This window comes from Nocardia cyriacigeorgica (assembly GCF_029868385.1).
GTDB classification, from domain to species: domain Bacteria; phylum Actinomycetota; class Actinomycetes; order Mycobacteriales; family Mycobacteriaceae; genus Nocardia; species Nocardia cyriacigeorgica_F.
On sequence record NZ_JARWNX010000023.1, the window covers coordinates 1 to 57,671 of the forward strand.

At 67.3% G+C, this 57,671-nt stretch carries 52 protein-coding genes, 1 rRNA gene and 1 pseudogene (1 of these 54 running past the window's edge); 27 read left to right on the forward strand and 27 right to left on the reverse strand.

The window, feature by feature from the left end; all coding sequences use genetic code 11:
- The first annotated feature begins 15 nt into the window (after nt 1-15).
- Nucleotides 16-132 (forward strand): 5S ribosomal RNA (gene rrf / locus QH168_RS03230).
- Between the two features lie 68 nt (nt 133-200).
- Here rrf and QH168_RS03235 read toward each other — a convergent pair.
- A complete protein-coding gene (locus QH168_RS03235) occupies nt 201-857 on the reverse strand; it encodes a response regulator transcription factor (RefSeq protein WP_280232876.1) in 657 nt (218 codons plus the stop codon).
- Nucleotides 854-1,867 carry a sensor histidine kinase gene (locus QH168_RS03240; protein WP_280232877.1) on the reverse strand — a complete coding sequence of 338 codons (1,014 nt, stop codon included), beginning with the start codon at nt 1,865-1,867 and terminating at the stop codon, nt 854-856. Before QH168_RS03240 ends, QH168_RS03235 begins: the two co-directional genes overlap by 4 nt.
- A gap of 174 nt (nt 1,868-2,041) precedes the next feature.
- Between QH168_RS03240 and QH168_RS03245 the strand changes: the two genes are divergently transcribed.
- The 4 genes from QH168_RS03245 (at nt 2,042) to QH168_RS03260 (ending at nt 4,630) form a co-directional block, all read left to right on the forward strand.
- Nucleotides 2,042-2,317 carry a hypothetical protein gene (locus QH168_RS03245; protein WP_280232878.1) on the forward strand — a complete coding sequence of 92 codons (276 nt, stop codon included), beginning with the start codon at nt 2,042-2,044 and terminating at the stop codon, nt 2,315-2,317.
- A complete protein-coding gene (locus QH168_RS03250; protein WP_280232879.1) occupies nt 2,314-2,811 on the forward strand; it encodes a CBS domain-containing protein in 498 nt (165 codons plus the stop codon). The genes QH168_RS03245 and QH168_RS03250 overlap by 4 nt, the downstream gene beginning before the upstream one ends.
- 28 nt (nt 2,812-2,839) lie before the next feature.
- On the forward strand, nt 2,840-4,123 hold the full coding sequence (locus QH168_RS03255) for an ArsB/NhaD family transporter (RefSeq protein ID WP_280232880.1): 1,284 nt from the start codon (nt 2,840-2,842) through the stop codon (nt 4,121-4,123).
- 75 nt (nt 4,124-4,198) lie between these two features.
- Nucleotides 4,199-4,630: a hypothetical protein gene (locus QH168_RS03260; protein ID WP_280232881.1), complete on the forward strand. Its 432-nt coding sequence runs from the start codon at nt 4,199-4,201 to the stop codon at nt 4,628-4,630.
- A gap of 120 nt (nt 4,631-4,750) precedes the next feature.
- On the opposite strand, the gene QH168_RS03265 is transcribed toward QH168_RS03260, so the two are convergent.
- Nucleotides 4,751-4,957 (reverse strand): DUF397 domain-containing protein, encoded by a 207-nt coding sequence (locus QH168_RS03265; RefSeq protein WP_280232882.1) that lies wholly within the window; start codon nt 4,955-4,957, stop codon nt 4,751-4,753.
- Nucleotides 4,954-5,838 (reverse strand): helix-turn-helix domain-containing protein, encoded by an 885-nt coding sequence (locus QH168_RS03270; RefSeq protein WP_280232883.1) that lies wholly within the window; start codon nt 5,836-5,838, stop codon nt 4,954-4,956. The genes QH168_RS03265 and QH168_RS03270 overlap by 4 nt, the downstream gene beginning before the upstream one ends.
- Nucleotides 5,839-6,160: 322 nt before the next feature.
- Between QH168_RS03270 and QH168_RS03275 the strand changes: the two genes are divergently transcribed.
- The 3 genes from QH168_RS03275 to QH168_RS03285 are packed head-to-tail and all read left to right on the forward strand — an operon-like array spanning nt 6,161 to nt 7,469.
- Nucleotides 6,161-6,598 (forward strand): DNA-directed RNA polymerase subunit beta, encoded by a 438-nt coding sequence (locus QH168_RS03275; protein WP_280232997.1) that lies wholly within the window; start codon nt 6,161-6,163, stop codon nt 6,596-6,598.
- Nucleotides 6,595-7,149, forward strand: coding sequence for a hypothetical protein (locus tag QH168_RS03280; RefSeq protein ID WP_280232884.1), 555 nt, complete (start codon nt 6,595-6,597; stop codon nt 7,147-7,149). Before QH168_RS03275 ends, QH168_RS03280 begins: the two co-directional genes overlap by 4 nt.
- 26 nt (nt 7,150-7,175) lie before the next feature.
- The gene (locus tag QH168_RS03285; RefSeq protein WP_280232885.1) at nt 7,176-7,469 is read left to right on the forward strand and encodes an antibiotic biosynthesis monooxygenase family protein; all 294 of its coding nucleotides are present in this window, start codon (nt 7,176-7,178) and stop codon (nt 7,467-7,469) included.
- 2 nt (nt 7,470-7,471) lie between these two features.
- Here the strand turns inward: QH168_RS03285 and QH168_RS03290 are convergent, their stop codons facing one another.
- Nucleotides 7,472-7,870: a MerR family transcriptional regulator gene (locus tag QH168_RS03290; protein ID WP_280232886.1), complete on the reverse strand. Its 399-nt coding sequence runs from the start codon at nt 7,868-7,870 to the stop codon at nt 7,472-7,474.
- Nucleotides 7,871-7,980: 110 nt separating this feature from the next.
- Between QH168_RS03290 and QH168_RS03295 the strand changes: the two genes are divergently transcribed.
- The 3 genes from QH168_RS03295 to QH168_RS03305 all read left to right on the forward strand — a co-directional run bounded on the left by QH168_RS03295 (nt 7,981) and on the right by QH168_RS03305 (nt 11,430).
- Entirely contained in the window at nt 7,981-8,703 is a 723-nt protein-coding gene (locus QH168_RS03295) for a VTT domain-containing protein (RefSeq protein ID WP_280232887.1), read from the forward strand.
- Nucleotides 8,704-8,978: 275 nt separating this feature from the next.
- Nucleotides 8,979-10,328, forward strand: coding sequence for a hemolysin family protein (locus QH168_RS03300; RefSeq protein WP_280232888.1), 1,350 nt, complete (start codon nt 8,979-8,981; stop codon nt 10,326-10,328).
- Between the two features lie 7 nt (nt 10,329-10,335).
- A complete protein-coding gene (locus QH168_RS03305; RefSeq protein WP_280232889.1) occupies nt 10,336-11,430 on the forward strand; it encodes a hemolysin family protein in 1,095 nt (364 codons plus the stop codon).
- On the opposite strand, the pseudogene QH168_RS03310 reads toward QH168_RS03305, so the two are convergent.
- From QH168_RS03310 to QH168_RS03330, 5 genes and pseudogenes are all read right to left on the reverse strand, one after another.
- A pseudogene (locus QH168_RS03310) lies at nt 11,366-11,908 on the reverse strand (DUF6328 family protein); the annotation flags it as partial. The gene QH168_RS03305 and the pseudogene QH168_RS03310 overlap by 65 nt on opposite strands.
- Nucleotides 11,909-12,024: 116 nt before the next feature.
- Entirely contained in the window at nt 12,025-12,195 is a 171-nt protein-coding gene (locus QH168_RS03315; protein WP_280232998.1) for a CDGSH iron-sulfur domain-containing protein, read from the reverse strand.
- A 10-nt stretch (nt 12,196-12,205) separates the two neighbouring features.
- Nucleotides 12,206-12,862 (reverse strand): HemK2/MTQ2 family protein methyltransferase, encoded by a 657-nt coding sequence (locus QH168_RS03320; protein WP_280232890.1) that lies wholly within the window; start codon nt 12,860-12,862, stop codon nt 12,206-12,208.
- A gap of 28 nt (nt 12,863-12,890) precedes the next feature.
- Entirely contained in the window at nt 12,891-13,913 is a 1,023-nt protein-coding gene (locus QH168_RS03325; RefSeq protein WP_280232891.1) for an iron-containing redox enzyme family protein, read from the reverse strand.
- A gap of 89 nt (nt 13,914-14,002) precedes the next feature.
- A complete protein-coding gene (locus QH168_RS03330; protein WP_280232892.1) occupies nt 14,003-15,130 on the reverse strand; it encodes a zinc-binding dehydrogenase in 1,128 nt (375 codons plus the stop codon).
- 163 nt (nt 15,131-15,293) lie between these two features.
- Between QH168_RS03330 and QH168_RS03335 the strand changes: the two genes are divergently transcribed.
- The 3 genes from QH168_RS03335 to QH168_RS03345 all read left to right on the forward strand — a co-directional run bounded on the left by QH168_RS03335 (nt 15,294) and on the right by QH168_RS03345 (nt 17,845).
- Entirely contained in the window at nt 15,294-15,860 is a 567-nt protein-coding gene (locus tag QH168_RS03335; protein WP_280232893.1) for a TetR family transcriptional regulator, read from the forward strand.
- A gap of 39 nt (nt 15,861-15,899) precedes the next feature.
- Nucleotides 15,900-16,664 (forward strand): glucose 1-dehydrogenase, encoded by a 765-nt coding sequence (locus QH168_RS03340; protein ID WP_280232894.1) that lies wholly within the window; start codon nt 15,900-15,902, stop codon nt 16,662-16,664.
- A 272-nt stretch (nt 16,665-16,936) separates the two neighbouring features.
- Nucleotides 16,937-17,845: an alpha/beta hydrolase gene (locus QH168_RS03345; RefSeq protein ID WP_280232895.1), complete on the forward strand. Its 909-nt coding sequence runs from the start codon at nt 16,937-16,939 to the stop codon at nt 17,843-17,845.
- 1 nt (nt 17,846) lies between these two features.
- Here QH168_RS03345 and QH168_RS03350 read toward each other — a convergent pair whose 3' ends face one another.
- The 5 genes from QH168_RS03350 to QH168_RS03370 all read right to left on the reverse strand — a co-directional run bounded on the left by QH168_RS03350 (nt 17,847) and on the right by QH168_RS03370 (nt 22,973).
- Nucleotides 17,847-18,449 (reverse strand): TetR/AcrR family transcriptional regulator, encoded by a 603-nt coding sequence (locus QH168_RS03350; RefSeq protein ID WP_280232896.1) that lies wholly within the window; start codon nt 18,447-18,449, stop codon nt 17,847-17,849.
- 155 nt (nt 18,450-18,604) lie between these two features.
- Nucleotides 18,605-19,474, reverse strand: coding sequence for a short-chain dehydrogenase/reductase (locus tag QH168_RS03355; protein ID WP_280232897.1), 870 nt, complete (start codon nt 19,472-19,474; stop codon nt 18,605-18,607).
- Complete coding sequence (locus QH168_RS03360) at nt 19,474-20,937, reverse strand: flavin-containing monooxygenase (protein ID WP_280232999.1); 1,464 nt, start codon at nt 20,935-20,937, stop codon at nt 19,474-19,476. The genes QH168_RS03355 and QH168_RS03360 overlap by 1 nt, the downstream gene beginning before the upstream one ends.
- A 75-nt stretch (nt 20,938-21,012) precedes the next feature.
- Nucleotides 21,013-22,056: a PDR/VanB family oxidoreductase gene (locus QH168_RS03365; RefSeq protein ID WP_280232898.1), complete on the reverse strand. Its 1,044-nt coding sequence runs from the start codon at nt 22,054-22,056 to the stop codon at nt 21,013-21,015.
- A complete protein-coding gene (locus tag QH168_RS03370; protein ID WP_280232899.1) occupies nt 22,050-22,973 on the reverse strand; it encodes a metal-dependent hydrolase in 924 nt (307 codons plus the stop codon). The genes QH168_RS03365 and QH168_RS03370 overlap by 7 nt, the downstream gene beginning before the upstream one ends.
- A 98-nt stretch (nt 22,974-23,071) precedes the next feature.
- Between QH168_RS03370 and QH168_RS03375 the strand changes: the two genes are divergently transcribed.
- The 6 genes from QH168_RS03375 to QH168_RS03400 all read left to right on the forward strand — a co-directional run bounded on the left by QH168_RS03375 (nt 23,072) and on the right by QH168_RS03400 (nt 29,818).
- Entirely contained in the window at nt 23,072-23,674 is a 603-nt protein-coding gene (locus QH168_RS03375) for a TetR/AcrR family transcriptional regulator (protein WP_280232900.1), read from the forward strand.
- 300 nt (nt 23,675-23,974) lie between these two features.
- Nucleotides 23,975-25,636 (forward strand): ABC-F family ATP-binding cassette domain-containing protein, encoded by a 1,662-nt coding sequence (locus QH168_RS03380; protein ID WP_280232901.1) that lies wholly within the window; start codon nt 23,975-23,977, stop codon nt 25,634-25,636.
- A gap of 438 nt (nt 25,637-26,074) precedes the next feature.
- Entirely contained in the window at nt 26,075-27,895 is a 1,821-nt protein-coding gene (locus tag QH168_RS03385) for a hypothetical protein (protein ID WP_280233000.1), read from the forward strand.
- Nucleotides 27,892-28,092, forward strand: a complete 201-nt coding sequence (locus QH168_RS03390) for a hypothetical protein (RefSeq protein ID WP_280232902.1) — start codon at nt 27,892-27,894, stop codon at nt 28,090-28,092. The genes QH168_RS03385 and QH168_RS03390 overlap by 4 nt, the downstream gene beginning before the upstream one ends.
- Entirely contained in the window at nt 28,089-28,484 is a 396-nt protein-coding gene (locus tag QH168_RS03395; protein ID WP_280232903.1) for a hypothetical protein, read from the forward strand. The genes QH168_RS03390 and QH168_RS03395 overlap by 4 nt, the downstream gene beginning before the upstream one ends.
- Nucleotides 28,481-29,818 carry a hypothetical protein gene (locus QH168_RS03400; protein ID WP_280232904.1) on the forward strand — a complete coding sequence of 446 codons (1,338 nt, stop codon included), beginning with the start codon at nt 28,481-28,483 and terminating at the stop codon, nt 29,816-29,818. Before QH168_RS03395 ends, QH168_RS03400 begins: the two co-directional genes overlap by 4 nt.
- An 11-nt stretch (nt 29,819-29,829) precedes the next feature.
- Here QH168_RS03400 and QH168_RS03405 read toward each other — a convergent pair whose 3' ends face one another.
- The 10 genes from QH168_RS03405 to QH168_RS03450 form a co-directional block, all read right to left on the reverse strand.
- The gene (locus QH168_RS03405; RefSeq protein ID WP_280232905.1) at nt 29,830-30,126 is read right to left on the reverse strand and encodes a hypothetical protein; all 297 of its coding nucleotides are present in this window, start codon (nt 30,124-30,126) and stop codon (nt 29,830-29,832) included.
- Nucleotides 30,127-30,197: 71 nt separating this feature from the next.
- The gene (locus QH168_RS03410) at nt 30,198-31,643 is read right to left on the reverse strand and encodes a flavin-containing monooxygenase (RefSeq protein WP_280232906.1); all 1,446 of its coding nucleotides are present in this window, start codon (nt 31,641-31,643) and stop codon (nt 30,198-30,200) included.
- A 122-nt stretch (nt 31,644-31,765) separates the two neighbouring features.
- The gene (locus tag QH168_RS03415; protein ID WP_280232907.1) at nt 31,766-32,422 is read right to left on the reverse strand and encodes a GAP family protein; all 657 of its coding nucleotides are present in this window, start codon (nt 32,420-32,422) and stop codon (nt 31,766-31,768) included.
- Nucleotides 32,422-33,402: an HAD family hydrolase gene (locus QH168_RS03420; RefSeq protein ID WP_280232908.1), complete on the reverse strand. Its 981-nt coding sequence runs from the start codon at nt 33,400-33,402 to the stop codon at nt 32,422-32,424. The genes QH168_RS03415 and QH168_RS03420 overlap by 1 nt, the downstream gene beginning before the upstream one ends.
- Nucleotides 33,399-35,096 (reverse strand): SulP family inorganic anion transporter, encoded by a 1,698-nt coding sequence (locus tag QH168_RS03425; RefSeq protein ID WP_280232909.1) that lies wholly within the window; start codon nt 35,094-35,096, stop codon nt 33,399-33,401. Before QH168_RS03425 ends, QH168_RS03420 begins: the two co-directional genes overlap by 4 nt.
- Nucleotides 35,096-35,755, reverse strand: a complete 660-nt coding sequence (locus tag QH168_RS03430; protein ID WP_280232910.1) for a GAP family protein — start codon at nt 35,753-35,755, stop codon at nt 35,096-35,098. Before QH168_RS03430 ends, QH168_RS03425 begins: the two co-directional genes overlap by 1 nt.
- A gap of 60 nt (nt 35,756-35,815) precedes the next feature.
- The gene (locus tag QH168_RS03435; protein ID WP_280232911.1) at nt 35,816-37,495 is read right to left on the reverse strand and encodes a SulP family inorganic anion transporter; all 1,680 of its coding nucleotides are present in this window, start codon (nt 37,493-37,495) and stop codon (nt 35,816-35,818) included.
- 46 nt (nt 37,496-37,541) lie between these two features.
- Entirely contained in the window at nt 37,542-37,955 is a 414-nt protein-coding gene (locus QH168_RS03440) for a DUF7144 family membrane protein (protein ID WP_280233001.1), read from the reverse strand.
- Between the two features lie 88 nt (nt 37,956-38,043).
- Nucleotides 38,044-39,207: an AI-2E family transporter gene (locus tag QH168_RS03445; protein ID WP_280232912.1), complete on the reverse strand. Its 1,164-nt coding sequence runs from the start codon at nt 39,205-39,207 to the stop codon at nt 38,044-38,046.
- Nucleotides 39,208-39,242: 35 nt separating this feature from the next.
- Entirely contained in the window at nt 39,243-39,731 is a 489-nt protein-coding gene (locus QH168_RS03450) for a DUF1269 domain-containing protein (protein ID WP_280232913.1), read from the reverse strand.
- Between the two features lie 240 nt (nt 39,732-39,971).
- On the opposite strand from QH168_RS03450, the gene QH168_RS03455 reads away from it, so the two are divergent.
- The 3 genes from QH168_RS03455 to QH168_RS03465 all read left to right on the forward strand — a co-directional run bounded on the left by QH168_RS03455 (nt 39,972) and on the right by QH168_RS03465 (nt 44,304).
- Nucleotides 39,972-42,620 (forward strand): LuxR C-terminal-related transcriptional regulator, encoded by a 2,649-nt coding sequence (locus tag QH168_RS03455; protein ID WP_280232914.1) that lies wholly within the window; start codon nt 39,972-39,974, stop codon nt 42,618-42,620.
- 120 nt (nt 42,621-42,740) lie between these two features.
- Nucleotides 42,741-42,956 carry a hypothetical protein gene (locus tag QH168_RS03460; RefSeq protein ID WP_280232915.1) on the forward strand — a complete coding sequence of 72 codons (216 nt, stop codon included), beginning with the start codon at nt 42,741-42,743 and terminating at the stop codon, nt 42,954-42,956.
- Between the two features lie 256 nt (nt 42,957-43,212).
- The gene (locus QH168_RS03465; RefSeq protein ID WP_348537568.1) at nt 43,213-44,304 is read left to right on the forward strand and encodes an alpha/beta hydrolase; all 1,092 of its coding nucleotides are present in this window, start codon (nt 43,213-43,215) and stop codon (nt 44,302-44,304) included.
- Between the two features lie 19 nt (nt 44,305-44,323).
- Here the strand turns inward: QH168_RS03465 and QH168_RS03470 are convergent, their stop codons facing one another.
- Entirely contained in the window at nt 44,324-46,531 is a 2,208-nt protein-coding gene (locus QH168_RS03470) for an MMPL family transporter (protein ID WP_280232916.1), read from the reverse strand.
- Between the two features lie 572 nt (nt 46,532-47,103).
- On the opposite strand from QH168_RS03470, the gene QH168_RS03475 reads away from it, so the two are divergent.
- Genes QH168_RS03475 through QH168_RS03490 form a run of 4 tightly spaced genes read left to right on the forward strand, consistent with a single transcriptional unit; the run spans nt 47,104 to nt 57,163 of the window.
- Nucleotides 47,104-53,553: a type I polyketide synthase gene (locus QH168_RS03475; RefSeq protein ID WP_280232917.1), complete on the forward strand. Its 6,450-nt coding sequence runs from the start codon at nt 47,104-47,106 to the stop codon at nt 53,551-53,553.
- A 17-nt stretch (nt 53,554-53,570) separates the two neighbouring features.
- Complete coding sequence (locus QH168_RS03480; protein ID WP_280232918.1) at nt 53,571-54,974, forward strand: condensation domain-containing protein; 1,404 nt, start codon at nt 53,571-53,573, stop codon at nt 54,972-54,974.
- Between the two features lie 12 nt (nt 54,975-54,986).
- Nucleotides 54,987-55,685: a hypothetical protein gene (locus QH168_RS03485; RefSeq protein ID WP_280232919.1), complete on the forward strand. Its 699-nt coding sequence runs from the start codon at nt 54,987-54,989 to the stop codon at nt 55,683-55,685.
- Complete coding sequence (locus QH168_RS03490; RefSeq protein WP_280232920.1) at nt 55,682-57,163, forward strand: MFS transporter; 1,482 nt, start codon at nt 55,682-55,684, stop codon at nt 57,161-57,163. The genes QH168_RS03485 and QH168_RS03490 overlap by 4 nt, the downstream gene beginning before the upstream one ends.
- Before the next feature lie 59 nt (nt 57,164-57,222).
- Here the strand turns inward: QH168_RS03490 and msrA are convergent, their stop codons facing one another.
- Nucleotides 57,223-57,671 carry the 3' portion of a peptide-methionine (S)-S-oxide reductase MsrA gene (gene msrA, locus QH168_RS03495; RefSeq protein WP_280232921.1) on the reverse strand. The gene runs 67 nt beyond the window's last position, so the window shows 449 of its 516 coding nt (coding positions 68-516); its start codon lies off the right edge, out of view; its stop codon occupies nt 57,223-57,225.

Consider the following 57,671-nt stretch of genomic DNA (forward strand, 5'->3'; position numbering starts at 1 on the left):
ATAGTTTCATAGAGTTACGGCGGCTATAGCGGTGGGGAAACGCCCGGTCCCATTCCGAACCCGGAAGCTAAGGCCACCAGCGCCGATGGTACTGCACTCGACAGGGTGTGGGAGAGTAGGACACCGCCGGAACATCCTTTCACGAAAGCCCCCCGACCACGGTCGGGGGGCTTTCGTCGTTTCTATGGTTCGGGAACGGATTACGGCTCTATCAGCCCGGCGCGAATGGCATAGCGGGTCAGAGCCAGACGATCGCGGAGGCCGAGTTTCTGCAAGATATTGGCGCGGTGGCGGTCGACCGTCTTGACGCTGATCACCAGATCCCCGGCTATTTCGCGGGAGGAATAGCCCTCGGCGACGAGTTTGACGATCTCCTCCTCACGCGGGGTGAGGACCGTCTGGGGGAGCGGATCGCCCTGGGTGGCACGCTCGAGCCAATCCCGGATGAGAGAGTTCACGGCGCCGGGATACAGGTACGGTTCGCCGCGCAGGGTGGCTCGGCAGGCCTCGAGCAAGTCGCGGTCGGCGACGGATTTCAGGACGTAACCGGACGCGCCGACACGTAGCGACTCGAAGAAGTACTGCTCGTTGTCATACATCGACAGCATGAGGATGCGCACGCCGGGGTTGTCGCGGTTGATTTCGCGGGCCGCCTGGATGCCGGTCATCCTCGGCATGGCGATATCGAGGATCGCGAGATCGACGGGCACCTGCGTGAGCTGCTGTACCGCCTCATAGCCGTTGGCGGCTTCGGCGACCACCGTGAGATCGGGTTCGGCGTCGAGGATCATCCGCAGACCGGAACGGACGAGGGCATGATCGTCGGCGAGCAGGATTCGGGCCGGTGCGGTGCTCATGATCGGCTTCCTCCGTGCGCTCGCGGGATCCGCAGGCAGACCTCGGTGCCGTGTCCCGGCGGGGCTTCGATGGTCAGATCGGCATCGACGAGCAGCGCACGTTCGCGCATACCGCGGATACCTGCGCCCTCCTCGTCCACGCCGCCGCGGCCGTCGTCACGCACCCGCAGCACGAGCGAATCCCCATGCATACGCAGACTCAGCTCGACGCGGCGGGCCTCGGCGTGGCGGGCGATATTGGTCAGACTCTCCTGCGCGATGCGATAGCAGACCAACTCCACATCGGGAGCCAGCCGGGGCAGATTGCGGTCGACATCGCGGGTCACGGTGATCCCGGCGGTGGAGGCGAACTCGCTGCACAGCGCGGTGAGCGCGCTGGACAGACCGAGATCGTCCAGCACATCGGGCCGCAACCGGCGCGCGATCCCACGCACTTCGTCCAGACAGGAACGCACGGTCTCCTGCGCACCGTGCAGGACATCGACGACATCGTCGGGTGCGCGGTCGGCGGCGCGTTTCATCGACAACAGTGCGACGGTGAGGCTTTGGCCGATCTCGTCGTGCAGCTCACGGGCGATGCGCTGCCGTTCGCCCTCCTGGGCGGCGAGTGCGGAAGCGCTGGCAATGGCGCGTTCGGACTCCAACCGCTCCACCATGGCGTTGAACGAGTCGATCACGCGCGACATATCGCCGTTGCCGCGTTCGTCGAGCCTGCCGCTGCGGCGCAGGGGGTCCACGCGCTGCATGGAGGCGATGAGCTGGTCCAGCGGTGCGAGGCTCGACCGCAGCAGGAAGGCGTTGGCCGCGAGGATCACCGCGAGCCCGACCAGCAGGACCGGTATCTCGGTCAGCCGCACCCGCGAGGACACCGTGGCGGGTGATAGCGCCAGCACCAGGGTGCCGAAGGTGAACACCGATCCGTTGATGAGGAAGATCCGCCGGAACAGGGCATCCGCCGGTGTCCGGGTGTGCCGCCGGAACAGGCCGATTCCACTTTCCGGACGGTCCATGACCCCAGTGTGGCCGCTGGTGCACATGGTGTCCATGGGGTGCGCCACCCATTCCGCTCCCCGGCACTACATAGCGTCTGCCCACACAGATGGGTATGGGCACCGATAGTCGCCGACCCTGCCCGTCGCCAAGACTGAGATCGACAACGCAGACGGTGGCGGGAGGTGCTCGACATGGACGTCGACCGCACCACTGTGCCGGGTAAGGGCACCGTGCACCATCTGCTGACCCGCAGTGGCGCCCGGTTCGCTCTGGTGGCAGGCAGCGACGGGAGCAAACACGTGCTGGTCTACGACACCGTCCGCGACGAACCCGTCCAGTCCATCGCCTTGGAGCCCGACGAGGCGGATCAGTTCGCCGAACTCTTGCACAGCGCGCCGATCCCCGATCGGGTGGCTCGCCTGGAACGGCTGATGGACCAGCTCACCGGCGAGCGGAGCCGCTCATGACCACTGTTTTCCCGCACGCGCGACGGGGCCAATCGATGCAAGCACATGAGATCGCGATCCAGCTGCCGACCGTCCACCCCGGTGATCCGGTGGCCAAGGCGATGCGGTTGATGGTCGTCAACCGGCTGCCGGGGATGATCGTCGTCGATGACGACGATCGTCCCGTCGCCGTCCTGCCCGGCACCCAGGTGCTGCGGTTGGCGATTCCCAGCTCGTATCAGGACGATCCGGCCCTGGCCCGCACCATCGATGAAGTGCACGCCGAACTGTTCTGGCGTGATCCCGGCCATCTCACGGTGGGTGACTGCTTGCCCGAGCGTTCGGCCAAACCCGCCATCGTCCGCCCGGATGCGACGCTGCTCGAGATCGCGGCGCTGATGGCGCAGCGGCACAGCCCGCTGGTCGCGGTGGTCAACCATTCGCGCACGTTGCTCGGTGCGGTGACACTGGAACGTCTGCTGATCAGCCTGGCCGTTGCCGGTCCCGAAGACTGACCGCCACCCGGCCGAGGCGAGGTGAGCGATGAACCAGCTGGTGGCCGTTGCCATTTTCATCGGGGCGTTCTGGTTCATCGCGACCGAACGGGCCGACAAGGTCAAGATCGTGCTCATCGGCGCGGGGCTGATGACCATCTTCGGTCTGGTCCCCGGCGAGGAGGTGTTCTACAACGCGCATGCGGGCATCGACTGGAATGTCATCTTCCTGCTGCTCGGCATGATGATCATCGTCGGTGTCATCAAACAGACCGGGTTGTTCGACTTCCTTGCCATCTGGGCCGCGAAACGTTCACACGGTAATCCGTTCCGGCTCATGGTGATGCTGATGATCATCACCGCGGTGGCTTCGCCGATCCTGGACAATGTCACGATCATCATGCTCATCGCGCCGGTCACGATCGTCGTCTGCGATCGGCTCGGGATGGCGGCGCAGCCGTTCATCATCGCCGAAGTGCTCGCGGCGAATATCGGCGGCGCGGCCACCCTGGTCGGTGATCCGCCCAACATCATCATCGGTAGCCGAGCGGGATTGAGCTTCAACGACTTTCTCATTCATATGGCGCCAGCGGTCGCGGTGATCTTCATGCTGTTCGTGGTGTTCACGCGCTGGTTGTTCCGTGCGCATCTGCGACAGGAATCCGAACACATCACCACGGTGATGGCGTTGCAGGAACGGCGGGCCATCACCGATACCCGGCTGCTCACCCGGTCCTTGCTCGTGCTCGGCGGCGTGATCATCGGTTTCGGGTTGCATTCGGTGCTGCATGTCGCGCCGTCGATCATCGCGTTGCTGGGTGCCGGGGCGATGGTGCTGATCTCGCGGCTCGATGTGGGCGATGTGCTGCGCGAAGTCGAATGGGGCACCCTGGTGTTCTTCATGGGGTTGTTCGTGATGGTGGCGGGGCTGGTGCATACCGGTGTGATCGACCGGATCGGTGACGCCGCCGTCGCCGCGTTCGGCGACAACCCGCTGCTCGCCTCGGCGACGCTGGTGTTCGGCTCGGCGGTCGTCGCCTCGTTCATCGACAATATTCCGTATACGACGACGATGGCGCCGGTGGTCGAAGGGCTCGTGGACCAGACACCGGATCCCGCTCAGGGGCAGGCGCTGTGGTGGTCGTTCGCATTCGGCGCCGATTTCAGCGGTAACGGGACGGCGGTCGCGGCCAGCGCCAATGTCGTCGCCCTGGATATCGCGCGCCGCGCCGGGCATCCGATCACCTTCTGGCAGTTCACCCGGTACGGAATCGTGGTGACAGCGCTCAGCAGCATCCTGGCGTGGATCTATATCGCCATGCGCTATTTCTGATCGGATCGCGATCGGTCGGCGGGCGCTCGTGGCAGACTCGGAGGCGAACCGACCGCACGACGAGAGGGATCAACGATGCGCACCCACCTTCGGCGATTCGGGCCCGCCGCCGCTCTCGGCGTCATCGCGCTGGCGACGGTGTTCACGGCGCCCGGAGCCACCGCCGCGGTGACCGGAGTGAGCGTGGCCGCCGGACCGGAAGGCCTGCGCACCGGATGCGCCGTCACGGTGACCGCCACTGTCGACGCACCGCCGTGGGAGGCGGGCGAGATCACGATCATCAACAGCGGCGGATCGGTCCCCGGAAACGGTGAACGCCTCGGCCAGGCGGTGTATCACCCCGAGAACGGGACGGCGACGTTCGAGTGGACACCGAAATACACCGGACGACAGAACATCACCGCTCAGCAATTCACACCGGGGCAGTACACGTCCTCGAAGTACATCGAGGTGGATGTACAGGGCCGCGGTATCGACGCCGGGAGTTCCTGCCTGCCCCTGCCATGAGGGGCAGACGAGGCGGGCACCCAGAATCCGGGATTCGACCTCCTCGGCGAGTTGGAGCAGGCCGGGCGGCCTCGAACGTAGCTCTGACGCTCGAGACCACCCAACCTCGCCCCGGTGTGCTCAGCCGCGGTCGAACTCGGCGTGACGGAGGCTGGTGGTGAAGGCGTCCCATTCGGCTGGGGCGAAGACAAGTGCCGGGCCGGTGGGGTTCTTGGAGTCGCGGACCCCGACCAACCCCTCGTCGAGGTGGGCGACTTCCACGCACTGGGCGTTCGATTCGCTATGGCGACTCTTGAACCATCGTGCACCGGCTAAGTCGACGTTCACCGCTGGTCATGCTCCCTTGCTACCTGCCGGAGCAGGTCTCGCGTTCTCGCTTCATCCAGTGCCTGGTACCGGATGAAGTCAGCGAGCTCAGTGTAACGCTGCACGTCTTCTCGCTTTTCCAGGTACATGTCACTGCTCATACCGCCGTCCAGGTAAACAACCGGTGGCTCTATCGGTGTGCCCTTCGAAGTCGTTCCGAAATCGAGGATGACAAACGGCCCAGTCATCAATCCCCAGGCCAAACCGGCCGAGTAAGGGTGGACGCGGAGCGTGATGTTGTCGCGTTTGCCGACCTCCGCGAGTTCCCGTAGCTGTGCAGCCATGATTCGCGGGCTCCCAACCACACGATGCAGCGCGGACTCGTGAAGGAGTACTTCCAACTGGAGCGGGCTTGCCTTGCGAGTCACGATTGCCTGTCGTTTGAGCCGGACCTGCACGCGTCGTTCGATGTCATCTTGACTGTCGAATCCGGGGAACGCCGCAATCAGCGCGCGCGCGTAGTCCGGGGTTTGTAGCAGACCGGGGACTTGTTCGCAGTACGACAGGAGGCGCCGTGCCGAGGTCTCCATACCGACGTACATGTTGAACGCGTTGCTGAACATTCCGCCGAACGCGGTGACATCAGGGTTGTTCGCTGCCTTGATCGCCAAGTCGACGGCCTGCTCGGTCTCGATTGCGGCTACTTCGTAGAGCTCACACAACGCGCGCACATCCTGCTTACGCAGCTTCTGTGGGCGCCCGGTCTCCATGCGTTGTAGCGCGGCTGTACTGAGCTGAACCTCCGCAGCTGCCGCCGCGATTGTCAGGCCGCGACCCTCTCTCCGCTCTCTCAGGAACCGTCCGAGCTGGCGGCGAAGCAGCGTGGGTGACTCCTCTGACATCAAGGCTCCCTCTGAATTGAGTTTGACCGCAGGCGATTTTGAATCCATGGTCTCGCAAATCTGACGACTCTCGTGGGACTTTGAACGCATTGGTTTGAAGATTCAGATGCGTTGCAGCCGAGAGCGTGGCGAGTGGTCTCCTTGTGGGGCGCCCGGCAGGGAGGACGCCAACCCGGACCCCTCCGCAGCTCCCGTTCCCGGTGCCGGTCATCCACCGGGCCGGGCGCACCCGAACACTTCCGACTACCTGACTCGAGGTCTGCTCATGGAGCACATGGCGTGTGGTGACACTCCGGTGTCGCGGTGCGAGTTCTATCGCAGGGTGTGTGGTTTGGCCGCTGTTGTGCGGCCCGGTACCGGGCGGATCGTCATGCCAGCGGGGTCGGTGTGGGCGTTACGGATGACCGCCGGGCTCGGGCAGGCGGTGCGCCACGACCTGCATTCCCGGCGGTATGCGGTGGGGCCCATCGTTTCTCATCCGCGGTCGGGTACCTGGACGTTTCTGGTGCGGCCCGATCTGCCGGAATCGGATCGGCTCTTCGCGCAGCTGTACGGCGTGGGGGTGGCGGTGCACCGGTACGGCGGGGAGATCGCGTTGCCGTCGCCGGGGGATCGGCCGTTCACCATGCGGCAGTGGGTGGAACCGCTGCGCGACCGGTTCCGGCCTTCGGCGGCAATGGTGGTGGCGGCGGTCAGCCGGTGCCTGCCGGTCGGGAAGATCGATCTGCGGCTGCTCGACGACGAGCCGACCGCACGATGATGGATGCCGATGGGGGAGAGGCGATATCGACCGTCCCGGCTGCCGACGATTCCGGTGCGCTCGCGCGCCCACCACTGCTGCCGGATGCGGGCCGCCTGTTCCGGGTCTTCTGCGCGGTCGATCCGGTGGATGATCCGCTGGTTCATTCGGCCGTGGCGGTGCTGTCGGTGTGGGTTCGGCATTACGAATTGAGGTGCAGGCCGATGCTCGGTCGGCTGGCGGGGCAACTCGACCTCTACATCTACCTGATCGACTGCCATGCCGAAGACATCGTCGCCCGCCGGACCATCGCGCCGGAGGGCGACGAAATGCACTACACCTACGGCGAACACGTCGCGTTGCTCACCTCCGACTTCGTCCGCTACAAACGTGAACAATCCAGCCCCGGCGGCGTCACCGACGAACAGGCCCTCCATCACCACCGTCACTGGCAGGGATTCGACACGATGGTGGCCGCCGTCCATGCCGGTGCCGTGCGGCTGAAACCGCCGCGCGATCCGTCGTCACCGCGATTCACCGCGCCGCATCGCCCGCCGCGCGTCGAGGAGTGATTCCCCGGACTGTGAGGATGTATGGAGTGATCACCGAGCATGCACTCTTGAATGTCGTTCGCGGCCGCGAGGCCGACTTCGAAGCCGCCTTCGCCGAGGCCCGCGAGATCATCGCGGCGAGGCCCGGCTTCGGCAAGCTCACGCTCTCACGGTCGATGGAGTCGCCGGGCACGTACCTACTGCTCGTCGAATGGGACAGCCTCGAGGACCACACCGTCGGATTTCGCCGGTCGCCGGACTATCAGCGGTGGAAGGCGCTTCTGCACCACTTCTACGATCCGTTCCCGACTGTCGAGCACTTCCGGCCGGTGTGCGAGTGATCTCAGAGGATCGGCAGGTCAGGTGGGAGCTGGAGGGCTACCGAGACCAGGGAGTGCACTCGGGCGGCGATGATGTCGAGCAGGCCCTGGATCTCGGCGGGCGCCTTCTCGGCGGCGGTCTGGAGGTTCTTCAGATCGCCGTCGATCTGGGCCAGGGCCTTGCCGGTATCGCCGGGGCGGGCGTTGAGGGCGGCGGCGATCTCCTCCAGCGGGATGCCCTGGGCTTCGAGACGCTGGATGAGGTTGATGCGGTCGACGTCGCCGGGGTGGTACAGGCGGTAGCCGCCCGCGGTGCGCTCGGCGGGGGTGAGTAGCCCGAGGCCGGTGTAGTAGTCGATGGTCCGGTTGCTGACTCCCGCACGGGTGGCCAATTCGCCGATCCTGACCAGGGTGTCGGTCATGGGCCTCCTTTCGCGCGGCGGTGAAACGATACAGCGCTTGGCGGCCCGGCTGCGAGGAGCGCCACGCAATACCCAAACCATACAGTCGCGCGTGTTACTGTGGGACCGCGATGACCACTTACCTCTCGGCCGAGTCGATCACCCATCTGGCGCTGCTGCCCGGATTCCTCGACCCGGTGAACCTGCTGAATTCCTTCGGTACCTGGATGCTCGTCGGCCTGCTCGCCGTCGTGTTCATCGAATCCGGGCTGCTGTTCCCGCTGCTGCCGGGCGATTCGCTGCTGTTCACCGCCGGACTCATCGCCGCATCGAAATCCACCGAGATCGAGCCCTTCGCGCCGATCTGGTTGCTGCTGATTCTGATTCCGGTGGCCGCCATCGCCGGTGATCAGGTGGGTTATCTGATCGGAGCGCGCGGCGGCACCGCGCTGTTCAAGAACGACGACGCGCGGCTGTTCAAGAAGAAGTACATCGACGAATCGCACGAGTTCTTCGACAAGCACGGGCCGATCACCATCGTGCTGGCCCGATTCGTGCCCATCGTGCGGACTTTCGCGCCGGTCGTCGCCGGTGCGTCCGGTATGCGCTATTCGGTCTTCGCGCTCTACAACATCGTCGGCGGTGTGCTGTGGGGTGCGGGCGTCACCTATCTCGGCTATCTGCTCGGGCAGATCGCGGTGGTGCGCGAGAACATCGACCTCATCTTCCTGCTGATCGTGGCCGTGTCGGTGCTGCCGATCGTCGTCGAAGTGGGTAAGCGGATGCTGGCGGGCAGGGCCGACAAAGGAGCCGACGCCGAATCCGCGGACGTCGAGGAAACAGTGCGGTCCTGAACGTCATTCGCGTCGACCGAACGAATCGTCGGACCGCGAATCCCTCCTCCGCCCGCATCGACCGGTTCCGGCATCCGAACCGTGTCGCGTCGATCTCCCGCATCCGGCCGACGCGCCGATATCGTTGGGCACCCGTCCCGGCGTCTCGGGCGTACCGGTCGGGGACGGTTGCTCAGTTCTGTCGTTCCATCCACGGAGAGACATATGAAACGCGCTTCGCGCATCTGCCGACAACCCGGCTCGCCCCTGCCACTGCCGCCACGCGGTGAGACCTCGTGCTGACCGCGGCCAGCATTGCCCTCGGCGTTCTCGTCGTGCTGCTCATCACGGCGCTGACCGGCTATTTCGTCGCTCAGGAATTCGCCTATATGGCGGTCGACCGCTCCCGGTTGAAGGCACGCGCCGAAGCCGGTGACACACCGGCGCAACGAGCGCTCGGCGTCACCCGCCGCACCTCGTTCATGCTCTCCGGCGCCCAACTCGGCATCACCGTCACCGGGCTGCTGGTGGGTTATGTCGCCGAACCGCTGATCGGCCGTGGTCTCGGTGAACTGCTCGGCGGTATCGGGGTACCCACGGGCGTCGGCATCGCGGTGGGCGCCGTGCTGGCGATCGCGTTCTCCACCCTGGTGCAGATGCTGTTCGGTGAACTCTTCCCGAAGAACCTCGCCATCGCCAGGCCCGAACCCGTCGCCCGCTGGCTGGCCACCTCGACGACGGTCTATCTGAAACTGTTCGGCTGGCTGATCTGGCTGTTCGACCAGTCGTCGAATCTGCTGTTGCGTGCCCTGCGGATCGAGCCGGTACACGATGTGGAGCATTCGGCCACCCCGCGCGACCTCGAGCACATCGTCGCCAGTTCGCGCGATGCCGGGGAGCTGCCGCGGGAGCTGTCGACCTTGCTGGATCGCATCCTCGACTTCCCGACCGCCAACGCCGAGCATGCGATGATCGCGCGTTCTCGGGTCGACACCGTGCATATCGACGACCCCGTCGACGCGGTGCTCGCCCGCATGGGCACCGGGCACACCCGCTATCCGGTCGTCGGTTCCTCGAGCGACGATCTGCGCGGCGTCATCCACCTGCACGATCTGCTCGCCGGTCCGGTCGAGGGTACGGCTGCCGATCATCTGCGCGAGGCTGTCGTCGTACCCGGATCGCTCGCGCTGCCCGAGGTCGTCGCCCAACTGGACGCGGCCGGTGACGAGATGGCACTCGTGGTGGACGAATACGGCGGTTTCGCCGGAATCGTCACGATCGAGGACATCGCCGAGGAGCTGGTCGGTGAGATCGCCGACGAGCACGACACCGGACCCGATACCGATATCGTCGCCGAGCGCGACGGCTGGCTCGTCGCGGGTGATGTGCATCTGGACGAGATCGAGCGCGTGCTCGATGTCGAACTGCCCGCGGGGGACTACGAGACGATCGCCGGACTCGTCATCGCGGTATTCGGTGGGTTGCCCGACGCGGGTACCCGAGTCGCGATCGAACTGGAACCCAGTGGCGCCGACTACATCGCCGAACATCCTCCGGCCGCGCGCATGCTCGACGCCGAAGTGCGGACGGTGGCCAACCATGTGCCCGCCTCGGTGTTCCTGAGCCTGCGCACCGAACAGAAGTAGGTCGGCGATGAGTAGTCCGTGGGTCGTCGCGGTGGTCACGATCGGGTTGATCGGGGCCAGCGCCTTTTTCGTCGCGGTCGAATTCGCGTTGATCGCCGCGCGCCGTCACCGGCTCGAGGACGCCGCCGCCACCAGCTCGGCGGCCCGCGCCGCACTGCGCAGTTCCTCGGAACTGTCGGTGCTGCTGGCGGGTTCGCAGCTGGGCATCACGGTGTGCACGCTCGCGCTCGGCGCGATCACCAAACCGGCCGTGCATCATTGGCTCACCCCGCTGTTCGAGCGGATCGGTGCACCGTTGTGGGCGGCCGATATCGCCGGGTTCGTGCTCGCGCTGGTGATCGTGACCTTCCTGCATCTGGTGGTCGGGGAGATGGCGCCCAAATCGTGGGCCATCGCGCATCCCGAACGCTCGGCCACCATGCTCGCGATCCCGATGCGCGCGTTCATGGCGGTGACCCGGCCGCTGCTGAAACTGTTGAACCAGATGGCGAACTGGTGCCTGCGCCGCGTCGGTGTGGCGCCGGTCGACGAGGTGGAGTCCGGTCAGGACCCGGTGGCGCTGCGTCATCTGGTCGAGCATTCGGCGACTGCGGGCACGCTGGACGAGCGCTACCACGGCAACCTCATCAGCGCGCTGGAGCTGGAGCAACTCACCGTCGGCGATCTGATGCAGCCGGACACGTCCCCCGACGCCGTCACCCCCGACGCGCAGCGGGACACGATCCAGCAGAGGTCGCGCGCCACCGGCCATCTCCGGTTGCTCGTGCGCGACGGTGACGGCTACCGCGGCGTCGTCCACGTGCGAGACAGTCTCACGGCCGCACCGGACGCCACGGCCGCCGAGATGATGCGTCCGGTACTCACCCTGACGGCGACCACACCCATCTACGAGGCGTTGCGCACCATGCGTGAAACCCGCACCCACCTCGCCGTGGTGACCGACGCCGACGCCCCCGCCGGATTGATCACCATCACCGATGTGCTCCGCCGCCTGCTGCCGACCGCTGCGGGTGAACCAGTTCAGCGGGTGGAACAGGTCGACGGCGCATCGGCTCCACCAGCCACACCGCCAGGAACACCCCGGCCGTCACCACCCCGGTGATCACCGCGACCACCGGGCCGCCGACCACATCGACGATGAGCACGGTCACCCCGCACATGGCGACACCGAGCAGCACCAGACCCGCCATCGTGAACCGGTGCGAGGCGGTCACGATGGTCTGCAAGCGGTGTCGGCGGAACAGCAGCCGATGCCACGACACCGGCGCCACCAGGAAGATGGTGCCGCCGACCGCCGCACCCGCGGTGACCAGGTACACCGCGCGCATACCGGAGTCGAGCGAGTCGAACGCGGGCTGGAAGGGCAGGATCATCAAGAAGCCGGTCAGCAATTGCACACCGGTCTGGAGGACGCGCAGCTCCTGCAACAGATGCGCCCAGTTGCGGTCGAGGCGCTGGGTCGGGGTTTCGGCTCGGGCACGCCAGTTCCAGATGTCGTGAGCGGCGCCCGTGTTGCGGGCCGGGCCGTCCTGGTGTCCTGACCAGGTATTTTCCTCTGAATGCGTACGACGTGCCGACATGGCTTCCTCTGCTGGTTCCGCGACGGCCCGGTAGGGCCTGGTTGCGGCGTACCCGGCACAGTCGAGGTCATTCAGTTGTTTGCGGTCCGGGTTCGGGTTTCAGAGACGGCGTGTCGTCATTCGCGGCGATGGCGGCGGTGGCTGGTGTCGCACAGCGGGTAGCACTTGGATCGGTGGCACGTGCAGATCGCGACCTGAAATCTGTCGGAACGGACCGTGCGTCCGTCGGCGGTGACCAGCTCGACGGGGCCTTCGACGAGGAGCGGACCGTCCTTGGTGAAGCGCATGCGCACGGGTTCAGGCTCGGGTTCGGTCGGCACGGATCACCACCAGCTCCTCATGTCGTTGTCCGGGCTCGATGAAGCCTTCGGCGGTGAGCCACCGGGCCCGTGACCGCATGACCGGACCGAACGGAATCCGGGTCCGGGCCACGACCGCCGCTTTCAGTCCGCTAGCGCGCAATCTGGACAGCGTGAGATGGGGCCCGCTGATCGCCGACTGCACGAGCAAGGCGACACCGTTGTGGTCGAGCAGACTCGGCAGTCGGGCGCACAGCGGGTCGAGAACGGCTCGCCCGCGTCCACCCGCATCCCACGCACGGGCGCCGCCGCGGGTGCGGACCCCATCCGCGACGGGGACATACGGCGGGTTCGCGAGCACCACATCGAAACGGCGATCACGGATCACCGTGCGGAAGTCGCCGTGCACCAGCTCCACCGCGAGCCGGCGCAGCCGCATGTTCATCCAGGCCGAGGTCAACGCGGTCAGGGAAATGTCCACCGCGGTGACCGTCGCGGCACCGGCCCTGGCCGCCTCGATCGCCACCGCGCCGGTACCGGTGCAGATATCGAGCACCCGGCCGCCCGGCACGAGTCCGGCCTCGGTCATGGCGCGGGCGAGTAGCCATGAATCGGCCTGCGGACGGTAGACGCCGGGGGCGCGAATGAGTCTCATGTGAGGGGCATATCCCGTTTCGGGCGAGTCATTCGTGCTGGTCGTCGGGTTGTGTCGGCAGCACGGACGGATCGAGTAGCGAACTGCGTCCGGCCCGCCAGCTGTCGACCACATGGTCGCCGAAACGGTCCTCCAGCAGATTCGTCGCCTGGATGCCGAAGACGATCGACGGGATCAGCGCGGGTTCGCGGACGGCCAGATCCCCGATGACGTCGTGGCGCATGACCTGCTCGTGTACGGCATCGGCCTCCACGTGCTCGCGGTAGAACAGCACGCAGGCCGGATCGGCGTCCATCTGCTCCAGGATCTCCACCAGCCGCGCGGAGGCGGGTGGGGAGGTGATCTCCACGGTGGCGAAATGGCCGACGAGCGCGCCACGCCATTTACGGTGCAACCCGAACAGCGACATGGTGTTGACCAGCGCGATCATCGGGGTCGGTACCGCGTCCACATAGCGCAGATATCCCGGATCCAAACCGGCACCGGTGAGCAGATCGGCGTAGAGCTGGGCATGGATGCGCTCGCCGCGCCCGCCACCGAACTCGTCGAACTCCACCGCGACCACCGACGCCTTGGCCTGACCACGCAGACGCGGGATCACCCAGGCGTATGGATCGGCTTCCTTGTGGTGGTAGATGGAGCGGTGCACGAAATATTCGCGTAGCTGCGTCCAGTCCTGGTGTTCACGCAGGTGCTGGGCGACGCCGGGTGCGTCCAGGGGTGCGGTGAGCAGGTGGTTCAGTTCGCCGTCGAGGTCGTCCCCACCGGCGACGTCCTCGCACAGTGCCTCCGACCAGGCGTGCTCGAGTTCGGCACGCAGACGCAGCAGGCCGGGATCCCATTCCCAGCCGGGGTCGACCACCTCGAAACCGTGATAGTGCAGCTCATAGCAGGTGTGCAGGGCCAGATGCAGATCATCGCCATAGGGGTCGATATGCCCGGCGGGTGGCACGGGATCACCCGGCTGCCCGGTCAGCGTCTCCATGATCGCGGCCGACAGCGGGCCACGAGGCCGCGGCAGCACGGCATGTTCGTCGATCACAGGGGACATGTCATCGGCGTACCCGGTGCCGCCGAGCGCAATCGCGCCTCGACGGTTCCGGCGGCGGCCGGTGCCCCGGCTGTTCGGATCAGCTGTGCTCAGGCGGTCGTCTCGGCGGGTTCGTCGAACATGATGACCTGGCGAATCGCGAGTCCGTCGGCGAGCAGATCCATCGCCTCGTTGATCTCGGCCAAGCCGATGCGGGAGGAGATGAGCTTGTCGACGGGCAGTTTGCCCTCCCGCCACATCTGCGCGTAGCGGGGGATATCGCGGGCCGGGACCGCGGAGCCGAGATAACTGCCGACGACGGTGCGCGCCTCCGCGGTGATGGTCAGCGGGGAGATCGAGGCCCGCGCGGCGGGTGCGGGCAGGCCGACGGTGATGGTGGTGCCGCCGGATCGCGTTGCGGCGAAAGCGGTTTCGAACGCACGCGGGTGTCCGGCGCATTCGATGACGTAGCGGGCCTTGATCGCCTGCTCGGCGATCTGCTCGGGGGTGTAGACCTCGGTCGCGCCGAGCGCACGTGCCTGCTCCAGTTTCTCCGCGACGGTGTCGACGGCGATGATCCGGTGCACGTCCTGTGCCTTCGCGGTGATCACCGCCGCCATACCGACACCGCCGAGCCCGACGACCATCACCGAATCCGTCGGCTGCGGGCGGGCCACGTTGAGGACGGCGCCGCCGCCGGTGAGGACGGCGCACCCGAGTACCGCGGCGATATCGGGCGGGATATCGGCGTCCAACGCAACGGCAGAGGCGCGGTCGATCACGGCGTAGGTGGCGAAGCCGGAGACGCCGAGGTGATGGTGGACGGTGTCGCCGTCGCGGGTCAGATGCCGTGAGTGGTGCAGCAGCTCGCCCGCGTTATTGGTGCGGGTGCCCACCGAACAGGGCAGGCGTCCGTCCTCGGCGCAGGCCTCGCACTGTTCGCAGCGTGGTAGGAACGACATCACCACCCGCTGACCAGGGTCGATATCGGTCACCGCGGCGCCGGTCGACACCACGATTCCGGCCGCTTCGTGTCCGAGCAGCATCGGTGTCGGCCGCAGCCGGTTTCCGTCGACCACGCTCAGGTCCGAATGGCAGACGCCCGCCGCCTCGATCCTGACCAGCAGTTCGGTGGGGCCGGGCTCGCCCAGCTCGACCTCGCCAACGGTGATCGGCCGGGACCGGGCGAACGGCCTGGCCCGGCCGGATTCCTCGAGGACTGCTCCGGTGATCTTCATCGGCTACCTGACTTCGTGATGTGGCCCGGCCGGTGGCCGGACATGGCGGTTCGTAGAGCCGTTCCACGATATGACCGCAGTCATCACATGTACACGACCCCGCCGTGCCTGCCGGACGATTTCGAATATGGCAGTTTCTGCCACTAAAGCGTAGGCTGCGGATATGGCACGGAAGCCATTGGAACCGGAAGCGCTGGTAGCGATATCCCGCACCTGCGCCGATCTGTTCGTCCGCGCGGGCGGCTCCTCGCCGACGGTGGCCGCGCTCGCCGCCGCGGCCGGGCTCGCCGAGCGCAGCTTCTACCGCTATTTCCCGACCAAGGAGGACAGCCTCCGGCCGCTGTTCGACGACGGCAATCACGCCTTCGCGGCGGCGATCGCCGCCCAGCCGGCCGAGGACGGGTTCGCCGATGTGCTCGTGCACGCCTTCGAACGCACCTTCGCCACCTCGGTCGACGAGCAGTCGCGCGCGATCATGGCGACGGTCTTCGCCGATCCCGCGCTGCGCCGGGTGTGGCTGGAAGCCAGCTACGAGACGGCCGCGATCATCCGGCCCGGCGTGGCCCGCCATATCCGGGCCGAGGAGTCGGCCGTCGACACGACCGTCGCCTGTGGTCAGGCGGTGCTGTTCGTGATCGCCGGGCTGACCCATATGGTGCGCGACGGCCTGTCCTCCGGGGAAGCCGCCGCCGCCATCGCCGACGCCATGTTCGGGCGCCCCGAAACCTGAGCGGTGCCACATCCGCACCGCGAAACGAAAGGAACATCAATGAATCTCGCAGATAAGGCCGTCCTGGTCACCGGTGGTGCACGAGGTCTCGGTGCGGCCTTCGCCCGCGGTATCGTCGCCGCCGGTGGACAGGTGATGATCGGTGACCTGCTCGACGAGGAAGGTGCCGCCGTTGCCGCCTCCCTCGGGGACAACGCCCGCTACGTGCACCTCGACGTCACCGATCCGGCGGGCTGGCAGGCCGCCGTCGACGCCACCGTCGCCGCGTTCGGGAAGCTGAACGGGCTGGTGAACAATGCGGGTATCTCCGCGTCGGGCCAGCCGGTGGCCGATGAACCGCTCGACACCTTCCAGCGGATCATCCAGATCAACCTGGTCGCCGTACACACCGGCATCCACACCGCCGTACCGGCCATGCGCGCCGCGGGCGGCGGGTCGATCGTCAACATCTCCTCCGCGGCCGGACTCATGGGCATGGCGTTGACCAGCGGATACGGCGCCGCGAAATGGGGTGTGCGCGGTTTGACCAAGATCGCCGCCGTCGAACTCGGACGGGAGAACATCCGGGTGAACTCGGTGCATCCCGGTATGGTCTACACGCCGATGACCGCACCCACCGGTATCAGTACCGAACCCGGCGCCTTCCCGAACAACCCCTTCCAGCGGGTCGGCCGCGCCGAAGAACTCGTCGGTGCCGTCACCTATCTGCTCAGCGATGACGCCTCGTACACCACCGGCGCCGAACTGGCCGTCGACGGCGGTTGGACGGCGGGACCGTCGGTGGAGTACATCATGGGGCAGTGAGTGGGCCCGATCTCGGAACGCCCATCACGATCAATCGTGCCGCCCGACAGGTTCGGCCCTCGTCATCACCACCGGTCCGGTGCATTCCGCGAGTCCGATCGGTCGCTCACAGAGCCGGGCGGGCGATCCGTGGGCGGGTCACGAATGCGAGTAGCCGGGCCGAACAAGTCTCTAGAACTCGGATAACAGCAGTTCGGAGTGCATTTTCCGGCAGGCGGGGTAGGCGTGGAACACGAGTTGTCCCAGCGTCCGGGCGCAGCGAGGCTTGATGCATGGAATACCTCCGATACGCCCAGTTCCTGCCCGCCGAATACCGACGCGAGCCGATGGTCACCCCGGAATCGACCTGGTGGTCATGGCGGGAGCGGCAGGTGCACGTCGCCCGCGCCACGGCCCCCGATGCCTCGGTGCGGGTGCTGGCGGTGCACGGGGCGGGTGGTCACGCCGGGCTGATGTGGCCGTTCGCAGCGCTCGCCGTGGCGGCGGGCGTCGAGGCGATGGCGATCGATATGCCCCTGTACGGCGACACCGTGGAACCGGACCCGCGGTCGGTGCGCTATACCGACTGGGTCGAACTGCTGTGTGCGTTCGTCCGCGCCGAAACCGAATCCGATGCACGGCCGTTGATCGTGTTCGGCGCAAGCATGGGCGGAATGCTCGCCTACGAGGTGGCGGCGCGCACCAAGGCGGTGACGCATCTGGTGGTGACCTGCCTGCTCGATCCGGCGGATCCGGCCGCGCGCCGGGCCGCGGTCCGCTGGTCGTTCACCGGTGGCCTCGCGCCGACCTTGTTGCGGTCGGCGCGGCCACTGGCAGGCGGGCTCCGGCTGCCGATTCGCTGGCTGGTCGATATGAAGAACATGAGCCTGAATCCCGAGGTGTCGCGCTCGTGTGCCACCGACTCGAAGGGTGGCGGTGTGCGGATCCCGCTGGGATTCCTGGCCGACTTCCTCGATTTCGCGCACACACCGCCGGAGTCCTTCACCACGACACCGGTCACCCTGGTCCATCCCGCGGCGGACCGGTGGACGCCACCGGAACTGAGCAGGCGTTTCCTGGAACGGATCGCGGCGCCGACCCGACTCACCCTCCTCGAGGGCTGCGGGCATCTTCCGATCGAGGAACCGGGGCTCGGCCAGCTGAAGGCCACGCTGACCGAGGTGCTGGCCGAGACCGTCTAGTTCACCGTTGCGCGGTCGGTGCGGCGATGATCCGGCGGGCCAGCAGCATCAGCGCGTCCACGTCGAGGCGGTGCCGGGTCAGGACGCGATGCAGATGCGCGTCGATCGCGTGGACCAGCGTCCGCGCCAGATACACCGGGTCGGCGCCGCCGTGGCCGCACCGTTCGAGGTGGAAGGCGACTTCCGCGACGAGATGATCCTCGAATGCCTGCACCGCCTCGACTTCCTCGGGCAGCCGCGGCGCGACCCGGTGCAGCAGTGCGTGCAGGGCCGGTCGGTCGCGGTGCAGATCGACCACCGCCTCGACGATCGTCCGCATGGTGTCGTCGAATTCCGGTCGTGTGACGCGCAATTCGGCGAAGACAGCGTCGAGCCGGACGGTCGCCTCGGCCAGATGCCGTTCGGCGATCGCCCGCAACAGGGCGTGCTTGTTCGGAAAGTACTGGTACAGGGTTCCGACCGACAGCCCCGCCCGTTCGGCGATCCGATTGGTGGTCGTCGCCAACCCTTCCCGCGTGAACATCTGCGCAGCCGCCTCGAGCAACGTGTCCACCGTCTCCCTGGACCGCCGCTGCCGCGGTGCTTTGCGCACGAACTCACTCATCCTTGTTCCACCGTAGCCGGACGCACCCGGTGCCCGCGCTGGGTCGTGCTGGATTCCGTGCGGGACGGTGGTGTCGGTGTGGACGTCGAGCTTGCCTCCCCCGACGCCTGGTTGCGCTCCTGGGCCGACCAGGCGTGCCCGCTACCTCTGCGGGGTCAGCGGCGCAGTTCCAGTCGATGGATCAGTTCGTGCACCTTCTGGTCCGCGGCGAGGCGGCTGTCGAGAACGATATTGATCGCTCCGCGCAGCAGTGCGTACGGTTCCCAGCCGATGGGGGCGATGGTGCGGGGTGCGCGGCGGGAGATGCCGTCGGCGATGGTGCGTGCGGCCTGTTCGGCGGTGATGCGGACGTTCAGTGGCCACGGGAGCATGGCGTCGAGATCGGCGCCGAGCTCGTCGGCATCGAGCATATCGTGGGTCATCGCGGTCTCGACCACGCCGAAATAGGCGATGCCCGCGCTGGCGCCGACGGCGGCGAGTTCGACCCGCAGGGCGCGACCGAACTGTTCCACCGCCGCCTTGCTCATCATGTAGGGCGAACCGCCCATGCCCGGCGCGAACGCCGCACACGAGGACACCACGACCACATGGCCTTTCGCGGCGATCACCGCGTCCAGCGCCGGATGCACGGTATTGAACACACCGGTCAGGTTGATCCCCATGACGCGATCGAATTCGCGCGGGTCCATGGTGCGCACGGTCGCGGGCGTCGGCGTCACACCGGCATTGGCGACGACGATATCGAGCCTGCCGAAACGGTCGACAGTACGGTGCACCGCCTGCGTCATCTGCGCCCGGTCGGCGACATCCGCGCCGAGGGCGAATGCCCGCGGTCCGAGGGCGCGCGCCGCTGATTCGGCCGCCGCCGCATCGATGTCCACCAGGACGACGGAGGCACCGCGGGCGTACAGGATCTCCGCCAACTCCAGTCCGATGCCCTGGCCCGCACCGGTGATCAGTGCGGTGGTGCCCGCGACGCGGTAGTCGCCGGACCGGCCGAACGGGTTGAGTGCCCTGAGGTCCATCAGGCGGTCACCTCATAGGATGCGGCGTCGAACTTGCTGGTGCGGCGGCGGTATTCGAAACTCCAGTTGGGGTACAGGCCCGAATTGGCGCCGTCGGTGGTGGTGTAGTAGCTGGTGCAGCCGCCGGTCAGCCATACGGTCGAGGCGCTGCGCTCGGCCATCTCGCGCACGAACGCGTCCTGCACATGCCTGCGCACCTCGATCCGCCGGGCGCCGAGATCCCGCATCGTGGTGAGCGCGTCGACGATATAGGCGATCTGCGATTCGATCATGTAGATGGCGGACTGATTGCCCGCCGCACCGAACGGCGCGAGGGTGGCGAAGAAATTCGGGAACTCCGAAATCGCCGTCCCGAGATAGGACTGCGGCCGCTGCTGATACAGATCGGCGAGGGAGCGGCCCTTGCGTCCGACGAATCGGTCGAATATCGAGGGTGTCGGCTCGAAGCCGGTGCCGAAGATGATGGTGTCGACCGGAATCTCCTCGCCCGCCCAGGTGCGGATGGAATGCGGTCCGACCTCGGCGATCGGATCGGTGACCACCTCGACATTCGGCTGATCGAGGGCCGGGAAGTAGGCGTCGGAGAAGATGGCGCGTTTGCAGCCGATCATATAATCCGGGGTCACCTTCTCCCGCAACCGCCGATCGCGGATCTGGCGGCGCAGCTGGAAACGGCCGAGCAGCTGGAAGGGATGGCGGAACCGGTTGTCCACGAAACCCACCAGACCGAAACTCTCGATCAGGGTGTACCAGGTGCCGCGCAGGGCCTTCTGGGTCAGCGGCACGCGATCGAGCAGCATCCGTTCCAATGCGACGGTCCGCCGATCCATCCGCGGCACGATCCACGGCGCCGAACGCTGGAAGACGGTGAGCTGTCCGGCCTTCGGCTGGATCTCGGGAATGAACTGCACCGCGGATGCTCCGGTGCCGATGACCGCGATGCGCTCGCCGGTCAGATCATGTTCGTGATCCCAGTGCAGGGAGTGGAAGGCGGTGCCCGCGAACGATTCCAGTCCGGGCAGCGACGGATATTTCGCCTCCGCGAACACCCCCGCCGCCGAGATCAGGAAATCGGCGGTGAGCTGCCCGCGTGAGGTGTCGATCCGCCAGTGCGAGAGTCGCTCGTCCCAGTGCGCGCCGAGCAGTTCGGTATCGAACCGGATATGGCGCACCACATCGTGTTTCGTCGCCACCGACCGGAGATAGTCGAGGATCTCGGGTTGCGTGCCGTAGGTGCGTGACCAGTCCGGGTTCGGTGCGAAGGAATAGCTGTAGAGGTGGGAGGGCACATCGCAGGCGCATCCGGGATAGGTGTTGGCCTGCCAGGTGCCGCCGAGATCGCCCGCGCGTTCCAGGACGATCAGGTCGTCGAACCCGGCTTCGCGCAGTTTGACGACCAATCCGATGCCGCCGAATCCGGCGCCGACGATGGCGATTCGGGTGTGTTCGGTGGGTGCGGGCATGGTGGTGGGCTCCTCGTCGGATCGGGTGGCTGCGTCGCTGCCGACGAGCTGGTGCGATGCGGTCATGGTGCGGGCTCAGAGGTCGACGACGAGCGTGTCGCCCACCGCGCGGGAGACACAGGTGAGCATCTGATCGTCGCGTTCGGCGGAAGTGAGCAATCGGTCGCGGTGGTCGACCTCCCCGGCGAGGACGCCGACCCGGCACGTCCCGCAGAAACCCTGCCGACAGGAATAGACGACATCGGGCAGCACGCGACCGATGGCGGCCAGCGCGGTTTCCTCGGCGCCGACCCGCACCGTCCGGCCGGTGCGGGCGAGGGTCAGGTCGAACGCCCTGCCGTCCGCCACCGGCCGCGCGGAAAAGCGTTCGGTGTGCAGTGAACCCGAGGGATTCCGCGCGAAGAAGACGCGTTGCGCCTCGGCCAGCACCGGTGGCGGTCCGCAGACGTAGACGGCGGCGCCCGGCGCGGCGTGTGCGAGCAGGTCCGCGATCCGGGGCGTACCGAATTCGTCGTCGGGCCGGATGGCGGCGGTGCCCGGCACCTCATCGAGAAATGGCATCGAGGTGCGTGACCGGCCCAGATAGATCAGCTGCCCGCGTGCACCCGCGGCCCTCGCCATCGGCAGGATCGGGGTGATGCCGATTCCGGCGGCGAGGAACAGGTATGACGGGGCATCGACGAAGGTGAACGCATTGCGCGGCCCGCGTACGCGGAGCCGGTCACCGATCCGCAGATCGTCGTGGATTTCGATCGAACCGCCGCCACCGTCGGCGAGGCGACGCACGGCGATCCGGTAGCCGAACGGATCGGCGGGATCGCCGCAGAGCGAGTACTGACGTTGTCTGCCCGATGGCAGGAACACGTCCAGATGTGAGCCCGGCGTCCAGGACGGCAGCCTGCCGCCGTCGATGGCGCGCAGCGTGAGCACCCGGACGTCCCCGGCCTCGAGGGAGCTGGCGGCGATGCGGAGATCCAGATCGAAACCACTGCGCCGTAACGGCTTCGGTTGCGACAGCAGTGGTGCGGCCGGTCCCGCGACGAAGAGCTGCTTGTACACATCGACCGCCGTGGCCAAGGCGCGCAGACCGGCCGGAGGAGCGGGGCGGTGCGTCACCATGCCTCCAGATGGTCGGCGCCCGCCGCGGATTCCGCCGCGGTGCGGGCGGCGGGTGAATGGGCAAGGTAGCGCAGCGCGTTGTCCATCGAACCCAGTTGTGAGGGATGGAAACCCGGCCGCAGATACCGCGGCATCTCGGTGAAGAACACCGTCCAGCTCGGTATGACGCCCCGCGCGGTCGCGCTGAGGAACTGGAGCGGCCAGAACCGGCCCTTGTGCGCGGAGGGATCCTTGCGATACAGGTACGCCGTCGAGACGATGAACAGCGGCAGCAGCGTCGCGGTGGCCAGCAGCGCGGTCCGGGCGCGGCGGGCATAGCTGCCGTCGAGATGCATATAGGCGTCGAAGACGACACTGCGATGTTCGACCTCCTCGGCGCCGTGCCAGCGGACCAGATCGAGCATCGTCGGATGCATGCCCTTCTGTTCGAGCACATCCGCCTCCAGCAGCCATTCACCGATGACCGCGGTGAAATGCTCCATCCCGGCGAAGAGTCCGAGGCGTTCCTGTAGCCAGGTGCGTTTCGCGCGCCCGGACAATCCGTGATCGCCGAGCACCCGATCGACGAGCCAGGACACCGCCTCCACGTATCCGTCGGCGTCCAGTCCGAGCGATTGCAGATGCTTGCGTGCGCCTTCATGGCTGCTCGCGTGCATGGTCTCCTGTCCGACGAAACCTTGCACTTCCTCCCGTAGTCGCGGGTCGTCGATATGGGGTAGCGCCTCCGCCAGCGCCATGGCCATCGCGCGCTCACCCTCGGGGAGCACCAGGTGCATCACGTTGACGATGTGGGTGGCCAGTACCTCGTCGGGGATGTAGTGCATGGGCACCGAATCGAAGTCGAAGTGCACGTCGCGGGCATGGATCGCGTGCGCTTCCTCCTGGTAGGGACGCTTCGTCGCGTCGATCTCCGCCATGCGGTCGACGGTACAGCGCAACAAAATGCTTTGCAATGTTGCGGCAACAAAATATTTGCAAATGTTGCAAGTTGGGCCGTGGTTGCTACCGTTGGGTCGTGACCACCGCACCGTCTGGCGCCGACGCCACCGATTCGATCGAATCGCGAATTCTCGATGCCGCGCTGGTGCAGTTCGGCCAGCTCGGTTTCAAGAAGACCACCATCGAAGACATCGCCCGCACGGCGGGCGTCGATCGCGTCACCGTGTACCGGCGCATCGGTTCCCGCGACGATGTGGTGCGCGCGGTGACACTGCGTGAAGTGAATGCCGTTCTCACCGAACTGGACGAGGTCGCCGCCCGCAACGACACCTTCGCCGATCTCGTCGCCGATATCTTCGTCACCATCGTCACGCGGTGGCGCGCCCATCCGCTGGTGCAGCGCATGCTCACGGTGGAACCCGACCGGGTTCTGCCGCAGCTCACCACCGAAGGTGGTCCGGCATTCATGGTGTCGACGGCGGCGGGCACCGCCGCGATCCGCACCGCGGTCGAGCGCGGCATGCTCGCGGATTCGCCCGATCTGAACACGCGGGTGGAGATCGCCTGCCGGTTCGTGCATTCGCTGCTGGTGCAGCCGGTCGGCTCGATTCCGCTCGATACCGACGAGCAGATGGCCGAATTCGCGCGGCGCTATCTGGCGCCCATCGTCACCGGCTGAATACTCGCTGACGGACGGCGGTCGTTTGTCCGGGTGCCCGCGGCACCGGGCGCAGGTGGTGACCCGATTCGGTCGGCCAGGGGTGGCGTCGGCGGAAAAACGGTGGGCAGGGTCGAGGCGAGCTGTTAGCCTCGGCGTCGTGCATATGTACTTCCTGTAATACACACGAGCCCCGGTCCGCCGATGCGGATCGCGAGTGGCTCTTGCCGGTGACCCGTCGCGCCCTCTGCGCGCATTCATCGATCACGGCAACGCATCTCACCCCGCGAACGCGGATGAGGTGTGCCCGAAGGAAGACCTATGACTCTGTGGATTCAGCCTGCCCGTGAGCGGGCCCAATTGACCTGCACGAACATTCACGTCCACCGTGGTGAGCGCACGGTGCTCGCCGGTGTCGACATGACGGTCTCGCCCGGTTCCCGATGGGGGATCGTCGGCGAGAACGGGCGCGGAAAGTCCACGCTGCTCCAGGTATCGGCGGGTCTGCTCGCCCCCGATACCGGCAGTGTGCGGCGGATCGGCACATTGGCCGTGGCGGCGCAGGAAATGCCCGATCAGGATCGGCGCACCGTCGGCGACGTCATCGACGAACAACTCGCCGCCGCGCGTGCCGCGATCGTCCGGCTCGACGCGGCCGCCGCCGCATTGGCCGACGGAAGTCCCGGCGCGGATACCGAATACAGCGCCGCACTGGATCTCGCGCAGCTGCTCGACGCCTGGGACGCCGACCGGCGCGTCGATGTGGCCCTGGCCGGGCTCGGCGCGGAATCCGATCGGGCTCGACGGCTGGACACCCTGTCGGTGGGCCAGCGGTACCGGGTGCGCTTGGCCGTGCTGCTCGCCGCCGGAGACGATTTCCTGCTGCTGGACGAACCGACCAATCATCTCGACCGCCCGGCGCTGGAATTCCTCACCGCGCGGGTGCGTGCCTATCCGGGCGGTGTGGTGGTGGTGAGTCACGACCGCGCGCTGCTCACCGACGTGGCCGACACCGTGCTCGACCTGGACCCGACACGCGACGGCGCACCACGCGTCTATGCCGGTGGTTACGCCGGTTACCGCGAGGGACGGCGGGCCGAATACGAGCGCTGGCAGCAGGAGTACGACCAGCAGCGGGCCGAACGAACCAAGCTGGCCGACGATCTGTCGGCGGCGCAGAACCGCCTCGTCACCGGCTGGCGCCCGGACAAGGACACCGGCAAACATCAGCGCGCCACCCGCGCCGGATCGGTGACCCGCGCGGTGCACCGGCGCCAGGACGAGCTGGAACGGCATCTCCTCACCGCGCCCACACCGCCGCGACGCTTCGGGATGCCCGAGCTGCCGCCGGTGCCGGGTGTGACGTTGATGCGGGCGGAGCAGGTGACGGTCGCCGACCGGCTGCACCGCCCGGTTGATCTGTCCCTGGACTCCGGTGACCGGCTGGTGATCACCGGCGCCAACGGCGCGGGCAAATCCACCCTGCTCGAGGTGTTGGCGGGTGCGTTGACGCCGACGTCCGGGCAGGTGCATCGGGCGCGTAAGGCGCGGATCCAGTTGTTGCGGCAGGAGTCGCGGCGTGCCCCGCAGCGGTGCGCCCGCGAGCTGTACGACGCCCATGTCGCCGGGTTGGTGAGCGACGGCGTGCTGGCCGAGTCGGAGGTCATCGGCCTGTCGACCCTCGGCCTGCTCGGCGCCCGCGAGGTGAACAAGCGGGTGGGTGAGCTGTCGATGGGGCAGCAGCGTCGCCTCGATCTGGCGTGCGCACTGGCCGCGAGGCCGCATGCCCTACTGCTGGACGAACCGACCAACCACCTGTCCATCGGCTTGGTCGACGACCTCACCGAGGCGCTGACCGCGACCGCGGCGGCAGTGGTGGTGGCGACTCACGACCGACAGTTACAGCGCGATGTGGCGGACTGGCCGCAGCTCGATCTGGGAATGGATACCGCGCGGCACGATCGGGTTCGGTCCGGGACGTGATGAGCCCGCCGGCTATTCATGACGCGAACGTGCTCACCAGGTACGGCGCGGTGGTGGATGCTTCCTGTGCGGCTCGATCCAGCGCCCACCGGCCTGAGTTCTTGCGGGGGTTCGACGCCCGACCGAGAAACCACCGCGGGGTGCGGTGGAGAGGTACGGTTCGAGTCCAGGGTTTCCTGATGAGATCGGCGTCACAGAGAATGGGTGAACGATCGTGCTCCGAAATGCGCCGATGGCGAACCGGGAAGTCGTGGCGATGTGGTTCGGATATGGCGGTGAACATGGTCGGAAACAGCGGTTCAACTGCGTGACTGCCGAGCGGCACCGATCCGGGAGAGTATGTAGTACTGTCCGTAACAGTCATATGAAACGGGTGTAAACCCATTCCGGTTGGAGGTCTTCGTGTCCGGCGCGATCCACGAAGTGGCAGGGGGACTGATGGCACAGGGCACCGAGGGCGGCGGTGCGGCCCTCGACCAAGTCGCCATCATGACCGGCTCGGCGGGCGTCATCGCGCTGGTGCTGCTGTGGGTGGGCTATCTGCACCGCACCCGGCGCATCACCTGGCTCGGCCAACTGGCCGATCGGGTGGGCGCGGTCGTCAACCGACCCGGTTGGGTGGCGCTGCCCATCGTGATGTTCCTGGCCACGATCCTCACCGCGCTGCTCGGCTTCATCTGGGACGTCAGCCTGCACATCGGCAACGGCCGCGACGAAGGGCCGCTGGCCAACCCGGCGCACTACTTCATCCTCGCTGGCCTGTTCTTCTTGTTCACCGCAGGAATGCTGGCGATCGTGCTGCCGCTCGACGAGAAGCCGGGCGTGGCCTCGGTGCGCATCACCCGGACCTGGTACGCCCCGGTCGGCGGCATCCTCATCGCGGGCGCCGGACTGTACGCGCTCATCGGGTTTCCGCTCGACGATATCTGGCACCGCATGTTCGGACAGGACGTCACGCTGTGGGGGCCGACCCATCTGATGCTGATCGGCGGCGCGGGGCTGTCGCTGGTGGGCGTGCTACTGCTGGAATTCGAGGGCGGACGCAACCGGCCCGATCCCGAACGCGCCGATGGCTGGCTGATCTGGCTGATGCGCACGTTCGCCTTCGGCGGTCTGATCATCGGGCTGTCGGTGTTCCAGGTCGAATTCGATTTCGGCGTCGAGCAATTCCGGCTGGTGCTCCAGCCGATGCTGATCGTCGCGGCCGCGACCATCACACTGGTCGCGGCGCGGGCGACGCTCGGTGCATTCAGCACGTTCGTCGTGGTGGCCTTCGCGGCGGTCGTGCGCGGGGTGGTGGCGTTCCTGGTGGGCGGCCCGATCATCGATGCGCCGCGCAATGCCTTCCCGCTGTATCTCGGTGCGGCGGTGGTCGTCGAGCTGATGGCGCTGTTGCCGTTGGCGCGGCGTCCACTGTGGTGGGGTGCGGTGGCCGGTTTCGCGGTGGCCACGGTAGGGATCTGGTTGGAATCGCTGTGGGTTTCCGCGGTTTTCGTCGACCCGTGGCCCGCGGCCATGTGGCCGGAGCTGCTGGCGATGACGGTGCCGACGGGCATCGCGGGCGGTGTGGTCGGCGCGATGCTCGGGCTGGTGCTGCGCGGTGAACCGCTGCCGCGGCCGCCGGTGCGCCGCACGCTCATCGTCGCCGCAGTGCTGATCGTGGCCGCGACCACGGCGAACGGCCTGATCATCCGGGTGCCCGCCGAGGCGACCGCCACCGTGACGCTGCGCGACGCCGAGCCCGTCGACGGCGGGCGCATGGTGACCGCCGACGTACGGATCACTCCGGCCGATCTGGTCGGCGAGGACCCCGAATGGGTGCAGATCCTTGCCTGGCAGGGCGGTGTCGGCTCCGACAGCCCCGGACGCGGCCTCGTCGTCGACCAGCTGCGGCGAGTCGGTGCCGGACACTACGAATCCACCGAACCCGTTCCAGCGCACGGAAGTTGGAAGACGGTGCTGCGCGTACAGGACGGCCGGACGCAGACCGCGTTGCCGATCTTCATGCCCGCCGATGCCGGTATCGGCGCGGCCGAGGTCGCGGCGCCGCAGGAGTTCACCCGTGAGTTCGTCGCCGAGATCACCGTATTGCAGCGTGAGCGTTCCTTCGACCATCCGGCGTGGCTGTTCGGCGCTGCCTCGCTGCTGGTGCTGGTGTGCAGCCTGATTCTGATCGGTGCACTGTCGTGGGGTGCGGCCAGGATCAACGACCGCTATCTCGCGGCCGCCCCGGAGACGAGTTCGGTGAGCCCAGGATGATCTCGGCCGTCGACCGGGTGGATGTGCTCGCCGATCACTCGGTCCTGCTGGCGGTTCCGGCCTTCCTCCCGGCGTTCGTCGTGGTCGGCATCATCGTGTTCATCGCGGTGCGCGATCGTCGCGCCGAAAGACGTGAGGGCGATGCGGATTCCGGGCAGGCACAGCAACAGTCCACTCGTGATGAGGAGCCTCGATGACCCGCAGATGGCGATACTGCGCGGTGGTGCCGGTGGTCGCCGCCCTGGCGCTCGGTTGTTCGGCCGAGACCACGACACCCGGCCAGCCCGCACCGGCTTCGGCGACCGAGACGGCCGAGGCAGACGCCGTGGTCATCGCCGTGCGCATCGCCGAGGGCACGGTGACTCCCGTGCATGCGCGGCTCGATGCGACGGTGGGGCAGCCGATCGAATTGATCGTCGACAGTGACGCCACCGACGAACTGCACGTGCACGCGACACCCGAACACACCTTCGCGGTGGAACCGGCGGCCGGTCAGCGGTTCCGCTTCACCGTGGAGGTGCCCGGCCGCGTGGAGATCGAGCTGCATCACTCCCATCGCACGGTCGCCACGGTGGACGTCCGCCCGTGACGGACGTGCTCGCGCACGGGATCTCCGGTGCGACCGATCTGCCGATCCCATTGTCCTATGCGCTGATCGGCGCGGCCTGGGCCCTCACGTTCTCGTTCGCGGTGCTGGCGTTCGCGTGGCGGGAACCGCGGTTGAACCCCGATTCGCCCGGCGTCGCGGCGCCGCGCTTCGTGCCAACGGTCATCGATGCGAGGCCGACGCGGATAGTTCTCGCGGCGGCGGGGCTGATCGCGGCGGTCGGCGTGGTGGTGGTCGGCTTCGCTGGCTCATCGGACGCGGCGGACAACCCGGTGCCGGGTATCGTCTACATCTTCGTCTGGGTCGGCGTCATGGTGGCATCGCTGATGGTGGGCCCGGTGTGGAAGATCGTGTCACCGACGCGGGCACTGCACCGGCTGCTGTGCCGGGTCTCGGGCCGGGCGCCGGAGCAGGGGCTGGTCCGGTACCCGGAATCGTGGGGATACCGCCCCGCGGCTGTCGGCCTGTTCAGTTTCGTCTGGCTGGAATTGGCGTCCTCCGAACCGGGTTCGGTGCTCGCGGTGACGATCTGGTTCACCGGCTATCTGCTGGTCGGCACGGCCGGACTGATCGTCTTCGGCACCGTATGGGCCGAACGCGGCGATCCGCTCGAGGTGTACAGCAGTCTGCTCGCCCGGTTGAGCCCACTGGCCCGCGGGCGCGACCGGACGCCGGTACTGCGCTGGCCGCTGAACAATCTCGCGGGCACCCCGGCGCTGCTCGGGTCGGTGGCCGTCGCGGCGACACTGCTGGGATCGACCGCGTTCGACAGCTTTTCGATGTTCACCAGCTGGCGGGATCTGCTCGTCGAGGTGGGCGGGGATTCCACGCTGATCACAACGCTGCTGCGTACGGCCGGACTACTCGGCTTCCTCGCCGTGGTCGGCGGCGTCTTCATCCTGGCCACGCGCGCCACCGGCGGTATGACCCGCGAACAACGGTCGCCGCTGCCGATTCAGCTCGCGCACAGCCTCACCCCGATCGTGGCGGGCTACATCATCGCCCACTATCTGAGCTTCCTGGTGGAGAAGGGGCAGGCCACGCTCATTCTGTGCGCCGACCCATTGCAGCGCGGCTGGAATATCGCGGGCCTGGCCGACCTCGAGGTGCATTACATCTTGTCGAACCATCCGTCGGTGCTCGCCACCATCAAGGTGCTCGCGGTCCTCGTCGGCCATATTCTCGGTGTGGCCGCCGCCCACGACCGCTGCCTGCGGCTGCTACCGGCCCGGCACCGGCTGACCGGCCAGCTCGCCCTCATGCTCACCATGGTCGGCTTCACCTTCACCGGGCTGTACCTGCTGTTCGAGGCCTGAGCGGGCGGCCGCTACCGGCCCTGCCAGATCGGATCGCGTTTCTCGGTGAAGGCCCGCACGCCCTCGGTGGCATCGTCGGAGAACAGTGCGGTAGCGGCGATCTCGTATTGCCGATCGAAGGCGTCCGCGGTGGTCCAGTCGGAGGTCTCCTCGACGATCCGTTTGCTCCCGATGAGGCTCAGCGGGGCATTGACGGCGATCCGCTCGGCTCGTTTCCAAGCGATGACCCGGGCTGGGACATTTCCCAACTCCCATTGCTGGCAAGGATTCTGATCGAGTTCGGTGCAGAATCTTGACAGATCACACATCGGCGGACGGTGACCGGCGGATAGTGTCTACCGCCCGGATAGGGGCCAAACCGGCCGGATTCAGAGATGGCTCAGGGCACGGCCACGTAATCGGTCGGGTCGAATGTCGCCTGTGCCTTGTATTCGATGCCGAGCAGGGGCCAGTTGGTGGTGATGCGGCCGTCGGGTTGGCGGTACCAGGACGAGCAGCGGCTCCACACGCTGTCCTCGAGTTCGGCCTGGATCCGTTCGTCGAAGGACTGCTCGACCTCCGGTCGCACCGCGAGTGGGGCGCCGATTTCCGCCATATGGGTCACGTATCGGCCGAGGTACTTCGCCTGCGCCTCGAGGAAATAGATGATCGAGCCGCCGCCGGTATTGGTGTTGGGTCCGTACATGATGAACAGGTCGGGGAAGCCGGGCACGGTCATGCCGTAGTAGGCGCGGGCACCGTCCTTCCACTGGTCGTGCAGGTCGCGGCCCGCCGCGCCGGTGATGGTCATCGGGGCCAGGAATTCGGTGGCGGCGAATCCGGTGCCCCAGATGATCACATCGGCCTCGTGCTCGATCCCGTCGGCGGTGCGCACACCCGATGCGGTGATCTCGCTGATCGGCGCCGTGGTCAGCTCGACGTTGGGCTGGGTGAGCGCGGGCAGATAATCGTCGGAGAACAGGATCCGCTTACAGCCCACCGGATAGTCGGGCCACACCTTCTCGAACAGTCCCGGCTTCGCCTTGGTCTGCCTGCGCATATGCCATCTCGCGACCGCCTTGATGGCGGCGGCCAACGGTTTGGCGTAGACCCAGGCCACACTGAGCCCTTCCACCACGCCGTACCAGGTGGCGCGTTCCGCGAGTTCGGTCACCGGCACCTTCTCGAAGACCTTGTGATGCAGCGGCGAGAACTCGCGGTCCGGCCGCGGGACGATATAGGGCGCGCTGCGCTGGAAGACCGTCAGCTGGCCGACCTGCTGCTGGATCTGCGGTACGAACTGGATCGCGCTGGCCCCGGTGCCGATCACGGCGACCCGCTTATCCGTCAGGTCGACGTCATGACGCCAGCGAGCCGAGTGGAAATCGACACCCGCGAACCGTTCGCGCCCGGCGATCTCCGGCAGCGCCGGGCGCGCCAGTTGGCCGACGGCCGATACCAGCACATCGACGTCGACGGATTCGCCGGTGCTCAGGCGCACCGTCCACTTCCCGCTCGTCTCGTCGAACGCGGCCGCCAGTACTTCGACACCGAATCGGATATGGCGGCGCACATCGTAGGTGTCGGCGACGTGCCGCATGTAGTCGAGGATCGCGGGCTGTCGGGAGAACCGATGCGGCCAGCGCGGATTCGGCTCGAAGGAGAACGAGTAGAACGGCGAGGGCACATCGCAGGCCGCACCCGGATAGGTGTTCTCCCGCCACACCCCGCCCACGTCGGCGCCCTTCTCGAACACGACGATGTCGTCGAAGCCCTGCTTCTTCAATTCGATGACGGCGGCCAGGCCACCGAAGCCGCTGCCGATGACGGCGATGGCGGGCTGCATCCCGGCTCCTCTCGATGCGGTGGGTGGTCGTCTACCAGTGTTCAGGATTTCCCGGCCGCCGCCCACACGTTCGAGAGAAGTCGCCGGACCGGGTGCCGCCGGGACCGCGGTGCGGGCCGCTCTCAGCCGAGGTTGACCAGACCCCGGACGGTGAAGAGCGCGCCGAAACCGAACAGGACCGCGATCGTCATCAGCCGGGTATTGGCGACCATCCACTCCTTGGCGGCGTCGAGCCCGTGCCGGGCGCGCTCGCCCATCAGCTGATAGAACGCGATCGGCACCGCGAAATCGAGCGCCGCGGCGAGCAACAGCAGCACGGTTCCGGTGAGCGCGATCGCAACGGTCGTCGACGAACTGGCGACGATACTCATCCCGGACATCATGATGAAGACATTGGGGTTGAGCACCCCGAGCGCGAGCCCGATCGCGAAGGCCCTTCTGGCACTGGCGTCTTCGAGTTCGGTCAGCCATTTCGGCGCTGTCCGCTCCTGTCGGCCGGTGCGAACCAGCAGCAGCACCCCGGCGACGATGAACAGCAGACCGACGATCAGACCGGCCCAATGCGAGACGTTCTTCGAGGTGGCACCCGGATCGGTGGCTCCGCCGAGTAGCGCCGCGACAGCGATCTGGGTGTAGACGAGCAGGAACGCGGCCGCGAAACTGGCCGCATTGCGTATCGGATGCCGCGATTGCAGCAGCAGCACGGTGCCCGCGACGGCGCCGGGAGTGATGAGCAGGCCGATCATCTCCGGCAGCAGCAGCACGAACAGCTCACCCATCACCGGCCCGCCTGTTCTGTGGACGCGTGCTGGCCATCGGTGGCACCGGCTCGTGGTTCGTCGGGAAAGACGCGCGCCCAGTCCTCGTGCACGCTCACCACGGGCCACCGGTGTTCGGCGGCCACCGCAAGCGCGTGTTCGGCGCCGGTGTCGTAGGCGAATTCGCGATCGTCGTCATCGTGGTGGATCAGCAGCCGCAGCCCGTCGTCACGGGTGAGTTCGAGCATCGGCACATCACCGTCGGAATTGCCCGCCGCGAGCAGCGGGCGCCGTCCGATCCGGCTCCAGATGCGCGCCGGTTTCTCCGGGCCGTCGTCCACGAACGCCATTTTCGCGCTGTAATGCACGGTGCCGCCGCCGTATTCGAGTCCCAGGCTGGAGCCGATCACGCGGTCGCGTGGCACGCCGTAGAACATGTCACCGGCCGGTCGCATGAAATCGCGGTCACCGCCGGAGACGATGTAGACCGCGAAATCATGGGCTTCCAGATAGCGCATCAGCTCCAGCATCGGCGGGTACACGCACTCCCCGAACGGTCGCAGCAGCACCGGATGCACCCCGGCGGCGAGGAACTCCCTGGCATGGGCGGTATAGGTCTCCACGTCGAGACCCGCGGTGGCCGCGGCGACCGCGCCGAGCAGTTGGGTGGTGGCCGAATCGTCACCGGCGTAATGCCTGTCGACGGCCTCGGCGAGCCAGCGATAGTCGTGCGTGGTCGCGGCGGCATAGGGCTGCCGGGTCCGCAGCCGCGGATCGTCCTCGGCCATCCTGGCCCACCGCGACAGCAGGAACACCAGTTGCACCGGCATCGGTTTCTCGGTCCACAGGGTGCCGTCGTTATCGAATACGGCGACCCGGTCGGCCACCGGAACACCGGTGCGCTCGACTCGTTCGACGAACTCGACGACCGCCGTGCGGGCCGGACTGTCGCGCCAGGACTCCAAGGTGACCTCCTCGCTCGCACTGTGTCGTGGTGTCATCGGCGGTCCAGATCGTCGAGCGCCGCGGCCACCGTCGGATATACCGGAACCCGTCGATCGGGCGATACCGCGAGGCCGAGAGCGTCGCGGAACTGTCCGATATCGCGGGCGACGACGAAGTCGATGCGCCGCAGAGCGAGTCGGTCCCGCAGTTCGGCGAGCATCGACGCCGCGCTCACATCGACGAACGGTGAGGTCTCGGCGTCGAGGATGACCAGCCGGGTGCGGTCGGTGCACCTGCTCGCGATCTGCTGTTCGACGAAGTCGGCATTGGCGAAGAACAATCCCGCCTCCACCCGAACCACCAGCAGGTCGGGCCGCTGTTCGAGTTCGGGATGCCTACCCGTGTCGACCCACAGCGCGCCCTGCTTCGCCAGTGCCGCCACATGCGGCTGCGATGCGCGATAGAGCAGGAGCAGCATCGAGACACCGATACCGATGAGGAGTCCGGGCAGGGTGTCGAAGATCAGCACACCCGCCATGGCGGCGATGGCGGCGGTGAAATCGGCGCGTGCGGCATGGCCGTAGATGCTGCCGAGGCGCGCCGTCCACACCCGGTACAGCCGCCGCAGCGCCTCGATATCGACCAGTTCGATGACGGCGGCGATGACCACGCCCGCCAGCGTCGCCTCGGGCAGGTTCTCGAACAGTCCGGTCAGCAACAGCAGCGTCACGATGACCAGCACCGCCACGACCAGCCCGCTCACCTGTGTCTTCGCCCCGGCGCTGCCGTTGACGGCGGTCTTGGACAGGCTGCCGTTGACCACCATGCCCGCACCGAGTCCCGACCCGACATTCGCCGCACCGAGCCCGAGGAGTTCCCGGTTCGGATCGATCGTGTAACCGGCTTTGGCCGCATACGTTTTCGCGGCGCCGAGCCCCTCGGCGAACCCGATCAGCAGCACCCCGACCGCGGGGCCGAGCAGGTCGATGAGTTCGCCGATGCCGATGCCGTCGGGCATACCCACCGTGGGCAGACCGGAGTCGATCGGGCCGACGATCTCGACACCGTGCTCGTCGAGCCCGAAGGCGGTGACCGCGCCGATACCGAGCAGCACCGCCAGCAGCGACCCTGGCACCAGCGGCAACCACCGTTTGAGCCCGAGGACGATCACCAGCGACAGCGCGCCGATCAGCAGTGTGCGCCACTGGGTGTCGCCGAGATGCCGGAGGATGCCGAAGGCCTGTTCGAAGAAGTTGCCCGGCGTCTTGTCGATGCCGAGCAGTTTCGGCACCTGGCCGATGATGATCGTCAACGCCAGGCCGACGATGAAGCCTTTCAGCACCGGTTCGGAGATGAACGAGGCGATGAACCCCAATCGGATCAGTCCCGCGATCAGCCCGACGATGCCGGTGGCGAGGGCGAGCGCGGTCGACAACGCGACGTAGTTGCCGCCATCGCCTGCGGCGAGGGGCGCGATGATCGCCGCCGACAGCGCGGCGGTCGCCGACATCGGGCCGACGACCAGGTGCCGGGAACTGCCCGCCAGCGCGTAGAGCACGAGGGCCGGGATCGCCGCGTACAGGCCCACCACGGGCGGCACCCCGGCGATCGTGGCGTAGGCCAGCGCCTCGGGCACCAGCACCGCCCATACCGTCAGCCCTGCGACGACATCGGCGCGCAGCCAGCCGCGCTGATAGTGCTGGAGCGAACCGAACACCGGCCACGGCCGGTCGGTGGTCTGCCCGGCCATCACAGGCCACCGATGCCCTTGCCGAGGACCACCGCGCCCATCACCAGCAGAACGATCGCCATCACGAGGTGGTTGTTGTCCTGGAGCCAGACCTTCATCGCGTCGAGCCCGCCGCGCAGCCGGTCGGCGGCGACCGCGTATCCGAGCACGGGCACCAGCACCGTCGAAGCGGCCAGGATGGTGAACACGATCACCGCGACGATATCGCCCTGTGCCGAGAGCCCACCCGTGCCGATGACGACACCGGCCGATACGCACAGCAGCAGGTTCTTCGGATTCACCGCCGACAGCACGACCCCGAGACCGGCGGCTTTACCGAAGCCGAGCTGATCGATCGCCCGCATCCAGCCCGGCGCCTCGGTATCGCCGCGGTCGCGCCACTGCTTGGCGGCGAGCAGGATCAGCAAGGCGCCGAGCACGATCTCGACCCAGGACGCCGCCGTGGACGGCTGATCGTCACCGGTATCGCTCAACGTCCCCGACAGTGCGACCAGAACACCGGTGACCACGGCGATTCCCACCACCCAACCCAGTCCGAACCCGGTACTCGTCCTGGCGGCGTCGGCGGACAACAGCATGAGGATGGCTGCCACGATCGGTATCGGCGAGATCGCCACACCCACGGCCAGCGGAAGCAGATCACCGATGACTGAGCCCATGGCGCCAACCTAACGACGCCGCACACCGCACTCGTCACACGTTGAGGGTGAAATCGGTGTTCAGGACCCGGACTCGTCCCGCAGCCGGACCCGGGCCTGGGCGTAGGCGGCGAGTGTCGATTCGCCGAGCGTGGGCGTCGCGGGGTACAGATCCAGCGCGATGCCCTGACTGTGCAGCCGATCCTGATTCCAATAGGCGAGCACCTGGGCGTCGATCCCGCTCAGATAGAGATGTCCGCCGATCGCGTCGAGGCGACGGGCGTAATCGCTGACCACGACGAAGAACGTCGCGCCGAGCGTGGTCCGGCCGCGCATGCGCAAGATGACCATCGGCGATTCGGCGCCGGCCGGGTCGGGCAGCCGTACCTGGAGGGTGCGGGCACCGGCGTAGAACAGGCTGCCGTACACGTCGAGGATGATGATCTCGCGACTGCGCAATGCGGTCGGTGCCGGCACCTCGACCAGCTTCCCGTTCTCGGCCCGCAGCTGAACCACCTTCAGGTCCACGGCTTCCTGATTGAGTTGCAGCAGCAGCGACAACGTGACCCCGACGCCGACCGCCGCGGTGACCGGCAGCGCGAGGGTGGCGAGAAAGGTCGCCGCCAGGGCGATGCGCGAGGTGGACCCGCTGCGCCAGATCGCGAGGATCCGCGCGGGATCGAATGATCCGACCGCGGCGATGATGAGCACCGCGGCCAATGTCGGCATCGGCACATGGCCGACCAGTCCGGCGAATGCGATCAGGATGACCACCATCCACAGTCCCGACCACATCGGACCCCATCGGGTACGCGCACCGGCGACGGTGGTGAGCGCCGTCTGGCCGACCGAACCACCCACGGGCATACCGCCGAGGAGACCGGAGGCGACGTTTCCGGCACCCTGACCGGTGAAATCACGATTGATATCGGATCGGGTGCCGTCGCGGTTCGGTGCGGCTTCGGCCACCCCGACGCCCTGTACCAGCACGATCACCGCGACCGCCGCGGCCCCACCGATCAGCGATGGCGTGAGCATCCCGAGATCGGGCAGGGCGGGCAGCGGCAGCCCCTGCGGTATCTCACCGACATCGGAAACCCGTGCCACCGAATCCAATCCGAACAGTGGCAGCATCGCGGTGGAGACGAGGAGTGCGGTGAGCGAACCGAGCGTGCCGAAACGGGTTCGGCCCAGTCCGAGGACGAGCAGGACCGTGACCACCCCGATCAGCACCGAGGCGGGATCGATGCGACTCGGGTGTAGGACGACCTCGGCCGCCTTGGTCACCGCCACACCGCCCTCGGCGGTGGCGCCGGTGAATCCGGCGAGTTGTCCGAAGGCGATATTGGCGGCCACGCCGGAGAGGAAACCGGTCATCACCGAATGCGAGACGAATCGGGTGTAGCGGCCGAGTTTCAGTGCCGCGGCCGACAGCATGATCGCGCCGGCGACGAGGGTGAGCAACACCATCGCCGCGGAGCGGTCCTCGACCGGAACCGTCGCCAGCGCGGATCCGGCGGCCAGTGCGGAGGCGCTGGTCGTGGTGACGACCATGAGCTTGGTGCTGGTGGTCAGGCCGCCGAAGATCCGCCCGGCCATCGACGCGTACAGTCCGTGCACCGGGTTGACCCCGGCGAGCAGGCCGGAGGCCATACCGTCGGGCACACTGCCGATCGCACCGGAAAGCCCGGCGAGCACATCGCTTCTGCGCATGCGCGCACCGGGCAGCCGGGCTCGTATCCAGTGGGTGAGCCTGCTCATCGGCACCCCGCGCGGGCGGGGGCGATGCGGCGGCGGCTCCTCGAACTCACATCTGGCTGGGGTTCCATGTGGTGACGGCCCAGATCACGACGACGTCGAGCACGATGATCAGGATCGACCACGCCGGGTAGTAGGGCAGCCACAGGAAGTTGGCGATGATCGACAACGCCGCGATGGTCACCGCCGCGACACGACCCCAGGTGGTCCCGGTCATCAGGCCGAGCGCGCAGATCACCAGGATGATGCCGAGGACGATATGGATCCAGCCCCAGGTGGTGGTATCGAATTCGTAGACGTATTCGATACCGACCACGAACAGCTTGTCCTCGGCGACCGCCGAGATGCCTTGCAGGATCGACAGCACACCAACGGTGAGCAGCAGGATTGCCGCACCGATGGACGTCCCCGCCGCGACGCCCTGTCGCACCGGGTGGTCGGTTTCGGAAGAGTGCGTCATCATTGGTCCCTTCATGCGAAGCGGTTGTAGATCGACATTCGCGGGTGCCGGACGCGGGCGCTTCACCCGTGCAGGGTGAATATGGTGAGCTTCAACCGGCCGGGACCGCATCGTCGCCGGGTGGTTGCGCGGGCTCGGCCGCACCGCCGTCCGAGACCGACGAACCCGAGCTGATCAGGACATTCGCCCATCGCGACGACGGGTCGATATCCAGTAGCAGTGCCTTCACCAGCAGGGTCAGCGGAATGGCGAGCAGCGCGCCGAGGGCGCCGAGAATCCAGGTCCAGATCACCAACGACAGGAAGGTCACCGTCACGCTCAGGCCGACGGCGTCACCCACGAACTTCGGCTGGATGATCGACTGGATGACGAAATTGATCACGCAGTAGACGACGATCACCCACAGCATCAGCGCGGGCCCGCTGTCGAGCAGGGCGAGCAGCGCGGGCGGGATCAGGCCGATCACGAACCCGATATTCGGGATGTAGTTGGTGATGAACGACAGCAACGCCCACAGCATCGGCAGCGGAACACCCATCAACCACAGCGCGCCACCGTCGATGACGGCGACGATCAACCCGAACACCGTCGACACCACCAGGTACTGGCGGGTGCCGGTGGCGAAGGTCTCCAGGGCGTAGGCGATTTCGGGCCTGGCCCGCGCCACGATCGCCATCTTGCGGTCCATGGTCATGCCGTCGAACGCCATGAACAGCAGCAGCGCGAGGATGAAGAACAGATTCGACATGATCGCGAGCAGACTCTGCAACGCCTGCTCGATCACCCCGACGAGCTTGCCCACATCGATACCGCTGAGCAGGTTGTTGATCTGCGTGGAATCCACTCCCGCATCCGCGAGCGCGCCGCGGGTGCCCGCGAGCAGATCGTCGACGCGATCGGTGTATTCGGGCAGCTGAGTGGCCAGCTGCGCCGCCGACACCACCAGCGAGCCGATCAACACGATGATGATCAGATACACCACCACCAGCGCGGCGACCATCCCGGCCCAGGCGGGTAGACCGCGCCGCTGCACCCACGACTGGATGGGCTGTACGGCCACGGTCAGCATCAGGGCGAGAAACAGCGGCCCGAGCACCCCGGAGAACGCCTTGACCCCGGCGATCGCCACGACCGCGCCCGCGATGGACAACAGCACGATGAGCCCACGCGGAATCGCCCACACCGAACCGGAGGCCGCCGGTGGCGGTACCGCCTCGCGGCGCCGCTTCTTCTCTGATCCCCTGGTGGCGCGCATGCTCGGCTCTTCTCTGGGTCGACGGGCGGGTGGGATCAGTCGGCGAAGACCTCGCGCAGCTGTGCTTCCTGCTCATGGGAGAGATTGGTGGTGACGAGTTCGGCGTGCTGCCCATGGAATTCGTCGTGCACGCGATCGAGAGTGGCGTCGGAGGTCAACACGAACAGAGCCGAGGTCCCCGGGGTGATCTGGCTCTTCAGCTCGGCGATGAACTTGTCATCGATACCGACATCGGACAGCGAACCGGCCAGCGCGCCGACACCGGCGCCCACCGCGGCGCCGATCAGCGGGATGAAGAACAGGATCCCGAACAGCAGCCCCCAGAACGCGCCGCCGAGTGCGCCGACACCGGCGAGATGATGCAGCTGGCGGGTCTGCGGCTTCTTCGCGCCGTTGGGCCAGCTGACCATGGCCGCGTCGTGGACGTTGATCAGCTTCTCGGCCTGTAATCGGCTCAGCGTGTCGATCGCGGTATCGGCACCGGTCGCGGTCGGAAACTTCCACACTGTCAGGGTCGCTGCCATCGGGTGCTCCTCTGATCGTCGAGATCGGCGAACGCAGGTCGGTATCGACGCTACGAGTCGGGCGGCGCGGCGGCCTCACACGTTTCGGATGAACCCCGGCACGGGATTTTGGATGAAAACCATGCCACAAAGTCATTACAAAGCGCACCCGGTGGCAAACGAACAGGTACGTTTCACTTGATCTGCAAGGCAATGGCGTCATGGCAACGATTCGTCGACGGTGCAGCTCCAGGAGGCGCGGTGTCCGCTTCGCAGTCCATATCGCCCGGTGCGGTGAATAGCCGGGCCGTTGCCGTGGGCGGTCGCGCGGGCCGAGGGGTGCCCACGCTGCCGTTCCCGCCGATCCGGCTCACGCCCGCCATCGACGCGTTGGACCGGGCCTGCGACGACAGCAAGGTCACGCTGGTATGCGCGCCCGCGGGTTCCGGTAAGACCGCGCTCGTGGTGGCCTGGCTCGAGGATCGGCTGCGCCGCGACGCCACGCTCGAGGTCGGCTGGGTGACGGTGACCGAGCAGATGGACGATCCGGAAGCGTTGTGGGCGGCGGTCAGAACGTCGCTGGACCTGCCGGCGGCGCCGCTGGCCACCGGCGCGATCGGTACACCGACCGCCCATGCCGCCGCGCTGGTCGAGGAACTCGGCACCCGGTCCGCTCCGGTGGTGCTGGTGATCGATGACGCCCATCTGCTCACCGACCCGCTGAATCTGGCCGGAATGGAGTATCTGGTCGCGCATGCGCCACCCATGTCGACCCTGGTGGTCGTCGGTCGCTTCGATCCGCCGCTGCGCTGGCATCCGGTAGCGCTCACCGGACGGCTGGTGCGCCTCGGCGCCGCCGACCTCGTCTTCGGTGATCGGCAGATCGCGCAATTGTGTGCCCAGCACGAGATCGGTCTCACCGATGTCGAGATCGAAACCGTCGAGCGGCTGACCGGTGGCTGGGCCGCGCTGGTCCGCATCGCCGCCATCTACCTGACCGGCCATGCCGACGACCGCGACGGTGCGCTCTCGGCGCTGGCGCGGACGCCGCATGCGGTCGCCGATTTCCTCGTCGGTGAGGTCTTCGATCTCTTGCCGCCGCAGACCCTGGATTTCGTGATCGGCACCGCCGTACCGATCGCGTTCACCGCCGAGATGGCCGATGAGCTGTGTGGGATGGATACGGCCGGGATCCTGGAAGATCTGGCGCGGATGAACTTCCCCATCCATCACAGATCCCGCGACGGTGACCTCTGGTACTCCTACCACCCGATGGTCCGCACCTACCTGCTGGCCGAATCGCGTCGACGCGATCCGCAGCAGGTCGCCGGGTTGCACGCGCGGGCGGCGCGGGCGTTGCTGGCGGCGGGCCGTCCGTTGGACGCCCTCCCGCATCTGCTCGCCGAACCGGGCCGACCGCAGGTGGCGCGGTTCCTGCGTGACCATGGCCCCCGAGTCGTGTTCGGCGGGGAGGGTGCCGTGCTGTTCCAACTGCTCGGTCATGAGCGCGGTTTCGACGACGATCCCTTCCTCTGGTTGCTGCGCGCCGTCGACGCGGTATCGCGGGCCGACAGTGTGGAAGCCGGTGCCTATCTCGGACTGCTCACCGCGCGCGGTGTCGGCGAATCGGCCATCGTTCCGCACACCTGGTTGCGCCCACTGGCCTCCGCTGTCGCGGTGGACGCGCATATCGCCGACCATGACGCCGGGCCGGCGCCGGATCCGAGCCAGCTGCGGATGGAGGCGGTTACCGGACACATCGATCTGGACTGTTTCATCGTGCTCCAGGCCGCGACGGACCGGACGCGCCGTGGCGATGTGCGCGACGGTGAGGCCGGCATACTGCATGCGCTGGCATTGGCCGAACATGCCGGACTGCCCCGGTTGCAGATCCTGGCCGTGGTCAGGCTGGCGATGTCGGCGGGGCTGTCCGGTTCGATCGTCGCGATGCGCGAACGGGCGATGCGCGCGGTGGCGCTGGCCGAGAAGTATTCGCTGGCCGAGCTACCCGATGTGGTACAGGCCAGGGTGATGGTCGCCGGTGCCGCCTATCTACGCGGTGAACCGTCGCCGTTTCTCGGCACCGAACCCGCCGGCCGTCGCAATTACCGGGAAGCGCTGGTACCCACCGCGATCTGGCGTGAGCGACTCGTATTCGGGCTCGCCGCCTTCGACTCGGCCGATGATCGGCATCTCGCGGCCGAGGAACTCGATCGAGCCGCGCACCAGCTGCTCGACCAGACCCATCCGGTCGAGGCCACCGGCCGGATCCTGGTGCATGTGGTCTGGGTGCAGCTGAAACTGCATGCCAAGGATGCCGCGCGCCGGTTGATCGAACACGGACGGTCCGCGCTCGGGTCGACACCCGAGATGGCCGTGGTCGCCGCGGCGCTGGCCGAATCCCAGCACAAACCGGCGAGCACCATATCGCTGTTGGAACCGGTGCTCGCGGATGCGCAATCCCTGCAAACGAGCACCGCGGTGACCGCGTGGCTGCTGTGCGCCTCGGCCTGCCATCAGCTCGATCGGCCCGCAAAGGAGTACGAGGCGCTGGACAAGGCTCTCGCCGCGGCGGCGCCCGATCAGATCATCCGGCCGTTCCTCGACGTCCCCGGCGCCCTCGAACTGCTCGCCGCCAACGCGGGGCGTTTCGGCCACGGCGACGCACTGGTGCAGATCATTCGCGCCCATCCGAGCGCGCGGCGTTCGGCGGGTGCGCCCCATCTCACCGAGACCGAGCTGACCGTGCTGCGGCAGCTACCGTCCGGGCGGACCTCGCAGAACGTCGCCAGGGATATGGGCGTATCGATCAACACGGTCAAAACCCACCTGCGTGGCATCTACCAGAAGCTCGGCACCACCTCCAGGGCCGACGCCATCGCGCAGGCGCGGCAGCTGGGTCTGCTGTAGCGGGCCGACCAGCGGGATTCACCCCTATCGGATGATGTGGCCGGGCCGCCGCCGCCGCACGCTGGACACAGGATGCCCGGAGTCGACCACAGCCGCGGACCGGACGGAGGTACCGAGCCGATGCCAGCGCCGATGCGATACCAGTTCGTCATCGAGGGTGAATTGTCCGAGCGCGCGTTGGCGGCCTTTCCCGAGTTGACGGCGAGCACTCGGTCGGCGCGTGCGACGACGACCCTCTACGGCCCGGTTGCCGACAACACCGCCATGCGCGGAATCCTCGCCCGCATCGACTCCCTCGGTTTGACCCTGCTGGAGATGGCCCGCCTACCGGACTGAAGGCCAGCGCGGCCGAGCGTTCCGATCATGCGCGGCCGCGAGATGGATTCGGTCCGGCAGTTTTGTGCTCAGGTAGTGCGAACGCCTCGCGCCCCAGCGATCGATTCCGGCCTCGGGAGTTGTGGCAGGTACCAGGCGCAGCGCGGGTGGCGCTGGCGAGGTCCCCAGACCTCGATCGATATGTCGCTGGCCGGAGGAATCCGGTCGTAGCCTCGACCGGACGATTCTGCATCCGATCCTCTGGGGAGGTGCCCGCGTGGATGTCAGCGCCGCCGAACCCGGTAGGGCCCGCGCGACACGTATCGCGGTACTGGTCTCGGCTCTCGTGTTCGGCTGCGGCGTCGGCCATGCACCGGCAGCACCGGGTACCGGCGGCGACGCACCGATTCCGGTGCGCGCGATGGCTGCTGCGCGACCGGCGGCCGACGGCTCGCATCTGGTGTCCGCCGGACAGGGGCCGGGTCGGATCATCGACCTGTCGGTCCACTCGACCGCCATGGGTCGGACAGTGGCGGTCGAAGTCCTTCCGGCAGCCGATGTTTCGAGGCCAGCGCCGACGCTGTATCTGCTCAATGGTGTCGACGGCGGTTCGAGCACCGGGGTCTGGAGCGACGGCAGCAATTGGTTCACCGAAACGGATGCGGCGGACTTCTTTGCCGATAAGCAGGTCAATGTGGTGATGCCGGTCGGTGGCGGTGCCAGTTTCTACACCGATTGGCGCGCCGACGATCCGCAGCTCGGTCGACACCGGTGGACGACCTTCCTCACCGAGGAGCTGCCGCCGGTGATCGACTCGGCACTACGAGGCACCGGTGTCGACGCGGTGGCTGGATTGTCGATGGCGGCCGCCGCGGTGTTCCGGCTCGCCCTCGCGGCGCCGCAGCGATTCCGGGCCGTCGCCTCCTACAGCGGCTGTGTGCGCACCAGCGACCCGCACGGGCAGGCGCTGGTCGATGCCATCGTGCTCGGGCACGGGGGTGATCCGCACAATCTGTGGGGGCCGCCGACGGATCCGCTGTGGTCGGCGAACGATCCCTATCTGCGTGCCGAAGAACTCCGCGGCACCGCGATCTATGTGTCCACGGGCAACGGCTGGCCGGGCCCGTTGGACACCCTCGACGGCCCCGGTATCGACGGCAACCCGGTGACATTGGCCGATCAACTCGTCCTCGGCGGCGTCCTGGACGGCATCGCCCATGCGTGCACCCGGCAGTTGCGGGACCGATTGCGGGAACTGGACATTCCCGCCACCTTCGACCTCCGTCCCAGTGGCACCCACTCCTGGGGCTATTGGGAGCAGGACCTGCACAATTCTTGGCCGCTGCTCGAAGCGGCGATCACCGAATGAGGTAGGCGCGGACAATCGTTCAGCGCGCGCCACCGGCGGTGGGCGCCGCGTCATCGGCGGACATCGCGGCTTTTTCCTGACCGTCGACCGGCGTCCGCGGACTGCGCCGCATCCATCTGGGCGCCCACCAGCAGGCCTCGCCCAGCAATCGCATGCTCGCGGGTACCAGCAGCACTCGAAGGACCGTGGCGTCGATGAGCAATGCCGCGACCATGCCGAACGCGATGTACTGCATCATCAGCAGGTCCGAGAGCGCGAACGCGCCGGTCACGATCAACAGGATCAAGGCCGCGGCGGTGATGATCCGCCCGGTGTGGGCGACCCCCGATCGGATCGCCTCGGTCGTCGACGCGCCTGCCGCACGTGCCTCGACGATGCGGGAGAGCAGGAATATCTCGTAGTCGGTGGACAGGCCGTAGATCACCGAGACGATCACCACCAGCACCAGCGCCATGATCGGCTGTGGCGTGACTCCGAGCAGTTCGGCGCCGTGACCGTCGATGAAGATCCAGGTGAGGATGCCGAGCGTGGCGCCGAGCCCGAGCAGGTTCATCGCCGCCGCCTGGATCGGCAGCACCAGCGAACCGAAGGTCAGCGCCATCAGCACGGAGGTGGCGAAGAAGACCAGCGCGATCAGATACGGCATCCGGTCGACCAGCGCGTCCACGCTGTCCTGCTCGACGGCGGGCTGACCACCGACCAGCAGAGTGGCGCCCGGCGGTAGCGGCATCGAACGCAGATGGTCGATGGTCTGTTCGGCATCGCCGGAGGCATCGAGCACGGTCTGGGTGGTGAACACATTGGGTTGGGCGGGTCTGCGCAACAATGCGGGGAAGGGGGCCGCCAGGCCCGGCGCTTGGTTGGCTCTGGCCAAGACCGTGTCGCCGGCGTCGGTGTCGAAGGTGACGACGACGAGGTCGATCGGATTGATGCGGCGCAGCGGGAACAGCTCGTCGAAATGCTGCTGCGCGAGCCGGGTCGGATGCTCCGGCGGCAGGAATCGTTCGTTGATGGAACCGAAGGCCAGACCACGCATCGGCAGGATCAGCAGCAGCAACCCGAGACATACCGTGATGGCCACCGCGAGTGGCCTTTTCATGACGCGTGCGGCGATGCGGCCCCAGATATTGTCCGGTTCCTGATTCGGGGCGGCGACCGTGCGGAACCAGTCGACGCCGAACCGGTCCACCCGCCGCCCGAGGAGCGCCAGCAGGGCGGGCAGCACCGTGAGTGAGGTCAGCGCGGCCAGCGAGACGGTGATGATGGCGCCGAAAGCGAAAGATTTCAGAAAGCCCTGCGGGAACACCAGAATGGCGCCGGCGGCGACCACCACGATGGTGGCGGAGAACAAGACGGTGCGGCCAGCGGTCGACACCGTGCGCCGCACGGCATCGGGTACGTCGCGGTCGTCGGCGAGTTCTTCCCGGAACCGGCTCAGCACGAACAGGCCGTAGTCGATGGCCAGACCGAGCCCGATCATCGACACCACCGGTGAGACGAACGAATTCACCTCGGTGACCGTGGTGAGCAGCCGGAGCAGGCCCCAGGCGCCGAGCACGGTGAGCGCGCCGACGATCAGCGGCAGCGCGGCGGCGACCACACCACCGAAGAGGAAGAACAACAGCACCGCCACGGCGGGGATGGCGAACAGTTCCACGCGCCGCTGATCATGGGCCATGGTGTCGTTCAACGCACCGGCCACCGGTCGACCGCCGGCCACTTCCATATCGACGCCGGGTAGGTCGAAAACGTCGGCGACAGTGCGGAAATTGCGCATCTGCGCGGTGTCGTCGGCACCGTTGACGGCGAGGGAGGCGAAGGCATGGCGCCGGTCGTCGGAACCGAACACCTCTGGCATCGCCAGTCCGGTGTCGGTGGGCCAGTAGGCGCCGTTGACGCGGCCGATCTGCTCCGGGAAACGTTGTGGCAGTTCGTTCAACCACGCCACGATCGGCTCGGCGAATCCGGGATCGTCGACGGTGGCGCCATCGGGTGCGTGGAACAGCAGGATGATGTCGGCGCTGTGATCGGGGCCGAACACCTCATCGCGTAACTGGGCCGCGCGCACCGATTCCGAGCCCGGATCGTCCCAGCCGCCGGAGCCGAGCTGGGCGCCGAGACCGAGCCCGTACCAGCCGAGTGCGAGCAGCGCGGCCACCATGACGCCGAGGACGGTGAAACGTCGCCGCACCACGATATCGGCCCAGTGTGTCAACTCGGCGAACAATTGTCGCCTCCCCATTCATCGCGCGGATCGCACCCGGTCTGCTGTGACGCGACACCGTCTCCGTCGGGCATCATCGGACAAGGCGGTATGAAAGATGTCCTCACGTATTCACCCGGCGATTTCGCGGAATGGTCGAAACGTTCCGGTGCGTGAGCGAGGACCGTGGCGACGATACAACTCGCAGTCGGGTTTCACCGTCCGATCACGCCCATTTCCGCGCGGTCACAAGGGCCGCAGGTGAACCGTTGTGACACATGTGCATCGGGGGTGTTCCGGTCACTGACAGCCGAGGCTTCATATGCGCGAGATGCGCTGAATTACGGTGATGAGCAGGTCTTTCCCCTCGCATCTCCTCGTCGATGACCGCGGTGCGGGCCATCAGCGGCTGGGCGGGGTCACAAGTCGTGACGGTCGAACCACGGGAGAGATGCCAAACTCTGCCGATTCTTTTCTGCGCCGATTTGTTCGGTCCTAGTTTGGCTTCATCGGTCGACTGCGTAGGGCCGCATGAGACGTGTGTGATCGCCGAGACGGTATCGGCGATCGCCATTACCGAGACACCGGAGGAATGTGTGTCTGATATTGCCATTGTCGGTATCGGTTGTCGGTTCGCGGGTGGAATCGACTCACCGGAAACATTCTGGGATTTCGTGATCGAGAAGCGCGACGGCGTCGTCGACGTGCCCGCGGATCGGTGGGACTACCGCCGCTACTACGACCCCGAACCACGCACACCGGGGCGCGCCTACACCAAGCGCGGCGCGTTCATGACCACTGATCCCTGGGAGTTCGATCCCGACTTCTTCGGTATCTCACCGCGTGAGGCCACCGTGCTCGATCCGCAGCAGCGGCTGATGCTCGAGGTCACCTGGGAAGCGCTCGACGACGCGGGGCTCGCGGGTCGCGCGGCAGGGGAGTCGGTGGGTGTGTACGTCGGCGGGTTCGTGGTGGACCAGTCGGTGATCGGGGTGGTGGGGCCCGCGCTGTTCCACACCGATATGCACACCCCGGCGAGTGCGTCCTACACCATGCTGTCGAACCGGATCGCCTACGCGCTGAACCTGGTCGGGCCCGCGATCACCGTGGATACGGCGTGCTCGTCGTCGCTGGTGGCGCTCCATCTGGCCTGCCAGGCCCTCGACAACGGTGACTGTGAGGTGGCGCTGGCCGGTGGCGTGAACGTGATGTTGCAACCGGAGACCTTCGTCCTGATGTGCAAGGGCGGCTTCCTCGCCACCGACGGCCGCTGCAAATCCTTCGATGCCGCCGCCGATGGTTACGGACGCGGCGAAGGCGCCGGGATGGTGGCGTTGAAGAAGCTCGACGACGCGGTGCGTGACGGTGACCGTATCTACGCGGTGGTCAAGGCGACCGGGTCCAATCAGGACGGGCGCACCACCGCCATCACCGTGCCGAATGTCGATTCGCAGGAGGCGCTGGCGCGTGCGGTGTGCGCGCGTTCGGGACTGGCGCCGGAATCGATCACCTATCTCGAAGCGCACGGCACCGGAACCCTCGTGGGCGATCCGGTCGAGCTGCGGGCGCTCGGCCAGGTGTTCGGCGCGCCGACCGGTCGGACGGGCAGTGTCGGCGTCGGTTCGGTGAAGGCGACGATCGGCCACACCGAGGCCGCAGCGGGCGTGGCCAGCGTCATCAAGGCGGCCCTTGCCATCCAGCACCGTACGCTGCCGCCGCAGGGCTGGCTGGACCAGCAGAACCCGGACATCCCTTTCGACGAACTCGGTCTGCACGTGCAGACCGAGGCACAACCGCTGCCCGCGGACGCGCCGCCGATGTCGGTGGCGGTCAATGGTTTCGGCTACGGCGGCACCAACGCCCACGCCATCCTGCACGAGTTCCGACCTGATTCGCCCGCGCCGCGGCCGAGCCGCACCCACCTGGGCATCCTGCCCATCTCCGCACGCGGCACCGCCGCCGCTCGGGCACTTGCGGGCCGGTTCGCCGATCTGATCACCGCGGGCGCCGACCCCGATCATCTCGCCGAAGCGGCGTGGACGCGGATGGCGCACCACCCGTACCGCACCGGTGTACTGCTCGGTGAGTCCACCGATGACCTGGTGCGGGATCTGCGCGATTACGCGGCGGGCGAGGGGCGTGACGCGTCGAAGACCATCGTCTCCCGCAGCGCGGAACCGGTGTTCGTGTTCTCCGGTATGGGCCCGCAGCACTGGCAGATGGGGCGCGGCCTACTGGCGGCGGGTGGCGCCTTCGCCGCGGCGGCGGCCGAGATCGACGCGGAGTTCCGCGCGATCTCCGGGTGGTCGATCATCGAGGAACTGCGCAAACCGCAAGACGATTCGCGCGTCACCCGCACCGAGGTGGCCCAGCCCGCCAACTTCCTCGTCCAGGTGGGTCTGGTGCGTGAGCTGGCCGAGTACGGCATCACGCCCGCCGCGATCGTCGGCCACAGTGTTGGCGAGGTGTCGGCGGCATATGTGAGCGGGATGCTGTCGCTGTCGGATGCGGTGCGGGTGGTCTATCACCGGGCCCGGTTGCAGGCGAGCACCGCGGGCACCGGCGGCATGCTCGCCGTCGGCCTCACCGAACAACAGGCGATCGAACTCATCGGCGACGATCCGCGCATCGATATCGCCGCGGTCAACAGCCCCACCTCGCTCACCCTGTCCGGTGCGGTGCACAGGCTGGACGAACTGGCCGAAAAGCTCACCGAGGACGGTATCTTCGCGCGCCGCCTGCGGGTCGAGGTGCCCTATCACAGCAGGCTGATGGGGCCGATCGAAGCCGAGCTGCGCGAAGCGCTCGCCGAGCTGACGCCGCGGCCGCCGACGGTGCCGCTGTACTCGACGGTCACCGGCGCACCGGTCACCGAGGGGGACTGGAACGCCGAATACTGGTGGTCGAATGTGCGGCAGCCGGTGCGGTTCGCCGCTGCCATCGGCGCGTTGACGGCCGCGGGCAGTCGTGTCTTTCTCGAGGTCGGCCCGCATCCGGTGCTGTCGGGCAATATCCGCGAGGTGCTGCTCGGCGCCGATGTCAACGGGACGACGGTGGCGACCCTCGATCGCGAACAATCCGATTCGGTGAGCATGCGCCGCACCCTCATCGGTCTGCACGCCGCCGGTGTGCTCGACCGCGATCGGCTGTTCCCGCCCGACAGCCCACCCACCCCGCATCTGCCGCTGCCGCGCTATCCCTGGCAGCGCACCCGGCTGCATTCGGCGCTGCCGCTGTTCGAACAGGCGCGGCTCGGCACGCCGAATTCCTATGCGATGCTCGGTGATCCGGATGTGGAGGGCCGCCCGGAGTGGTTGTTGCAGGTCGGCACCGAGTTGTTGCCGTGGCTGGCCGATCATGTGGTCAATGGGATCAAGATCATGCCGGGCGCTGCCTATCTCGATGCCGCGCTCAGCGCCACCGCATCGCGGATCGGGAGCAAACAGGTGGCGTTGGAAGGTGTTCGGTTCGTCGCACCGCTGATCATGGGCGCACCGGATGTACCGCTGGTCGCGGTGAGCGTCGAGGAGGCCAGTGGCCGATTCCTGATCAGATCGCGCAGTGCGACCGGCACCGCGTGGACGGTGCACGCGTCGGGGCGGACCTTGACAGGCAGTCATGAGCCGACGGTGGTGCGGGTCCCCACGATCGATGTCGGTATCGACGTCGATCCCGCGATGTTCTATTCCGGTCTCGCCGCCGCGGGATTGCAGTACGGCCCGTCGTTCCAGCGGGTGACCTCGGTGCGGGTCGGCAAGGACGCCGTGGTCGCCACCGTCGACGGCGCCATCGCCGCAGGTTCCGGGCATCTGGCGCATCCGGCGGTGGTGGACGCCGCGATGCAGTGCGCGGCCCTGCTGTTCGCCGATGAACGCATCGATGAAGGTGTACTGGTTCCGGTCGGTGTGGCCGCGGTCCGGCTGCTCGCCGAACTCCCCGCAACCATCACCGTGGTCGCGCGCCGTGACCCGCAGGCCAGGCTGCGGGCCGATGTGGATCTGCTCGACGGCGATCACATGCTGGTCGCGCGGTTGACCGGTGTGCAGATCGGCGCGCTGAAACCCGGCGACTATCCGCTGCACCGGATGGCCGACTTCTACTACAGCGACACCATGGAAGAACGCGACCCGATCGACCCGGCGGCCTTCGCCGACGCCGGTTCGGTGACCACCGTGATCGTGCAGGTGGGGGAGGGCGCCAGGGCGGGCGAACTCGCGGCCGCATGCACGGGCTCACGGTTGTATGTCGCCGACCGAGGCCAGAACCTGGAATCCGATCTGGTGGCGAATCTGCGTGCGGCGACAGCGGAGGGGACCGACCGGCTGCACGTCTGCGTGGTCGCCGGTGCGATCGACGACGATGTGGCCGCCCTGTGGACGTTGAAGCGCATCGCCGTCGCGGTGGACGAATTCGCCAACCCGCCCGCCGAAGGCGATTCCCCGCAATCGGTGTTCGGGGACGGCGTCGTGCACGCCACCCTGGTGACCGAGCGCGCCTTCACCCTGCCCGGCAGCCCGGTCGCACCGGACCCGCGTCAGGCCGCCCTGGCCGGTGCGCGGCGGGTGCTGCTCAATGAGCAGACACCGTTGCGGTGGCGTCTGGTCGATATCGAACCGGGCACCGCGACGACCGATCTGCTCGCGGAACTGGCCGTGCCGGGCGCTTTTTCGCACGACAACTGCGATGAGGTGCTGCTGCGGGACGGCAAACGCTGGGCGCCGGTGGTGACCAAACCCCTGCCCGATCGCCTCGAGGAGCTGGACGCGGTGCGACCGCTCACCGATCCCGAGGTGAACTTCGAACTCGATATGCCACGGACCCGGCTGCTGTCGGCGCTGGCCTGGCGCGAATGCCCGCGCCCGGCGCCGGGCGCCGGTCAGCTCGAGGTGCGGATGCAGGTCATCGGGCTGAACTACAAGGACCCGCTCAAGATCATCGGGCTGCTCGGTGAACGTGAACTGGCGCCCACCTATTTCGGCACCGTGCCCGGTATGGAAGGGGTCGGAACCGTGGTCGGGGTCGGTCCCGGAGTCGAGGACGTCGCGGTCGGCGATCTGGTCGCGGTGGCGGCCAAGGGGATGATGCGGCGCTTCGCCGTCGTCGACCGGCAACTGGTGGTCGCCCTGCCCGCCGGTACCGATCCCGGCCACTGCACCAGCACCATCGCCTTCGGCACCGCCGAATACGCCCTGCTGGATCTGGCCCGCCTGGAACCGGGGGAGACGGTCCTGATCCACGGCGCGGCCGGTGGCGTCGGCACCGCCGCCATCCAGGTGGCCAAGGCACGCGGCGCCCGCATCATCGGCACGGCGAGCACCGACGAGCGTCGGGCCCATGTGCTCGCCCTCGGCGCCGACTACGCGGTGAACTCACGCTCGCTCAATTTCGTCGACGATGTGCTCGAACTGACCGGCGGCGCGGGCGCCGACGTGATCATCAGCAGCGCGCCGGGCGAAATCCTGCGGCAGAATTTCAATGCCGCTGCCGAATTCGGGCGCATCGTGGAGGTCGGCAAAGCCGATATCTACACCGGCGGCCTGCTGGAACTGGCCAATTTCGACAAGAACCTCGCCTACTACTCGATGGACCTCGACCGCCTGGTGGCGGTGAGTCCGCGGCGACTGGCCCGACTGCTGGAGCGAGTGTTCGAGAAGGTCACCGACGGCACCTATACGCCGCTGCCGTACCAGCTGTTCGACACCGACGAGGTGAGCAAGGCTTTCGAGGAAACCCTGCGCTCATCACGCCCGGCCCGCATCGCCCTGCGAATGGACGCACCGCAGCCATCGGTCCGGCCGTACCTGCCCGAGGTCGAGATCAGCGGTACCGCGACCTATCTGATCACCGGCGGTTTCGGCGGGTTCGGTTTGGCCATCGGGCGCTGGCTGGCTCTGCGCGGCGCACGCCGACTGGTCCTGCTCGGGCGCAGTGGTCCGGCCACCGAGGAAGCGCGGCAGCAACTCTCGGCCTGGCGCACGCTCGGCCTCGAGGTGGTCGAGGAGCGCGCCGACGTCGCCGACGCGGCCGCGATCGCCGAAGTGGTGGCACGGGCCCACACCGAACGCCATCCGCTGCGCGGAGTGTTCCACGCCGCCGGTGCCGTGGCCGACAACCGGATCAGCAAGATGGAACCCGAGCAACTGGACCGGGTCTACCGGCCGAAGGTGCACGGCGCGCAGGTGGTGCACCGGGCCGTCGCCGAGGCCGATATCGCACTGGACATGTTCGTGCTGTGCTCCTCGGGCGGCTCGATGTACGGCATCTACGGCCAGTACAACTATTGCGCCGCCAATGTCGCGGTCGAGGCACTGGCCGAGACCTGGTCGCGGGCCGGTGAACGGGCGCTGTGCATCGGCTGGGGCCATCTGTCCGGCGCCACCGGCGGTATGGCCGCCGACGAGACCGCCGAAAAGTACCTCGACCTGGTGGGATTCGGGCCGATCGACATGGCCGACGCCACCGCGTACATGGAGCAGACACTGCGACTCGGGGTATCGCGCGCGGCGATCATCCCCACCGACTGGGCCAAGCTGACCGGCACCTTCCCACAGCTCACCCGGACCGGCCGCACGATCGCACTGGCCAAGGCCTCCGCCAAGGACACCTCGGAACTGGCGCGGCTGCGCGCGGAACTGGCGGCCATGGAGGAGGCCAAGCGTGGACCGCATATCGCCCGCAAGATGGCCGAGGAACTGGCCGTCGTCATGGGGGTGCCGGTGGAGTCGATCGATATGACGATCCCGGTCCCCGAACTCGGGTTGGACTCACTGATGGCGGTCGAGCTGGGCGCGCGCGTCACCAAAGCGCTCGGCATCGACCTGATGTCGTTGCAGATGGGTCGGTCGTTCAGTTTGGAACAGGCCGGTCCGAAGGTGGCGGAGCTGATCCTCGCGCACGAGACGGGTTCCGCGCCGACGGCGCCGGACCCGGTGATCGTGGCCGCCACCGCGAACGGGTCCACCGGGCGCACCGGCGACGATCCGGCCGCGAACGGGTCGGCGTCGAACGAGAGCGTCGACGAAACGTCGATGGCCGTGGCGCGGTAGGGAAGGGGTTTCTCGCCATGGTCGATTTCGGTCTCATCGACGAATGGGAGCCCGCGCCAGGGCGGCTCATCACCTGGGTCGCGTCCCCGGCGTCGCTCGAACGCGCCCAACAGGCTCCGGTGCATCCGGCCCCGCCCTCACTCCAACAGGAACAGTATCTGCGGCAGGCCGATCGGCACGCGCACGCGGAATTCCGGTTCTCCGGGCTGTGCCTCGTCACCGCCGAGATCCCGCTCGCCGACCTCGATCGGGACGTGATGACGCGGGTCATCCACCAGTTCCTGATGCGCCACGACACCTTTCGCACCTGGTTCGCGATCGCACCCGGCGGTGCGCTGCGCCGACATCTGGTGCCGGAGGACGCGGTCGAGTTCATCCCCGTCGACTACGGCATGCTCGATGACCCCGCAGCGATCCGCAGTCACGTCGAGAAGACCACGCCCGGCCCCTTCCACTGGGACTGCTTCACCTTCGGTGCGATCGAACACGGCGAGTCGACCACGGTGTATCTCGCCGTCGATCATCTGCACACCGACGGTCTCGGGCAATACCTGTCGGCCTCCGATTTCGCCCAGCTGTACGCGGGCCAGCTGTCGGGCGAGGAGCAACCGCTGCCACCCGCGGCGAGCTATCTGGACTACTGCGTCACCGAGCGTGAGCACAGCGCGCGGCTGACGCTGTCCTCACCGGGCGTACGCAAATGGCTGGAGCTGCTGCGCGGCAACGACAACCGGCTGCCGACCTTCCCACTCGATCTCGGCAAACGCTGCGACGGCTACAACCGCAGCGCACACCGCAGCATCCTGCTGCTCGACGAGGAGGATGCGAGCAGATTCGAACGGGTCTGCCGGGCCAGTGACGCCGAATTCGTCGGCGGCGCATTCGCGGCCGCCGCATTGGCCGAACGCGAACTCACCGGTTCCGACTACTACTTCGGCATGACGCCGATCAGTACCAGAACCTCGGCCGCGGAAGGCAATTCGGTGGGCTGGTATGTGACGCTCGTGCCCGTCGCGTTTCCGCTCGGGCCGAGTACGCCGTTCGCCCGTGCGCTGACCATCGCGCAGCGCGCCTACGAGAACGGGCTGCGGTTGGCGCCCACCTCCTTTCACCGGGTGCTCGAACTGCTACCCGCCGATTCGGAGATCAAGGCCGAACCGGGCTGGGTCACCCCGATGATCTCGTTCATCGACGCGCGGGATTTCGCCGGTCACGAATTCTTCGACGAGATCACCGCCGGGGTGTACGCCAACCGCGCCGCATCGGAGGAGGTGCTCATCTGGATCAATCGGCTGCCGTCGGGGACCTGGTTGAGCGTCATCTATCCGGGCACCGAGGTGGCGCACGCGTCCGTCGACCGGTACGTCACCGCCATGGCATCGGTGTTCGCGGCGATCGCCGCGACCGCGCAACCCAGCTGACCAGGAGGATATGTGCCCACCGTGTTCCGGGATCCGTGGATTCCCGACGGCGAGAAATCGGTGTACTCGGTCCGCCTCGCCGATCGGCGGCAAGGGTTCGAGATGACCAACCTCATCACCCGCGAGCCCGGCGGCTACCTGTCGGCCCTCGAGGCCAGGATCGGTGGCGCGGGACGCGGTGGCGCGGCGCTGTCGATGACGATCGAGCAGCGGTTCACGCGGGCCGGTGAGCGGTTGCGCGCCGAGCACTATCGGGCCGAGACCCGCTCCGGCGCCACGGTGGTCTCGCGGGAGGAGGCGAACTTCCTGCACACCACCCATCTGCAATTCGCTGGTGGTCCGGCGCCGTATCCGGCGAACATCATGCCGATCGCCGGTGGGTTGACACTGCTGCGCGGGCTCGACTTCGCCGAGGGGCATATCGAGTCCATCGACGTGTGGTTGGCGTTCTCGGTGCATTGGCGGTTGCTGGCGAAAGTGGAGAAACGCGCCACTGTCGAGGTGCCCGCCGGGAGCGTGCCCTGCTGGCAGGTGCGGCTGCGTCCCGGCTTCGCGCAGGTGAACACGCTGTTGGACAAGGTGATCGGCGGAATTCTGCCGCCATTCCTCGCGCATTTCGAGGAGGCGCCACCGCATCGACTGGTGCGGATGAGTTTCCCCACCCAGCTCGCGCTGTCGGGTCCGCGCGCGCTCATCGAACTCACCGCATGACCATGGCGGCGAACCTGGCGACCATCCGGGACCGGGTCGGCGGCGAACTCACCGCGTGGCTCGCGTTCACCGGCTGCCTGATCGCGGTGTTCATGCAGATGATCGACGTGACGATCGTGAACACCGCACTGCCCGATCTGACCACCGATCTGCATGCCTCCCGGTCGGCGCAGCTGCTGGTGATCTCCGGCTATGCACTCGCCTTCGCCTGTACCCTGCTCACCGCCGCCCGGATCGGGGCGATGGTCGGCCGCCGGATCATGTTCCTGACGTCGGTGGCGGCGTTCACCGCGGCGTCGATGTGGTGCGGTCTGGCCACCGACGCCACGGAACTGGTGCTGGCCCGGGTCGTGCAGGGGGCGGCGGGCGCGGGGATGGCGGCGCAGACCATCGCGATCCTGACCGCGAGCTTTCCGCGGGAACGTCATCCGCTGGTGTTCGCGCTGTACGGGGCCGTGGCCGGATTCGCCGGGATGCTCGGACCCATCGTGGGCGGCGCGCTGATCACCATCGATATCGGGGGGTGGGGCTGGCGCTCGGTCTTCCTGATCAACCTGCCCATCGGGCTGTTCGCCTTCGCACTCGGCTGGCGTTACCTGCGGCTCGGGCGGCCGGAGCAGCGGGATCGGCTCGATCTCGGCGGGGTGGTGTTGTCGACTGCCGGGCTGTTCGCGCTGATCTTCGCGCTGGCCGAGGTCCAGCAGCGGGGGTGGCGGCCGGAACTGATCGCCGCGATGGCCGCCGGTCTGGCCTTGACTGCGATGTTCGTGGCCCATCAACGCAGACGGTCCGGGCGCGGGGCCAGCGCGCTGATGCGACTCGACCTGTTCGACGATCACGGTTTCCGGGTCGGTTCGATCCTGGTCGGCGCGTTTTTCGGGCTGTTCACCGCGTTCGTCTTCGCCGCATCGATCACCATGCAGGATGTGCTCGGCTATTCGCCGTGGCGGACGGGTCTGGTGATGACCCTGTTCGCGCTGGGCGCGGGCGCCGGTGCGATCGGTTCGCTGGTGCTGGTGCGGCGCTGGGGGATTCGCGTCCTCGCCGCCGGGATGGCGCTGTTCGGCGGTTGTCTGGCCGCGGGCGCCGTCTATCTGCGGTTGACCGGGGGCGAAGTGAATGCACTGCTGGCGGCCGGTCCGGTCGTCGCCTCGGGTTTCGGTATCGGGGTGTTCGGTGTACAGCTCCAGCCGATCATGCTGTCGGGGCTGGACGCGGATCGGATGTCGGAGGCCTCCGGGGTGCTGCCGACCATCGAGCAGGTCGGCAACGCCGTCGGGCTCGCGGTCCTGACCACGCTGTTCTTCGGTTCACACACCCTCGGCGGCAGTATCACGATGATGGTGGCGATCGCGGTGGTAGCCATGGGGCTGGCCGTGCTGACCCTCGCCATGCCGGAGGGGAAGGAGTCGCTCGGTCCGGATCGACGCTCCCATCCTCGTGGATGCCAGGGCGGGCCTGCACACGAGGTGGCGTGACGAGGCGGCCCGGTAGCGGACGACGTCCAACTACCGGGCCGGTGAGCTGTGTGTGATCCCTACTGCGCGGTCGTGCTGCGCTTGGGCAGCTTCCAGCCGGGCCGTGGGAAGTGGCAGGTGTAGCCCTCCGGGAAGCGCTCCAGATAATCCTGGTGCTCCGGCTCGGCCTCCCAGAACTCGGGCGCCGGTGTCACCTCGGTGACCACCTTGCCCGGCCACAGCCCGGAATCGTCGACGTCGACGATGGTTTCCAGCGCGGTGCGCCGCTGGTCGTCATCGAGATAGAAGATCTCGGACCGGTAGCTGGTGCCGATGTCGTTGCCCTGCCGGTCCTTCGTGGTGGGGTCGTGGATCTGGAAGAAGAATTCGAGCAGCGCCCGGTAATCGGTCTGCTCGGGGTCGTAGACGATCTCGACCGCCTCGGCGTGACCGGGATGGTTGCGGTAGGTGGGGTGATCGTTGCTGCCGCCGGTGTAGCCGACCCGCGTCGACAGCACTCCCGGCTGCT

Bases quoted from the DNA above. Each gene is read 5' to 3' on its own strand.
- QH168_RS03235 (WP_280232876.1), bottom strand. From the start codon at position 857: ATGAGCACCGCACCGGCCCGAATCCTGCTCGCCGACGATCATGCCCTC.
- QH168_RS03240 (WP_280232877.1), bottom strand. From the start codon at position 1,867: ATGGACCGTCCGGAAAGTGGAATCGGCCTGTTCCGGCGGCACACCCGG.
- QH168_RS03245 (WP_280232878.1), top strand. From the start codon at position 2,042: ATGGACGTCGACCGCACCACTGTGCCGGGTAAGGGCACCGTGCACCAT.
- QH168_RS03250 (WP_280232879.1), top strand. From the start codon at position 2,314: ATGACCACTGTTTTCCCGCACGCGCGACGGGGCCAATCGATGCAAGCA.
- QH168_RS03255 (WP_280232880.1), top strand. From the start codon at position 2,840: ATGAACCAGCTGGTGGCCGTTGCCATTTTCATCGGGGCGTTCTGGTTC.
- QH168_RS03260 (WP_280232881.1), top strand. From the start codon at position 4,199: ATGCGCACCCACCTTCGGCGATTCGGGCCCGCCGCCGCTCTCGGCGTC.
- QH168_RS03270 (WP_280232883.1), bottom strand. From the start codon at position 5,838: ATGTCAGAGGAGTCACCCACGCTGCTTCGCCGCCAGCTCGGACGGTTC.
- QH168_RS03280 (WP_280232884.1), top strand. From the start codon at position 6,595: ATGATGGATGCCGATGGGGGAGAGGCGATATCGACCGTCCCGGCTGCC.
- QH168_RS03290 (WP_280232886.1), bottom strand. From the start codon at position 7,870: ATGACCGACACCCTGGTCAGGATCGGCGAATTGGCCACCCGTGCGGGA.
- QH168_RS03295 (WP_280232887.1), top strand. From the start codon at position 7,981: ATGACCACTTACCTCTCGGCCGAGTCGATCACCCATCTGGCGCTGCTG.
- QH168_RS03305 (WP_280232889.1), top strand. From the start codon at position 10,336: ATGAGTAGTCCGTGGGTCGTCGCGGTGGTCACGATCGGGTTGATCGGG.
- QH168_RS03315 (WP_280232998.1), bottom strand. From the start codon at position 12,195: ATGCGCTTCACCAAGGACGGTCCGCTCCTCGTCGAAGGCCCCGTCGAG.
- QH168_RS03320 (WP_280232890.1), bottom strand. From the start codon at position 12,862: ATGAGACTCATTCGCGCCCCCGGCGTCTACCGTCCGCAGGCCGATTCA.
- QH168_RS03325 (WP_280232891.1), bottom strand. From the start codon at position 13,913: ATGTCCCCTGTGATCGACGAACATGCCGTGCTGCCGCGGCCTCGTGGC.
- QH168_RS03330 (WP_280232892.1), bottom strand. From the start codon at position 15,130: ATGAAGATCACCGGAGCAGTCCTCGAGGAATCCGGCCGGGCCAGGCCG.
- QH168_RS03335 (WP_280232893.1), top strand. From the start codon at position 15,294: ATGGCACGGAAGCCATTGGAACCGGAAGCGCTGGTAGCGATATCCCGC.
- QH168_RS03340 (WP_280232894.1), top strand. From the start codon at position 15,900: ATGAATCTCGCAGATAAGGCCGTCCTGGTCACCGGTGGTGCACGAGGT.
- QH168_RS03345 (WP_280232895.1), top strand. From the start codon at position 16,937: ATGGAATACCTCCGATACGCCCAGTTCCTGCCCGCCGAATACCGACGC.
- QH168_RS03350 (WP_280232896.1), bottom strand. From the start codon at position 18,449: ATGAGTGAGTTCGTGCGCAAAGCACCGCGGCAGCGGCGGTCCAGGGAG.
- QH168_RS03355 (WP_280232897.1), bottom strand. From the start codon at position 19,474: ATGGACCTCAGGGCACTCAACCCGTTCGGCCGGTCCGGCGACTACCGC.
- QH168_RS03360 (WP_280232999.1), bottom strand. From the start codon at position 20,937: ATGCCCGCACCCACCGAACACACCCGAATCGCCATCGTCGGCGCCGGA.
- QH168_RS03365 (WP_280232898.1), bottom strand. From the start codon at position 22,056: ATGGTGACGCACCGCCCCGCTCCTCCGGCCGGTCTGCGCGCCTTGGCC.
- QH168_RS03370 (WP_280232899.1), bottom strand. From the start codon at position 22,973: ATGGCGGAGATCGACGCGACGAAGCGTCCCTACCAGGAGGAAGCGCAC.
- QH168_RS03380 (WP_280232901.1), top strand. From the start codon at position 23,975: ATGACTCTGTGGATTCAGCCTGCCCGTGAGCGGGCCCAATTGACCTGC.
- QH168_RS03385 (WP_280233000.1), top strand. From the start codon at position 26,075: ATGGCACAGGGCACCGAGGGCGGCGGTGCGGCCCTCGACCAAGTCGCC.
- QH168_RS03390 (WP_280232902.1), top strand. From the start codon at position 27,892: ATGATCTCGGCCGTCGACCGGGTGGATGTGCTCGCCGATCACTCGGTC.
- QH168_RS03395 (WP_280232903.1), top strand. From the start codon at position 28,089: ATGACCCGCAGATGGCGATACTGCGCGGTGGTGCCGGTGGTCGCCGCC.
- QH168_RS03405 (WP_280232905.1), bottom strand. From the start codon at position 30,126: ATGTGTGATCTGTCAAGATTCTGCACCGAACTCGATCAGAATCCTTGC.
- QH168_RS03410 (WP_280232906.1), bottom strand. From the start codon at position 31,643: ATGCAGCCCGCCATCGCCGTCATCGGCAGCGGCTTCGGTGGCCTGGCC.
- QH168_RS03415 (WP_280232907.1), bottom strand. From the start codon at position 32,422: ATGGGTGAGCTGTTCGTGCTGCTGCTGCCGGAGATGATCGGCCTGCTC.
- QH168_RS03420 (WP_280232908.1), bottom strand. From the start codon at position 33,402: ATGACACCACGACACAGTGCGAGCGAGGAGGTCACCTTGGAGTCCTGG.
- QH168_RS03425 (WP_280232909.1), bottom strand. From the start codon at position 35,096: ATGGCCGGGCAGACCACCGACCGGCCGTGGCCGGTGTTCGGTTCGCTC.
- QH168_RS03430 (WP_280232910.1), bottom strand. From the start codon at position 35,755: ATGGGCTCAGTCATCGGTGATCTGCTTCCGCTGGCCGTGGGTGTGGCG.
- QH168_RS03435 (WP_280232911.1), bottom strand. From the start codon at position 37,495: ATGAGCAGGCTCACCCACTGGATACGAGCCCGGCTGCCCGGTGCGCGC.
- QH168_RS03440 (WP_280233001.1), bottom strand. From the start codon at position 37,955: ATGATGACGCACTCTTCCGAAACCGACCACCCGGTGCGACAGGGCGTC.
- QH168_RS03445 (WP_280232912.1), bottom strand. From the start codon at position 39,207: ATGCGCGCCACCAGGGGATCAGAGAAGAAGCGGCGCCGCGAGGCGGTA.
- QH168_RS03450 (WP_280232913.1), bottom strand. From the start codon at position 39,731: ATGGCAGCGACCCTGACAGTGTGGAAGTTTCCGACCGCGACCGGTGCC.
- QH168_RS03460 (WP_280232915.1), top strand. From the start codon at position 42,741: ATGCCAGCGCCGATGCGATACCAGTTCGTCATCGAGGGTGAATTGTCC.
- QH168_RS03480 (WP_280232918.1), top strand. From the start codon at position 53,571: ATGGTCGATTTCGGTCTCATCGACGAATGGGAGCCCGCGCCAGGGCGG.
- QH168_RS03490 (WP_280232920.1), top strand. From the start codon at position 55,682: ATGACCATGGCGGCGAACCTGGCGACCATCCGGGACCGGGTCGGCGGC.